Origin of the sequence: Lysobacter sp. M2-1, from assembly GCF_022662495.1 — a bacterium.
Taxonomy (GTDB): domain Bacteria; phylum Pseudomonadota; class Gammaproteobacteria; order Xanthomonadales; family Xanthomonadaceae; genus JAKPBU01.
Genome location: NZ_JAKPBU010000006.1, coordinates 1 through 57,369, shown reverse-complemented (window position 1 = coordinate 57,369; position 57,369 = coordinate 1). Strand labels below are relative to the sequence as shown.

Sequence of the window (57,369 nt, the reverse complement as noted above, 5' to 3'; positions counted from 1 at the left end):
CACGACCGCATACTTCCAGGTGAACGTGCCGGTGCAGCCCACGATCGTCGACGCCAGGACGGTGCGCGCCGGTGGGCTGCGCATCCGCGTACTGCAGCCGGCCAACCCGCAGATCCGGCTGGTGAACTGGACCACGGTCGATGGCGATTTCAACCGCGGCTGGCGCGTCGATGTCGGCGGCAGCGCGTCTGTGTACCAGGTCGAGTTGACCGAGATCTGAACTGCCTGGCGCCTACTGGCGTTTGAGAATGGCGTTGCCCGCGTAGTGCGCGAAGTACCAGCCTGAGGCGACAGCGCCCAGACGCTCGACGTCGCGGTAGATCCGCCACTGCCAGCGCGCGGCCCTGAGCTTGTTGCCGGACAGCGATCCGTCGCGAACCAGGTAATCCGCGACCGGCGAGGGGTCGGGCAGCCGCAGGGCTTCGCCTGCCTTGCGCACCATCCGCAGCCAGAAGACATAGTCTTCGTGTCCGATCCGCTCGAAACGCGCGTCACCCAGGGTGCGGTCGTACATCCCGGTCAGGTTGCCGATGCGGTTGCTCTTGAGCATGTCCGCGTAGCCGATCCTGGCCGGCGGCCGCACGATCGACAGGGTGCGGCCGCAATCGTCCACGCGCCGGTAGGCGGCGTAGCTGATCTTCGCTCCGGTGGACTGCAGATGTCTCAGCTGGCGGGCGAGCTTGTAGGGGTGCCAGGTGTCGTCGCTGTCGAGGAACGAGATGAAGGCGCCGCTGGCCGCTTCGATGCCCGCATTGCGCGCCGCGGCAACGCCCTGGTTGCTGCGCTGACGCACCGGCAACACGCGCGGATCGCACTGGGCCGCCTGCTCGATCAACGACCAGGTCGCGTCGCGCGAACAGTCGTCGACCACGACCAGTTCGAGGTCGCCGTGCGATTGGGACAGCACAGAAGCCATGGACCGGACGATCGTGGCGGCGGCGTTATAGGCCGGCATGATGACGCTGACCCGCCCCGCCGTACCGGGTTGGCTGGTCTGCCCAGGCAGTGCGGGGCTCGAGGGCGAAGGCCTCATGAGGCTTCCCGCAGCACGACATCCTGTGGCTGCCACGAGGAGCGCGGACGCGGCAGGACGTAGTCGCGATAGGCGTCCGGGTTGCCCTGCTCCCCCGCTTCGGCCGCCTTGATGATGTTGTAGACCTCGCGCGCCGTCACGTAGTGCAGCACATGACGTTCGCCGTCGTTGTAGTTGCGTTCGAGGTGTGCGTGCATCGCATCGGTGGCGCTACCCAGCAGCGTATCCATGTCGCCTTCCTGGGTGCCGTGGGTGTGGATCTTGACGAAGATCCAGTCCGGACGCCCCTGCACATGCACCGCGGTACGGACCCAGGCGTCCACCCGCGCGGGCGTGGGCGGGCAGCCCGCGCGCACATCCGCGTTCTCGATGCGCGGGAGCACGCCCCGGCGCCGCTCGCGCCAGTTCAGACCGAGCGGCCCCTGCACGATCATGAGGTCGCCGCTGGCTTCTCCTCCGACCCGCACTGGAACGCCTCGATCGTGCGACTTGGGTGCATGAGGGTCGTCCGTGGCGTAGTAGATTGAATTGATGGTGCTGGTCTGGGTTTCGCTGGGAGCCGATGGGAGGGTGAAATCGGCATAGCAACCGAGTTCCCGCAGCAGCACGAGTTCATTGTCGATGCCGCACCAGCGGCCATCGGCACGCGAGTTGTCCAGGCACCAGTTGCCATGGATGAACCCGAAGCGCAGCCGGTCGTCGCCCGCGGCGCGGGACAGGGCGCCGTGGCGCTCGTGCAGGATCCGGCAAAAGCGCGTGATCGATTGCCTGAAGTTGGCCTCGGTGTCGTTGTCGTGGTGCAGGTGCACTTCGATTTCGCCATAGCCACCGGCGCAAAGCGCGGCGAGTTTGTCGAGATGCTCTTCCGCGTATTCCTCTTCCGGATAGAAGAAGGTGTGCTGGGGAGGCCGGCCGTCCGCATCGCTGTGCCGGGCGGCGAGTGCCCGGTAGTCGTGGCACCAGCGGTCGACCCGGGCGCGCTGCGTCGCAAGATCTGCGCCTTTCCACATCGGCTCGAAATGGTCGACGAAGCAGAACATCACATGCACCGGTCCAGCGACCTTCTCCGGGCTGCGCCGGCGCAGGTAGTCGAAGATCCAGATATGCATGTTGCGCGAGCGCAGCAGTGCCCAGACCGCAGTCACCCCTGCGACGACGAGCAGCAACAGGCCGCCCAACAGCCAGCCGGCGACGCTCACGCCCTGCCCCGTCTGGCCGATGCGTCCGGTGAGGCGCCGCCGGCCCGGTCGTCACGTCCGCGCCGGACCGGCAGTGGCTCGAAGCCGTATCCGGCGGCTTTCCACTCCGGGATCATCACCCGCAGCAGCTCAAGCGAATGCGCGCTGTCGTCGTGCATCAGAACCACCTCGCCCGCCTGTACCGGCCGGGAGCGCACGCCGGCGATGAGATCGGCCGGAGCACGCTGGGTATAGTCCAGGCTGTCGTAGGACCAGTAGGCGACCCGGCGCCCGCGCCGCAGGCAGTCGATCATCAGCCCTATAGGCGTCGCGCCGCGTGGCGGGCGGAAGTCGTGGCAGTCGCGGCCATCGAGGGACTGCAGCAGGCGGTCGGTGCGATCGATTTCTTCCAGCTGCCGCGCCTGCGTGATCCGGTCGAAATGCGGATGGCTCCAGGAATGGTTGCCGAGCCCGTGTCCTTCCCGCACAAGGCGGCTGGCGATATCCGGATGGCGTTCGGCATGCTCACCGATCAGGAAGAAGGTCGCGCGCGCATCGTGCTCCGCGAGGAGGTCGAGGAGCCTGGGCGTATGTTCGGGGTGCGGGCCGTCGTCGAAGGTCAGGTACAGCACCTGTCGGTTCGCCGGGCCTGTGGTCAGGACCCATCGTTCCGGCAGCCAGCGCAACACGCGCAGTTTGCGCGGACGCGGGTTGGCGCCTCCGAGCGCTTCGCCTGGCGGTCGGTGACCTGATTCTAGGTGTGCCGCAGGATGCGTCGCCATGCCGATGAGAACGCGAAACGCCGCCAGATCAGGCCGCCGCGCCGTACACACGGCCGTAGCGTGCCGCCATGACCTTCAGCGAGCCCTCCGCTTCGACCCAGGCCCGTGCGTGTCGTCCCATCGCTGCCGATGCGCGCGTGTCGCGCAGCAGTTCGACCAGCGCTGCGGAAAACGCACCAGCATCGCGCACGGGCACCAGGCGCCCGTTCTTGCCGTCGCGCACGATCTCGCCGTTGCCGCCGGCATCGGTGGCCACGATCGGCACTCCAGCCGCGCAGGCCTCGAGCAATGCGATCGAGTACCCCTCGCTCCACGAGGACAACGCGAACACATCGAGCCCGGACAGCAGATCCGCCACATCGCTCCGGTCGCCCAGAAACCGCACACGCTCCGGGATCCCCAATGAGCTGGCCAGAGCCACAAGATCGGCCCGCAACGGCCCATCGCCCACGATCGCCAGCACTACGTCGGGCACCTCGCGAACCGTGCGCGCAAAGGCCTGCAGCAACATCGCCTGGTCCTTGACCGGAGTGAGCCGGCCCACCGTGCCCACGATCCGGGTGCCGGGAGCGATGCGGAGCTCTTCCGCAAGCGCGTGACGCCGCGCGTCGGACGCCGCAGCGAAGCTGCCCACGCGGATGCCGTTGGGAACCACCAGCAGTTCCCCGCGCGGACGCACGCCCTGGGCCAGGAAACCGCGGCGCGCAGCTTCGCAGACGGCGACGACCGCATCGGTCCGGCCGAGCGAGCGACGGTAGAACCACTCGCGCCGGCTGCGCGGATCCGCCATCCCCATGCCGTGGCGGGTATTGACGATGCGTTTCAGCGGCAGGCCGATCGCGGCCGCCATGGCGTGGTAGTGCGCGGCCGCATTATGGGTGTGCAATACCTCGGGAGCGCCTGCGCGCAGTTGCCTGCGCAGGTCCGAGAGCGCGGCCATGGTGCGTCCGCTACGCTTGCCGCAGGCTTGCACCGGGATTCCCTTCGATTCGAGCTCAGCGGCGAGCAGGCCGCATTCGAACAGGCAGGCGACGCGGACGGCATGCCCCGCCTGGTGCTGCGTCATTGCGAGATCGACGACGACGCGCTCCAGCCCGCCGCGTCCGAGCGTCTCGACGACATGGTGAATCTTCATGCGAAGGACGAGTCCAGTTCGCTGACGGTGACCCGATGCTTGCCGGTTGCGGTCAGCGGTATCTCGTCGGTGTAGGCGAAGGCCAGCGTCGTGGCCGGGCCGAGCGCCTTTTGCAGCACGTCGCGCGCGTGTTCCACCGAATCCGCGTCGAAGTCGTCGTCGCGCACGATGCTCACCTCGACCCGATCGAGCGTGCGCTGCACCGCCTGGTAGCGGCGCACCCCCTTCGCTCCGAGGAATGCGTACACCACGTGCTCGCCCGGAACGAACCGGCCATCGGCACTGCGCAGCGCATCCAGCTTGCGCCCTTCTATGCCGCCCAACAGCGGCAGGCCGCGCCCGCAGGCGCAGCGGCCCTGCCCTGTTCGCGCGAGATCGCCGTTGAGGTATCGCAACAGCGGCATGCCGCAGTTGTGCAGGTCGGTCACGATCAGCTCGTGCGGCCCGTCGTCGCTGCCATCGACGCTGGCGCCCAGTTCGACCAGCAGGTGATCGGAGGTCGTGTGCAGGCCTTGGTGCTCGCACTCGGCGGCGATCAGCATGAATTCCCGGCAGCCGTAAGTGTCGAAGACCGGGCATCCGAACACGCGCTCGATCAGCTGGCGCTGGGGCGCATGCAGTGCTTCGGCCGCGGTCAGCACGCGCTCCGGCGCTGGCAACTGGCGTCCGTGTTCCAGCAGCCACTCGGCCATGCGCACCAGCGGGGCGACGTAGCCCACCACGGTCTGCGGCCGGAAGCGCGCGAACGTGTCGGCGTACGGCCCCATCGTCTGCTCGTTCATGTCGAACGCGTTGAGCATGCGGCGGTTGTAGGCCAGGTGATACAGCCGATCCTTGCGGGTCGGACGTTCCGGCAAACCCCACAGGTAGAGCGTCCGCTGACCCATCCTGGCGCCGGCCCAGCCGTAGCCGCGGTGCATCACCGCCACCCGACGTTCGTAGCTTTCGCGCGTGTAGCCGAAGCGCAGCGGCTCGCCGGTGGAGCCGCCGGTGGTTTTGTACAGCATGCGCTCGCGATGGGCAGGAGCGATCAGCTGGTCGAAATGCGCCCGGATCTCCGGTTTGGTCAGCGGCGGCAACCGCGCGTAGTCGGCCCGGGTGCGCACATCCTGCGGTCCCGCGACGCCGAGCGGTCGCCACTTGGCCTGGTAATACGGCACGTGGTGCCAGCAGTACTCGATCAGCTGCTGCAGCTTGCTCCATTGCAGCGCTTCGAGCTGTTCGGGCGCGAGCCACTGGTTGCGTTCGTACTCGCGCAGATAGGTCAGTGTCCGCCGTCGTCTCAGCCCGCTTTCGTACGCCGGAAACAGCAGGTGCCGGAACGCGAGTTCGTAGGCGCCGCTCACGGCAGCACCTCGCTGCTGGCGCGATGATGCGCCCAGGCCAGGAGCCTCGCCCCCACGCGCGGCCGGCCGGCGGACCAGCGCTGGTGGATCTGTTGCAGGTGCTCGATGTCGCCCCGGCTCCAGCATCCCAGCAGCAGGGTAAAGGCGATGTAGGCCAGGCCGAGCAGAACCCCGCCGACTGCCAGGCGCGCGATCGGGACCAGCTGCCACTGCAGGGGAAACACCACCGCCGCGGCAAGCGAAGCGGCCAGCACGATGCGCGACAGCCGGATCCATTCGGGGGATCTGCCGCTGCTGCGGATCGCAAGGACGCCGATTGCGATCGACTGTACCGCGCACACCAGCACGAACGCCGCCACTGCGCCGCGCAGTCCTGCGAGATGGATCAGGCTCCAGTCCAGACCCAGCTTCAGCACGCCGCAACCGATCACCACGAGCAGCACGGTGCGCTGGCGATCGGCGCTGATCAGCAGGCTGGACGCCCCATGGGTCATCGCGGTCATGACGGTTCCCACCAGACACAGCGCGAGCGCCGGGCCTGCTTCCAGATACTCGTGCCCGTACAGCACCTGCACCAGGGTGGTCGAGAACACGACGCCGAACGCCAGCAGCGGAATCGCCAGCAGCGCCAGGTAGGTGGTGGACGCCACGAACTTGCGCCCGGCCGCCTCCCTGCCCTGGGTCAGGGCATTGGCCATCATCGGCAGCAGCAGCGCCCCGAACACGCCGGGCACCAGGGTCGCTGCGCCGTACGCCAGCTGGTACGCCACCTTGAACTGTCCGGCGCCATGCTCGTCGTCGTACAGATTGAGGAACAGCACCTCCGCCTCGCTGCCGACGATGAAGCCCACCGCCACGGTCAGCGCGCTATAAAGCATATGGTGACGCACGCGCTTGGCGAGCTCCGGCGACATGGCGGCGCCCGGCACCGCCGTCGGGAGCAGTGGAGCCAGCTGCCGACGTGAAAACGCGTAGAAAACGATGCTCGAGACGAAGAACACGCCCAGCTGCCAGTACACGGACAGGTCCAGCCACGACACCAGCAGTACCAGCGCCAGGTTGGTCGGCGCCGCGACCAGCGCGACCATGGCGTTGGCGCGGAAGTTCTCGAAGCCCTTCGCTGTGCCGACATTGAACATGTAGCCGGCGCGCAGTGGAATGGTAGCCACCAGGAAGCCGAGCACCATCCATGTATCCAGGCTTGGCGCGACCTCGTGCCCTGCAAACACCAGCAGCAACGCGGAGGCGACGAGCACCACCAGCAGGAACTTGCGCTGGGCCCCTCGCAGGTAGGCCAGGAGCGGTGCGATCTGGTCGTCCCGCCCGGCCCCGCGCTGCTCGGCGATGAACTTGATCGCCGCGCTGGCGGTGCCGGCGTTGGAGATCGCGGTGCCCATCGCCATCAACCAGATGACGCCGCTGTAGGCACCGAACAGGTGCGGCCCCAGATGGCGCGCGATCACGATCGAGGTCAGCATGCCGAGCGCGAACTCGGTGTACAGGCCGATCGACGAAAACATCGCGTTGCGCAAAGTGTGGGCGCGAGTACTCACAGGGCCATCGCCAGCAGGACCTTGACCATGATGTACAGACCGACCGCGCCGCCCACCGCCCAGATCGGCCAGCGGATCAGGTCGTGCTGCAGGTTGAACGCGGGCAAACCCGGATTGCGCTGGCGCATGCCCGTGTAATGCGCAACCACCAGCGCGGCCAGCAGGTACAGGATCACCAGATAACTGCGGCTGAGAAAGAACGCCGCGGTAAAGAAGCCACACAGGGACAGCAGCAGCGTCAACGCGGTGTCTCGGTCCGCGTACCACGCTTCGACCACGGCCGGATCCGGGCCCGCCATCGCGCCGGGGTCCGCGTTCTCCTCCGCAGATTCCAGGTCGGCGCCAGCCAGCAGCTCCTCGGGCGGTTCACGGATCGCGACCAGCATCATCCGGAAGCAATATCCAATGAACGCGATCCAGAGCGCAAAACCGATGATGCCGGTTTCGGCGAGCACAAGCACGAAGGAATTGTGCGCAGTGAGCGGATTGATATCGGTATACATGTCCGCGCCCACGCCCAGCACCGGATTCTGGCGGAACATCTGCATGCCTTCGTACCAGGAATCGACCCGCCCGGCCGCGGAAGCTTCCGAAACGTCCAGCTCCTGCATGCGCGAGGACGGCAGTGCCATCAGACCCGCCAGCGCGATCGCGCCGAGCACGCCCGCCGTGATCAGTCCGCGCCGCCACCAGACGTAGATCCCCAGCACAACCAGCGTCGCCAGCAGCGTGCCGCGCGAATCGGTCAGATAGATCCCGTAAAGCAGGATTCCGCCCGCCGCCAGCCAGAACAGCCTGGCGAATCCGAACAGCCCCCCGCGCATGGCCAGGTAGACCGCCATCGGCAGGCACATCACGAACAGCAGGCCCAGATCGTTCGGATCGTTGAAGATGCCCACGTACTGGATGCGGGTCTCCTGGGACATGCCGATGCCCGTCCAGCCGACGCCCAGCTGGGACTGTTCGATGCCATGCAGCGCCAGTACCGTCGCGCACACGGTGAACATCCCCATGATGATCCGGACCCTGCGGGGCGAATCCGCTGCGTTGGCCAGGACCACGAACGCAAGCACCGTTGGCGCGAACTTGCTCATCTGGTCCAGAGCGCCGCCGAACCATCCATTGGCGACGTTCGACAGCATCAGCACGATGAAGAACAGCAGCAGCAGCAGGTACTGCGGCGCATCGAAGCGCTTGCGTCCGGACAGCAGCCAGAACAGCGCCGCCACGATCAGGGCGATCGGCAACAGCGGCACGCCGATGCTGTCGACCAGCGCCGGATAGTCCTGCGGGCGGATCAGCACGAGCGCCAGGTAGCCGATCATGGCAAGGAACATGGTTCGGCCTCAGCGGTTCCGGTGCCGGGAGCGATAGCTGAACGCTTCCGGCAGCGCCATCATCGCCTCGAACCAGGAGGCGTCCATCTGGCGTTCGATCGGCAGCCTGCGCATGTCGTAGCGCGTGGCAGAAGTGGCTGCATCGGTTCCCGCACGATAGCTGCACGCCAGGCGATACCCCGCCTGGCGGGTGGCGCGCATGACGTCCTCGTCGTAGGCATCCGGACCGCCCACGGGGTAGGAGATCACGTCGACCCGCTCCCCCAGCTCGCGTTCGAGCGCCTCCCGCGAGCCGGCCACCTCGCGCCGCATCTCGGCCGGCGGGAGCTTGGCGAGCATGCGGTGCCCGATCCCATGGGAGCCGATCTCCATGCCGCCACGTTGCATCTCCCGCAGATCGGCCCAGGACATCGGCCGGCAGAGGGGGTGGCCCTGCGTGCGCGGCAGCTGCCATTCGCGCTCGAGCCGGGCAATCAACGCTTCCTGCGCGACCGCGTCGAGCGTCTTGATCCGGTCCAGCGCCGTGCGTGCGATCGCCCGTCGCCCTGCCAGGTCCTGCGGCAGAGGCATGTGCAGGCCGAGTTCGGGAACTTCCAGTCGTTCGACCCCTGTCGAGCACAGCATGTGCACCAGCCAGTCGTAGGCATACGGCATGCCGGAGCCGATATGGTCGGTGCACACGAAGAACATCGCCGACAGGCCCAGTTCGCTCAGGATCGGAAACGCGATGCGATGATTGTCGTCGTAGCCGTCATCGAAGCTCACCAGCAGGGCGCGTGGTGGCGGCCTGCGGCCACGGTCGAGGCAATCGGCCAGTTCATCGAACCGCATCGGCTGGAAGCGCCGCTTGGCCAGCTTCATCTGCTCCCGAAAGGCATCGGCGGATGCGCTGATCAGGTCCACGTCGAAACTGAAGCCCTCCGGGTCCGCCGAATCGAGCACCCGGTGGTAGGCGAGGATGCGCACATCCTCGCGGAACAGCCCGCGCAGACGCCCGGCCAGAGGCAGCAGCCCGCTGCGCCGGCACAGGCGCGCAAGCCGTGGCCGGCGGCCGGAAGCGGCCACATCCGCGCTGGACCATCCCGAACGTGTCATTGCGATGCGGAGCTTCTGCGAACCGTCCCTGATATGCCCTAACGCGAATCGATACGCGATCCGGCCGCGCTTGCGCGCAGGCTCGCGACGCGTTCCACTGTTGCCGGGGATGGCCGAGGCGCGCATGGCAGACGACACCGATTTCTCCGCGCTCTATCACGCGCTTGGAATTTCAGCAGCGTGCACGCCCGAGCAGCTCCGCAAAGCCTACCGGCGGCGCGTGGCGCGGCTGCATCCGGATCAGCACGGCGAGAAGGGTGATGTGGCGCGCCTGCAGGAACTCAACCGTATGTACGACGCGGCGATGGAGTTCCTGCGTACCCACGGCCGGCTGCCGGGATCGTCGCCTCCCGCGCCGTTCGCCGCGGCAATTGCGCGGAGGCCGGAGGAACGCGCGACCGCGGCTGTTGCGTCTGTCGCGAGTGAACGCGACCCCCCCGGACCGCCGGAGGCCGGTCCCGAGCGGCATTCGCGTTATTTCATCGTGTTGGCGGTACTGGCGATTACCGTGCTTGCGCTGCATGCGCTGGAAGCGCCACGCAGCGTGGAAGGGCACCGCGTCGAAGCGGTGACCGATCACGCAACTGGCAACATCGTCTCCACTTCTTCCACGATCGTATTGGGCATGGGCAAGGCACAGGTGAAAGCGATTCAGGGGGCTCCACTAGGTGGTCACGACATCCGCTGGGATTACGGACCCTCGTGGGTGGATTTCAAGTGCGGCGACGTGGTCACGGACTGGTACAGCTCACCGCTGCGCCCCCTGCGGGTCGCCAGTCCGCATCCGACAACCCAGGACTGGGACCGGTTCGATGCAGCACGCCCGCCGGGCTGCTGAAGACGCAGGAGCGGAACATGTTGCAACGCGCGACGACCATGCTGCGAAAGGCGCGGCGCAGGTTGTGGATGAAATATGCCCTCCGGGGCGTCGGCGGCAGCGACAACCATGCGCGGCTGGATCTGGCCTATGCGGTCGAGGATCCGTGGAACATGGAGTCCACGCTGGAACGCGCCCGTTTCGAGCAGACCAATGCGGTGATCGAACGCGCGTTCGGCCGCGTCGGGTCCGTGCTGGAACTTGGATGCGGCGAAGGCCATCAGACCGAGTGGCTGGCGCGGATCAGCGAACGCCAATATGGCGTCGACGTGAGCCCGCAGGCGATCGCGCGCGCGAAGCTGCGCGTGCCTGGCGCGGAATTCGCGGCGACCGATGTGTTCGGCCAGCCGTGGGGCGACGAGCCTGGGCGATTCGATCTGGTCACGGCCTGCGAAGTGCTGTACTACCTCAGCGACCCCGCCGCCACCCTCGCCCGCATGCGGGCACTGGGACGCAATGGCCTGGTGACCTTCTTCGCGCCCGCCTGCGGCCGCGTCGGTCCGCATCTGGACGCCATACCGGGCCTGCACAAGGACTGGATCTACCAAGGCGGTACCGCCTGGCTGATCGGGTGGTGGCGCAATGACTGATCTCCCGCGTGGGCAGCGCCTACATGCGCTCGATGGAGTGGGCGTGGCCTATTTCGGCAACGACTGGTACGCGGAGAACCGCACCAGCAGTCACCATGTGGCCGAGCGCCTGGCCCGGCAACTGTCGGTGCTGTACGTCGATTCGCCCGGCATGCGTGCGCCCAACACCTCCGGCCGCGATCTGCGCCGTGGCCTGCGCAAGCTTGCAGCCGCGCTGCGACGGCCGCAGCGGCTCGGTCCGAACCTGTGGCACTGCACGGTGCCGCAGCTGCCGTTCCGGCGCGTGCCCGGCGTGGATCTGCTCAATCAGGTCTTCGGGCGCTGGGCGGTGCGGCGCGCGCTGCGCCTGTCCGGCATCCAGCGCAGGATCTCGTGGTTCGTCGTCCCGCATCCGGGATTCCTCGCCGGCCAGCTCGACGAGGAACTATGCGTGTACTACTGCATCGACGACTATGCCGCCCACCCCGGCGTGGACGTCGAAACCATCGCCGCGCGCGATGAGGCGCTCAGTCGCTGCGCCGATGTGCTGTTCGTGGCGCCTCCCGCGCTGCTCGCCCCCAAGCGTGCGTTGAACGCGAACGTGGTGCCGGCGCCGCATGGCGTGGACCTCGCGCTGTTCCGACAGGCAGCCGATCCGGCCACCGAACTGCCCCCGGCTGCCGCGGCGCTCACGCATCCGGTCATCGGCTACATCGGTTCGATCCATGAATGGATCGACATCCCGATGCTGGAATGGCTCGCGCAGCAGCGGCCGCATTGGTCCTTCCTGCTGGTGGGCCAGGCGCATGTCGCGATCGACGGCCTGCGCCGCCTGCCCAACGTGCATCTGCCAGGCGCACAGCCCTATGCCAGCCTGCCGCGATGGGCAAAGGCTTTCGACGTTACGATCATCCCGTACCGGCTCAATCGCCAGGTCGCCAACGCCAATCCGCTCAAGCTGCGCGAATACCTGGCCACCGGCAAGCCGGTGGTGAGCGTGCGCAACCCGGAAATCGAAAAGTTCTCGAACTGGGTGCGCCTGGCCGACGACCGCGACGCCTTCCTGCGCGAGCTCGAAGCCGCACTGCAGGACGATTCGCACGAAGCCGCTGCACGGCGCATCGCCGCCGTCGCCGACCAGGATTGGGACCGGCGCGTGGACAGCGTAATGGCGGCCGTGACCGACGCGCATGCGCGCCGCATACCCGCATTTCCCTCCATGTCCCCGACCCTTCCATGAATTCGACCCAACAACGCCGGCTGCGTGTCGCCGTGGTGGGTGCCGGCTACGTCGCCACGCACCATCTTTCCGCACTGCGCGGGCTCGACTTCGTCGATATCGTCGGCATCTGCGACAGCAACCGCCAGGCCGCCGAGGTGCTCGCGGCCCGCTTCGGCGTCGGAATGGTCGGCACCCGCCTGTCAGATCTGGCATCGGCAACGCCCGACGCGGTGCATGTCCTTACGCCGCCGGCCTCGCATGCGGCCCTGGCGATCGAAGCGCTGCAGATGGGCTGCCACGTGCTGGTCGAAAAGCCGATGGCCGACAGCGTGGCCGATTGCGAGGCGATGATCGCGGCGGCGCGCACGCACCATCGCCTCCTGGGTGTGAACCACTCCGACCTGCTCGACCCGGTCGTGCAGCAGGCGCTGCGGGCGGTGCGCGACGGTCGCATTGGCGAGCCGCTTTCGCTGGAGATCGTGCGCAATTCGGAGTATCCACCCTATGCTGGCGGCCCCCTGCCGGGAATGGTGGCGCAGGGTTCGTATCCGTTTCGCGACCTGGGCGTACACGGGCTTTACACCATCGAGGCGTTCCTCGGCCCGGTCACCGCGCTCGATGTGCGCTATCAGGCGCGCGGCGGCGATCCCAACCTGCACTTCGACGAATGGCAGGCGCATGCGGTGACCGAACGCGGTGTCGGCCGGCTGCTGTTGTCATGGAACGCGCGGCCGATGGAGAACCGGCTGATCGTGCGCGGCACCCGCGGCATGATTGAAGTCGACCGCTTCCTGCAGACCTGCCGGCTGCAGCGCGTGCTGCCCGGCCCCAAATTCGTCGGCATCGTCGCCAACGGCGTGGCGGGCGCCGCCGCCGACCTGGTGCAGATTCCCTGGAACGTGCTGCGCTTCGCGACACGGCGACTCAAGCCTTCACCCGGAATCCAGCTGGGAGCGGAGAAGTTCGCGCGCGCCGTGCACCAGCTCGAGCAACCGCCCTTCACCGGCGAGGACGCATTGCGCATCGCGCGCCTGCTCGAACCTGCCTGCGCCGAACCCGACCGGCTGCGCACCGCGCAGCTGCAGTCGCGGCTGGCGCCCCTTCCGCCTGCCCCGGTGCTGGTCACCGGTGCGGCGGGTTTTCTTGGTCGCGCCCTGGTGAAAGCGCTGCGCGCGCGTGGCGAGACCGTGCGCGTCCTGGTCCGGCGTCCGCTGCCGGCATTTGATGCGGACGACGGCGTGCAGACCGTGGTCGGTGATCTCGGCGATCCGGCGATCGTCGACCATGCCGTCGCCGGCGTGGAAACGGTCTATCACGTGGGGGCCGCCATGCGCGGCGGTCCGCGCGCGTTCGAGGCCGGCACCACCTGGGGCACGCGCAATATCATCGACGCGTGTCTGCGCCACGGGAACGCCCGGCTGGTCTACGTCAGTTCGCTCAGCGTGCTGGACCATGCCGGACGCGATCCGGCTGCCACCTTGAACGAAGCCTCTGCCTACGAACCGCACCCGGAACGTCGCGGCGCCTATACCCAAACCAAGCTGGCCGCCGAGCGGATGGTGCTCGATGCGATCCGCGACGCAGGATTGCCGGCCGTGGTGCTGCGTCCAGGGCAGATCTTCGGCCCGGGCGCGGAGGCGGTCACGCCCAACGGGACTATCGCGCTGGCCGGGCGCTGGGTCGCCGTCGGCAGCGGCGCGCAAACCCTGCCGCTGGTGTATCGCGACGACGTGGTCGATGCCCTGCTGCTGGCCGCCCGTGAGCCGGCCGCGCTGGGCCGTGTGTTCAACATCGTCGACCCGCATGTGGTCTCGCAGCAGGCTTATCTGGCCCGGGCCAAAACCCCGCGTCTGCGGATCCTGCGCACACCAGTCTGGCTTTTCATGCTGCTCGGATGGGGTGTCGAACAGCTCGGCAAGCTGCTGCGGCGCGACGTGCCGCTGACCCGCTACCGGGTACGTTCGCTGCGCCCGCTCGCCAACTTCGAAGGCAGCGCGGCACGCGACGTGCTGGGGTGGAACCCGCGGATCGGAGTGGCACGCGGCCTCGACCTCACCTTCGGATCCGACCAGGCAGGGACGGCATCCGACGTACCGGGCACGGTGGCCTGAGCCCTGGGCGCCGGTTCAATGTCCGGCGACTGCCAGGGGTTGCGCAGGATGCCGCTGCCGCCAGACACGACGTATCGCGCGCATGGCAGGCCGTTCGACCGCAAACGCCAGCAGCGTTGCCAGCGACATCACGGCGCCGACAGCCAGCAAGACCGCGACGATGCTGGGCACCCCTGCCCCCTCCAGCCGGTCGATGAGGGCGAAACCGATCGCCTGGTGCAGCAGATAAATCGAATACGACAGCGTCCCAAGGAAGGCGAACGTCGGCGTTGCCAGCCAGCGCAGGGCGCCAGCCAGGAACAGTCCGAAAATCGCGCAACACACCAGGCCCACAACGACGAACACCGGCGGCAACGCGATCGCCACCGCCAGCAGGCACAAGGCGATCAGCGCCACGTCGAACAACGGCCGTTCGCTGCCGCGGTACAACTGGTAGAACAGGATCCCCATGGCGAAGAACGGGATATGCCGCACGATGAGCAGCTCGCGCACGGTGTAGGAAAAATGCAGGTGGTGCTGCATGCTCTCGCCGTAGACCACCGCCAGCACCAACCAGGCCAGGATGATCCAGCGCATGCGCGTCAGTGCGCCCAGCACGAACCACAGCAGCATTTGCGCATAGAAGAACAATTCCACCTGCAAGGTCCAATAGGAGCCGTCCAGGTGCTCGACGCCCAGGAACTGCTGCACCATCGTGAAGTTGAGTGCCAGATCGCGCAGCGGGATGCGCTGCTCGGGCATGCCGATGGCATAGACCACGGCAGCGGTCAGCCCGACCGCCGCCCAGTACCCGGGGAACAGGCGCGAGAAGCGCGATACCACGAAGTCCATCGCCGTCCGGGTGCGCTCCAGGGTCATGAAGATCACGAAGCCGCTGATCAGGAAAAACAGGTGCACGCCGTAATTGCCCGCGGGAAAGCCGAACGGCAGCGGCGTCGCATGGCCGACCTGCTGCCCGTAGAACGTCGTGAAATGAAACGCAACCACGGCCAGCGCGGCAAGCCCGCGCAGCGCATCGAGTTCCACCACACGCCGCGATGGCGCTCCTCGCTCCACTCCCGGACCTCCGGCTGCAGGATGGCATTTTCAGAAAACGGTCTTTCCGCAACGTCGAGGCCAAAGGGCCATCCGAACGGCATGGTGCAAAGATCGTCTCCCGTCTACATGAGCCGGTTCGCATGCGCATCCTGATCGTGACCTCGCAGTTCCCGATCGCGGGCGAGCCCAACCGCGGGCGCCCGGTGTACCAGACGGTGACCGCGCTCTCGCGCATGGCGCAGGTACGGGTCCTCAGCCCGGTCGCCTCCTATCCAAGCTGGGCGCGGCCGCGCAGCTATCTGTACCGCGCCAGCGACACCGCGCATCCGGTCGAAGGCTGCGACGTGCGCTATCTGGACTATCCCGCCCTGCCCGCCTTGAGCCGCCCGCTGAACGGCTGGCTGTGCGGACGCACGCTGCACGCGCCGCTGCGCGACTTCGCGCCGGAGGTGGTGCTGGCTTACTGGCTCTATCCGGACGCCTACGGCGCCATGCTCGCCGCGAGGCGCGCGCGGCTGCCGCTGGTGGTCGGTGCGCGCGGCTCGGACCTGCGCGTGCGCGACCGGATCAGCCGGACGCTCACCCACCCGGTCCTGCACAGCGCACGACGGATCCTGGTGGTGAGCGAGGACCTGGGGCGCGTCGCGGTGGACGGCTACGGCGCCGACCCCCGGCGGATCCGGGTGATTCCGAACGGCTGCGATGCCGCCATCTTCCATCCGCAGGACCGGGGCGCCGCGCGCGCAGCGCTCGGCATCCCCGAGCAGGCAAGGCTGGTGGTCTACATCGGCCGGCTGGTCCCCGAAAAAGGCCTGCGTGAACTGCTCGACGCAATGGACATGCTCGCCGGCACCGATCCCGCCGTCTCGCTGGCGATGATCGGCGAAGGCCCGATGCGCGCCGAACTGGAAGCGCGCATCGCCGCAATGCCGGCAGGGCGCGCACGCCTCGTCGGCGCACAGCCACCAGCCGACGTCGCGCGCTGGATGGCCGCGGCCGATTTGGTCACCCTGCCCAGCTATTCCGAAGGCCATCCCAACGTGCTGGTCGAGGCAGCTGCCTGCGGCCGTCCCGTGGTGGCGACGCCGGTCGGCGGGATTCCGGAGGTAGTCGATGGCGCGACCGGCATCCTGGTGCCGCCGCGCGACGCGCCTGCGCTCGCCGGGGGACTGCGCGAGGTGCTCGCCCGCACCTGGGATGGCTCCGCACTCGCGGCGCGATTCTCGCGCGACTGGGAACAGGTGGCGCGCGACACGCTGCAGGCCTGTCAGGAAGCGATCAGCGACACGTCGGACCGCCGTCCCTAGCCCGCCCACGATCCGGGTGCGTCCTGGGTGGCGGGATCCGGTCCCGTTTTGCGTTTCTGAATAATCGAGACCGTCGTACGGGCGGGCAGGAGCGCATCGGCTGTGTGCGGAATCGCAGGTTTCAGTGGACCGGATGTCTATCCCGATGCGGCCAGGCCGTTACTGGCCCGCATGATCCACACCCTCGCGCACCGTGGGCCTGACGGTTATGGCTTCCATGCAGAGCCGGGCGTGGGGCTCGCGCATGCCCGATTGTCGATCATCGATCTGGCCACCGGAGATCAGCCGATCCACAACCCGCACCGCGATGTGTGGACGGTATTCAACGGCGAGATCTTCAACTACATCGAGCTGCGCGCGGAACTCGAGGCCGCCGGCCACGTGTTCTACACCCGGTCGGACACCGAGGTCATCGTCCACCTGTACGACCGCCATGGCGACCGCTTCGTGGAGTATCTCAACGGTCAGTTCGCCATCGCCCTGTGGGATGCGCGCCGGCAGCGGTTGGTGCTGGCCCGGGACCGGGCGGGAATCCGTCCCTTGTTCCACGTGCGTGCGCAGGGCCGGACCTGGTTCGCTTCCGAGGTGAAGGCCCTGCTTGCGGCGCTGCCGCAATGCGCCTCGATCGATCCCGCAGGCTTGGTCCAGACCTTCACCTACTGGTCCACACTCGAGCCGCAGACGATCTACCGGGACGTGCAGAGCCTGCCGCCGGGCTGCCTGCTGGCGATCGAAAGCGACGGCAGCGAAACCCTGCGCCGCTACTGGGACTGGACCTTCCCCGACGCCGCGGACAGCGCCCCGGTACGCGAACCGCGCAGTGTGGATCAGGCGGCGGCCGAACTGCGGGAGCTGCTGGTCGATGCGGTGCGCCTGCAGCTGCGCGCGGACGTGCCTGTCGGCGCCTATCTCAGCGGCGGCCTGGATTCGTCCGGGATCGTGGCGATGATCCGCGGGTTCACCCAGACGCCCGTACGTACCTTCTCGGTCGCGTTCGAGGACGGCGAGTTCGACGAAAGCGAACACCAGATGGCCATGGTGCGGTACCTGGGCACCGATCACACCACGCTGCGCTGTACCCGCCGCGATATCGGCGAGGCTTTCCCGCGCCTGATCCGGCATACCGAAACACCGGTCCTGCGCACTGCACCGGTGCCGCTGATGCTGCTGGCCGGTAGCGTGCGCGAACAGGGCTACAAGGTGGTGCTCACCGGCGAGGGGGCGGATGAGGTGTTCGGCGGCTACGACCTGTTCAAGGAAGCCAAGATCCGCCGCTTCTGGGCGCGCCAGCCGGATTCGCGCATGCGTCCGCTGCTGCTTCAGCGTCTGTACGGCTATCTGGAAAACTCTCCGGTGCGCAATCCGGCCTTCGCCCAGTCCTTTTTCGGCCAGGGCATGGAACACCTGCAACGCCCGATCTTCGCGCACACCCCGCGCTGGGCCACGTCGCAGCGCGCGCTTGCGTTCCTGTCACCGGAACTGCGCGCCAGCGTCGGCGACTGGAATCCGCTGGATGCCTACGAGCGGACGCTGCCCGCTGAAATCTCGTCGTGGAGCGGCCTGGCGCGCGACCAGTACGTGGAAGCGAAGTCGCTGCTGGCGGGTTACCTGCTGTCCTCCCAGGGAGACCGGGTCGCCATGGCCAGTTCCATCGAAGGGCGCGTGCCCTACCTGGACCACCGGGTCATCGAGTTCGCCAATCGCCTCCCGGCCAGCTTCAAGATCCGCGGCATGACCGAAAAATACATCCTGCGCCGCGCGCTGTCTGACCTGCTGCCGCAGGAAATCCTGCAGCGGACCAAGCAACCCTATCGTGCGCCCGACAGCCAGAGCTTCTTCTTCGACGGGCAGCCGCTGGATTACGTGGCCGAGCTGATGGGCGCCGACAGCATCCGCGCCGCAGGTTATTTCGATCCGGTGTCGGTCGGCAGGCTGGTGGAGAAGTGCCGCCAGGGACGCGCCACCGGTTTCGCCGATAACCAGGCCTTCGTCGGGATTCTCTCGACGATGCTGGTGCATCGCGGACTCGACGACGGCCCACGCCGCGATGCAGGGGTCACGTGGCAGCGTAGTTCGACGGCGGACCGGACGGAACCGGCCCTTATCCACTGAGGCAGGCAAGGTGAAACCACAAGCATTGATATTCGACATCGGAATGTTCGACGGGTCGGACTCCCGCTACTTCCTGGACGAGGGCTACCGGGTGGTCGCGGTGGAAGCCAACCCGGAACTTGCCGAGAAAGCACGGCAAGAGTTCCAGGACGATATCGCCGGCGGCCGGTTGAGCGTACTCAACTTCGCGCTTGCGGACGAACCCGGAGAGATCGAACTGGTCCTGTGTGGCGACGACCTTGGCGCCAGCAGCATCTTCGGGGACAAGATCGCCCATCGCAATCCATCGGGGACCTGCACGGTGCCGACAATCACCTTCTCGCAGCTGGTCGACAGGTTCGGCGTTCCCGACTACGTCAAGGTGGACATCGAAGGGGCGGATCGGCACTGCATCCTGGCGATGGGCCGGGACACCCGGCCGCGATACCTGTCGTTCGAGGCCGACCACGACCTGGAGGAGCTGATGGCGCACATGGCGTCCATCGGCTATCGCCAGTTCAAGCTGATCGGGCAATGCAGTTTCCTGGAGCTGGGCAACGAGCGCAGCCTGGGCAACCGCTCCCGGCGAAAACTCATGCGCTGGCTGGGTTTCGACCAGCCCATGCGCGTACGCCGGGCCGGACGCTGGTTCAGGCTGATGCACAGCAGCGGTCCTGCGCCGTGGGCGAGCGATGGCCGCTGGTACAGCGCCGCTACGCTGCTGTCGAAATGGAACCATGCGCGGCGAAACGATCAGCTGAGCGGCTGGTACGACGTCCATGCGTGCTGACTCAGGCAGACGGTGATCGCATGCACTGGAGACTGAAAGGCCTGGTGCAGAAGACCCTGGGTGTCGTGCCCGGTGGCGAAGCGCTGCACTACCGGCTGCAACGGCGCTATGGCGGCCTGCAGAATTTCCGCAAGGAACTGGCGACCAAGGTGGAGGACTGGCAGATCATGGTCCGGCACCTGCGCGATGCGCGCATGCCCATCTCCGGCAGCCACTTCTTCGAGATCGGCACGGGCTGGTACCCGACGTTTCCGTTCGCCCTGTATCTGGCCGGTGCACGCCGGATCACCACGTACGATCTCAACCATCACCTGCAGGACGACCTGGTTCGGGCCGCGGTCCAGGAACTGGGCGGTTTTCTGAAGGCCATCGCCGAGGACGGCGGCAGTCAGCTGGCCGACGTGGAAGCACGTTACCGGAAGCTGGCCGCGGCAGTGGACACAGGGGCGGACCTGGGCGAAGCCAGCGGTGGCACGATCCGCTATTCCGCGCCTGCCGACGCCACCGCCACCTCGCTTGCGGACGGCGAGGTGGACGTGGTGTTCTCCAACAGCGTGCTCGAGCACGTACCACCCGATGCGATCACCGCGATGTACCGCGAATCGATGCGGGTGCTGCGCCCGGGCGGGGTGATGTTCCATTCGGTCAACTGCGGCGACCATTACGCCTATGTCGACCGCAAGGTGAACCAGCTCAACTACCTGTGCTATTCAGACCGCGCCTGGCGCTTCTGGAACAACGCCTTCCTCTACCAGAATCGCCTGCGGGCGCATGTCTTCGTCGATGCGGCGCGCGAGGCCGGCTTCGCGATCGACCTGGACACCTCCAATACCCGGCCCGAGCGGCTGCAGCAGCTGAGGGACATGCGCGTACATCCGCAGTTCGCGCAGGTGCCGGCCGAGCAGCTGTGCATCACCACGGTGGATTTCATCGCCCGCAAGCCGGGTTAGGTATCCAAGCCGAAGCCGGACGCGGGTCCGCTGCGTGAGCGGCGTCGGTCGCGAGTGTTTTGTTTTTCGCGACTGCTTCGCAGGACACAGGCTCGCGACTGACGTCGCTCCTACGTTTTGCCGGCAGGCGCAGGCACCGGATCCAGTCGCAACAGCTTTCCGTCATCGGCGTCGACCAGCAGCCAGATCGCACCGTCGGGTCCTTCGCGCACGTCGCGGATGCGCTGGCCACGATCGCCAAGCAGGCGTTCCTCATGCACCACGCGGTCGCCGTCCAGACGCAGGCGGATCAGCTCGCTGGTCGCCAGCGCGCCCAGGAACAGGTCGCCACGCCACGCAGGAAACGCCTTGCCGCCGTAGAAGAGCATCCCGCTCAACCCCGGCGACTTGGGCCATGCATGATGTGGCGCTTCCATGCCGGGGGCGGTCCGCCCCACCGAACCTGGCACCGGCTGGCCGCTGTAATCCACTCCGTCGGTGATGACCGGCCAGCCGTAATTGCGCCCGGGCTCGGGAATGTTCAGTTCGTCGCCGCCCATCGGACCGTGCTCGCTGGTCCACAACCTGCGGGTCACCGGATGCAGCGCCGCGCCCTGCATGTTGCGATGGCCGTACGACCAGATTTCCGGCCGCGCGTCCTTGCGATCGACGAAGGGATTGTCCTTGGGAACCGCGCCGTCCGGCTGGATCCGCACCAGCTTGCCCTGCAGCTTGTCGAGCTGCTGCGCGGCTTCGGCCGCGACCCGGTTTTCGCCCTGGGTCACGAACAGGTGCCCGCTATCGTCGAACACCAGCCGCGCGCCGACGTGGGTGCCGGCGGAAAGCTTGGGCTCCTGGCGGTAGATCACCTCCACGTCCAGCAGCCGATCGTCCTGTAGGCGTCCGCGCGCGACCGCGGTGCCGCACAGGTTGCCGCGCAGGTTGGGCTCGGCGAAGGCCAGATAGACCAGGCCATCGGTCGCGAACCCGGGCGACAGGGCCACGTCGAGCAGTCCGGCCTGGCCTTCGACATACACCGCTGGCACGCCGGCGATCGGTGCCGACACCCGGCCGTCGCGGCCGATGCGGCGCAGGCGCCCGGGACGTTCGGTGACCAGCATGTCGCCGTCCGGCAGGAAAGCCAGCGACCACGGATGCTCCAGCCCGGCGACGACTTCGGTAACGGTGAACTCGGCCTCCTCCGATGCGTACCGGGTCGGGACCGCACCGGCAACGGCATGGGGTTCGCGCGCGGGCGGTGGCGCATCGTGGCGCTGGCACGCAGCCAGCGCGGGCAGCAGAAGCAGGAAGGTCCATAGGTTGGAGGTACGCACGGCAAAGGCTCCGGAGGTACGCGGAATGCGAGGTTGTTCCGTGGAATGCTAACGCGCCGCATGGCCGCTGGCGGCCGCATTGGCCGTTAACCCAAGCCAGGGAGAACAGGGAAAGCAACACATGCTCCAGCGGCAGAAGATCAAGCGCTATCTGCTCGAGAACTTCCTGTTCTCGACGGACGACTCCGCGCTCGGGGACCAGGATTCGCTGATCCGCGGCGGCATCCTCGACTCGACCGGGATCCATGAACTGGTGCTCTTCATCGAAGAGGAGTTCCAGATCGTGGTCGCACCGGAGGAAATGACGCCGGCGAACTTCGACAGCATCGCAGCAGTGGATGCCTTCGTCGCGGGCAAGCGCATGCCGGTCGAGCAGCGGAATGCACTGCCTGCCTGACCGGGTCGCCGCAGCCGCCCGCGCGGCTCCGGAGCGCATCGCCTTCGTCGATGGAGAAAGGCGGATCGGCTATGGCGAATTCTGGCGCCAGTGCCACGCCTTTGCCGCGGCGCTGCGCGCACGCGGCCTGGGTCAGGGCGATCGCGTCGCGGTGCTGCTGCCGAACCGGGTCGAGGCCGCGGTGGCGGTGTATGGATGCTGGCTCGCCGGTGGTATCGCGGTGCCGCTCAATGCGCAGGCCCGGGCACGCGACTTCGAGCCATGGCTACGGCATAGCGGCGCCAGCCATCTGGTGCACGAGGCAGGCAATGCCGATGTCGCCGCCGCGCTGGCGGCGCTCGATGCCCCGCCGGTGGCGTGGGCACTGCAACCCCACCAACCCATCCCGTGCGCGGTTGCCGGCGATCCGCATGAGCGCCCCGGAGTCGAGGAGATCGGAAAGCTCCAGCCCGCCATGCCGGCGCTGATCCTGTACACCTCGGGGACGACGGGAGCACCCAAGGGCGTGACCCTGAGCCACGGCAACCTGCTGGCCAACGCGCAAGCGGTGGTCGATTACCTGGCGCTCGAAGCCGGCGACAGCGTGCTCGGGCTGCTTCCGTTCTACTACGCCTACGGCGCGTCGGTCCTGCACACCCACCTGCTGGCCGGTGCGCGGATGGTGCTGGCGCCCAACCTGCTGTTCCCGCACCTGCTGATGGAACTGGTGGCCAGCGAGCGCATCACGGGGCTGTCCGGCGTGCCCTCGACCTTCGCGCTGCTGCTCGACCGCGTGGAATTGTCGGGCTACGACCTGTCCTCGCTGCGCTACCTCACCCAGGCTGGGGGCGCCATGTCGCAGGCGTTGACCCGGCGCCTGCGCACCGCGTTGCCCGGGCCCAAACTGTTCGTGATGTACGGCCAGACCGAGGCCACATCGCGGCTGACCTGGCTTCCCCCGGAACGGCTCGACGACAAGCCCGGCTCGGTGGGCATTCCGCTGGACGGAGTCTCGCTACGCATCGTGCGCGAAGGCGGCGAGGAAGCCCCGATCGGGACGGAAGGCGAAGTGCATGTGCGCGGTCCCAACGTGATGGAGGGCTACTGGAACGCGCCGGAAGCAACGGCCGCCGTCCTGCACGATGGCTGGCTGCGCACCGGCGATCTCGGCCGTCTGGACGCCGACGGCTTCCTGTACCTGGCCGGCCGCCGCAGCGACATGATCAAGACCGGCGCGCACCGGGTGCACCCGTCCGATATCGAAGAGGTCATCGCCGAAGTCGCCGGCGTCGTCGACAGCGCCGTGGTCGGCATCGACGACGACACCCTCGGCCAGGTGGTCAAGGCCTTCGTGGTCATGGACCCTCCTCCGCGCGACGACGCGCTCGGCCGCACCGACATGGCCATCCGTGCGCACTGCCGCGCGCGCCTGGCGCCTTACAAGATCCCGCGCCACATCGAATTCGTCGACGCCCTGCCGCGCACCGCGTCGGGCAAGGTGCGTCGCGTCGCCCTCTCGCAACCCCAGGCCACCGCCGCATGACCCCACTTGAATCGAACACTCTCGACTGGACCGTCCTCGACCTCGACTACGCTCGCGAAGCCGACCACATCGCCGCACGCCTGCGCGAAGCGCTCGCCCGCGACCTGCACCGGCGCGGCCTGGTGGTGGCCATTTCCGGCGGCATCGACAGCTCGACCTGTGTCGCACTGGCGGTACGCGCGCTCGGGCCCGCCCGGGTCCTGGGTCTGATCCTGCCGGAGCGCGATTCCTCCGACGACAGCGCCGTGCGTGCAGGCCTGCTCGCCAGCCACCTAGGCATCCGCACCGAAACCGTGGACATCGCGCCAGCGCTCGAAGCCATCGGCTGCTACCGCGCCCGCGACGCCGCAGTCCGCAACGCCTTGCCGGAATACGGCCCCGGCTGGAAGTTCAAGATCGTGATCGACGGCGGCATCGAAGGCCGCATCAACCGGTTCCGGCTGGTGGCCGAAGCGCCCGACGGCGCGCCGCACGAACGCGACCTGGCATTGGCCGACTACCTGACCATCGTCGCCGCGACCAACTTCAAGCAACGCATCCGCAAGACCCTGGAATACTTCCATGCCGACCGGCTGAACTACGCGGTGGTGGGCACGCCCAACCGGCTCGAGTACGACCAGGGCTTCTTCGTGAAGAACGGCGACGGATCGGCCGACGTCAAGCCGATCGCCCACCTGTACAAGTCGCAGGTCTATGCCATGGCGCGGCACCTGGGGTTGCCCGAACGGGTCTGCGCCGCCGTGCCGACGACCGACACCTACAGCCTGGCCCAGGGCCAGGACGAGTTCTACTTCGCCCTGCCCTACCGGCAGATGGATCTCGCGCTGTGGGCGCTCAACCACGATGTGCCCGCAGCGTCGCTGGCGTTGGCGCTGGGCGTGGACGAGTTGCGGGCACAGGCGATCTACGACGATATCCGCAACAAGCGCCGCACCACCCGCTACCTGCACCTGCCGCCGGTGCTGGTCGACGAAGTCGCCGAACTCGAGGCCGCCGCCTGATGAACGCACAGCTCGCCGCTCCAGCCTATGCGGCGCGCCAGGGCGACGTCGCGCGCGATCGCGACGCGGTGCTCTCGATCTGGCGCGGTAATCTCGGCGAAGACGCCCATATGCCGGCCAAGTACGCGTGGTTTTACCAGCAGGCCGATGCCGGTCCGCCGCTGCTCGAACTGCTGACCGCCGATGGCCTCGAAGTGGGTGCCTGCTCCGCTGGCCGCCGACGCATGCTGCGTGACGGCAAGCCGTTGCGCGCGGGCGTGCTGGTGGATCTGGCAGTCCTGCCCGAACACCGCTCGCTGGGGCCGGCCCTGATGTTGCAGCAGGGTCTGGCCGCCACCGCGCGCAATGAACTCGACCTGCTCTACGGCTTCCCAAATCCCAAGGCCGTGCCGGTGTTCAAACGCATCGGTTATCGCCCGCTCGGCGATCTGGTGCGCTACGTGCGGGTGCTGCGCCATGGCCGTTACTTCGCCCGCCGGCTTCCGCAATGGCTGGCATACCCAGCCGGAATGTTGGCCGACCTGTTCCTGCGGCTGCGCGATACGCTGAGCCATCCGGACACGGCCCTGTTGCATGCGGACTGGAGCGAAAGCACCGATTCCCGGGTGCAGGCGCTCTGGGTCCGATCGACCAAGCCGGACGGCATCGTCGCGGTGCGCGATCAGGCGCACCTGACCTGGCGGTTCGACCGGTCGCCGCAGCGGGGATTCCGCTTCCTGCTGCTGAGTGGCGCCGACGGTTCGCTGCTGGCATGGTTTGCGACCCGTCTGCAGGACGGCATCCTGCACGTGCACGATTACTGGTCGCTGCATGGCCCGGCCGTGGGCACCCGCCACATCGCAGCCCTGCTGCGCGCCGCCCGGGAAGCCGGCCACGCCGCCGTGTCGATCGAACTGGCGACCGCGCCGATCTACCTCGCTCCCTGGCAGGAGCTCGGCTTTGTCGCACGCGGCAAGCGTCCGATCTTCGGCTGCTGGAGTGCGCAGACCGGCGGCGAGGTCCCCACTGCACTGCATTTCACGGCCGCGGACGAAGACGAGTAGCCGCGCAGCAGCTCCCGACCGGCGCAGCTCTCGACCGGCCTGGCTCAGGCCAGGCTGCGGGTCGGGCGGCGGAACAGATACCAAGCGAGCCAGTCGCGACGGAAACGGCGATGCCGGTCGACCACCGTGTCGGTTTCGAATCCGGTACGCCCCAGCAACCAGCCCGGCCCCTGCCGGGTCGGGTTGAGCACAGGCACGCTGGTGAAGAGCAGTTCGTAACCGGCCTGGCGCGCGCGCGCAGCGATGTCCATGTCGAAGGCGCCATGCGGGAACGACATGGTGCGCGCGGGCTTTTCGCTGTCGCCGGGGGTTCCCGCCTGCAGCGAAGCAGCGAGCGAGGCACGGGCGCCGTCCAGTTCTACGTCCAGGTCTTCGGCCTGGGTCATCGGCACATGGGTCTTGCCGTGCAGTCCCAGCGCCACGCCGCCCGCGCGCAGGCGCTCGAGTTCATGCGCATCGACCATGTGCCGCAATCCGTCGTCCATCGCAGCTGCGAAGGGTGCGAGCAGACGGCTGCGGTCATCCCGGGGCAGGTCTTCGATCAGGGCGATCAGCTTGCGCAGACTTGCCAAGTCCTCGTTGCCTGCGGGCGTCCGCACGGAGCCACCAGCGCCATCGATGGACTCCAGCGCCGATGCAAGCTCCGCCACCCGCAGCGCCCCGCGACGCCACGCCGCGATCAGCTGCTCCTGCCAGAACGGCTGACGGCGGCCGACGGCATCGGCCACCACGAACATCAGCCCCGGCAGGCCTGCCCGCTGCAATTCCGGCAATGCGTGGTCCACGTTGTCGGCCCAGCCATCGTCGAAGGTCAGCAGCAGGGCGCGCGGCGGCAGCCGGGAGTGGCCGGCGCGGGCGTCGAGGACCTGCTCGACGCTGACCACGTTGTAATGCCGGTGCACGAAGCCGATCACCTGCGCGAACACCTCGCGCGGCAGGGTGTAGTCGGGATCGCAGGTGGCCCAGCGCGGATCGTCCGCGCTCAGCGTGCGGTGGAACATCACGACCGTTAGAGTGTCCGTATTGCGTATACGGTGGTACAGCGGGAGTGCTCCACTCGCGTACAGAAACCGACGGGTGAGATCCTTCAGCATGGCGCGGACATTCCTGGTTTCAACGATCATACCAACGTACAACCGCGTCGATCTGGTCCAGCGCGCGATCGATTCGGCGCTGGCGCAGACCCGTCCGGTCGACGAGATCGTCGTGGTCGATGATGGCTCCACCGACGGAACCGGAGACGTGCTGCGCAGCCGTTACGGCGACGCGATCCAGTATCACTGGCAGGCGAATGCAGGCGTATCCGCCGCGCGAAACCGCGGCATGGCGTTGGCCCGCGGCGACTATTTCGCCCTGCTCGACAGCGACGACATCTGGCTGCCCGACAAGACCCGGATGCAAGCCGCCTTCCTGGACGCGCACCCGCACATCGGCATGGTGTTGTGCGACGTGGCGCGGGTGGACGCCGACGGCGCGCCGATCGATGTCTTCCGCCGGCGCGACGCGATTCCGCGCGACGGCTGGGTGCTCGCCGATGTGCTGATGAACCCTGCGCTGGCGCCCGCCTCCGCCATGTTCCGGCGCGAGGTCTACGCGCAAACCGGTGGCTTCGACACTACCCTGCGCACGGCCGAGGATATCGATTTCCATCTGCGCGTCGCCCGGCAATGGCAGATCGGCGTGGTCGAAACCACCCTGGTCGAGGCGATGCGCGGGCACGATGGGTTGTCGGCGGAGCCGGGCACGTACGACGACTACGTGCGCGTGGTCGAACGCGCGGTAGCCGATTGCGCAGGCGTGGTCGACGATGCGGTCCGCAACCGGGCGCTGGCCGCGACCTACGCCCGCAACGCGCGCGGCATGCTCATCGGCAGGCGCTGGGCCGACGCGTGGCGCCTGGCCCGGCGCGCCTGGACGGTGGCGCCGGACGCGGGAGCTCGGCGCGAGCTGCTGGGGCTGGCCGCATTCGCAGCGCGTCGCGCCGCCGCCACGGCCATGGGCCGCTGAGCGGCGCCGCGCTTCAGCGCGCACCGCGACCGAAGAGTACGACTTCGACCGTCTGCAGCAGGATCATCAGGTCGAATACCAACCCGTGGTTCTTGACGTAGAACAGGTCGAACTTGAGCTTCTCGTCCGCATCGCGGACGGACGCACCATAGGGATAGCGCAACTGCGCCCAGCCGGTGAGCCCGGGCTTCACCGAATGCCTTACGCCGTAGTAGCGGATCTCCCCGCTGAGCATGTCGACGAAATGCGGGCGTTCCGGGCGCGGGCCGACGAAGCTCATGTCGCCGCGCAGCACCGAGAACAGCTGCGGCAGTTCGTCCAGGCGGGTCTTGCGGATCAGGCGACCCACGCGCGTGCTGCGGTTGTCGTCGCGACTGGCCCAGCGTGCGACTCCATCGACCTCGGCGTCCACGCGCATGCTGCGGAACTTGACGATTTCGAAATGGCGCCCGCGCTCGCCGACCCGGATCTGCCGGTACAGTATCGGGCCGCCCGACTCGAGCCAGACCGCCAGCGCGGTCAGCAGCATCAGCGGCGAAGTCAGGATGAGGATCGTCGATGCCGCCACCAGGTCGAATGCGCGCTTGCTCAGACGGCGCGGCAGCGAGTAATCGAACCCGCCGGACAACACCAGCCATGACGGGTCCACGATGCTCATCTGCACCATGCCGGCCTCGCGTTCGAAGAACGTGGACAGGTCGGTGACCGCCATGCCCCGCTGCACGCACTGCAGCATGTCTTCCATCGGCATGCCGCCGCGTCGCTCATCAGGCGCCATCAGCACCTCGTCGATGCCGAGCCGGTCGGCCAGCGCGAACAGCCCTTCTTCGGGCGGCACGATCAGGCATGCGCTGTCGACGGCCACCGCCTGACCCGGAGCCGGCACGAATCCGACCAGGACGAACGACCGGCGGTCCGACGCCCGCCGCAGCTGGGTATTGATCAGGTTCGCGTTCTTGCCCGCGCCGTAGACCAGGATCCGCTTCTTGAGCACGTCGATCTGCAGCACGTGCAAGGCCAGCATCCGCAGCAGCACGATCGCCAGCAACGAGATGCCGAGCGAGATCGCCAGCACGCCGCGACCGATGTAGGCCTGCGGCACCAGGTAATAGATGACCACCAGCATCACGCCGCCGGTGACGAAGGACAGCAGCAGGCGCAGCACGAAATCCATGCGCCGATGGCGCACATGGACCTGGTACAGGCCGAAGGCGGTCATCGCGCCAGTCAGGCACAGGGCGATCAGCACCGCGCGCGGCGGTGCCTGCTCCAGGTAGATCAGGCGATCGTGCTCATCGCCGTGGAAGCGCAGCCATGCGGCGGCCACCACGGACAGGATGACGAGCACCAGCTCGATCAGCCATAGCGCGCGGATGGCCAGGGCCTTGCGGCTCGAGCGTGAACGTTTCACGCCCCTACCCCTGCGGCGGTGGTTCCCACTGGCACGTCAACCCCCTGATTGGTCGTTCGATCGCTGTCGGCGCCGCAGATCGCACGGCGTTGTCAGCCCATTTGAACGCGGCGTGCAGGTCGCACCGGCCAGGGAACCGCGGCAATGGCCCGCCGGCTACGCTCCGGAAGGTGGGGGGCTCCGCACGCCGCGCTTGCCGGCGATGGCCCGGCTCCTGGCGTCGCGCAGGCGATCGAGCTTTTCCTTCAGCCTCTGCTCGAGGCCGGCGTCGACCGGCTCGTAATAGATGCGTTCGCCCATGGCTTCGGGAAAGCCGGTCTGGTCGAGGGCAACGCCGCCTGCCACGTCGTGGTCGTACTGGTAGCCCTGCCCGTAGCCGAGGCGCTTCATGAGCCCGGTCGGCGCATTGCGGATATGCATCGGCACCGACTGGGTGCCGAACTCGGCGACATCGCGCCGGGCTGCGCCATAGGCGGCATAGGCTGCATTGGATTTGGCGGTGCTGGCCAGGTAAATGACGACCTGGGCCAGCGCCAGGTCGCCTTCCGGCGAGCCGAGGCGGTCGTAGGCGTCCCAGGCTTCGATGGCCATCTGCAGCGCACGTGGATCGGCCAGACCGATATCCTCCACGGCCATGCGCGTAAGCCGGCGTGCCAGGTAGACCGGATCGCAGCCACCGTCCAGCATGCGCGCGAACCAGTACAGGGCGGCATCCGGGTTGGAACTGCGGATGCATTTGTGCAGGGCGGAGATCTGGTCGTAGAACTGTTCACCGCCCTTATCGAAACGGCGGGTGCGATCGGCCAGCACCTGCAGCAGGGTCTGCTCGGTGATCTCGCCGCCGGCATCGGTGGCGTTTCCTTCGGCAAGTTCCGCGGCGATCTCGAGCAGGGTCAGCGCGCGGCGCACGTCGCCATCGGCGGCCTGCGCGATCTGGCCCAGCAAGGCCGGATCGATCCGCAGGCCACGCCCGCCCAGCCCGCGTTCCCGGTCCTGCAGCGCGTGTTCCAGCGCCACGACGATGTCATCGACCGAGACGCCTTCCATGACGTGCACGCGGCATCGCGACAGCAGGGCCGAATTCAGTTCGAACGAGGGATTTTCGGTGGTGGCGCCAACGAAAATGATCGTGCCGCGCTCGATATGCGGCAGGAACGCATCCTGCTGCGCCTTGTTGAAGCGATGCACCTCGTCGACGAACAGCACGGTGCGCCGGCCGCCGGCAAACCGGTGCCCGGCCTCGGCCAGGACCTGGCGCACCTCAGGCAATCCCGACAGCACGGCCGAGATCGCATGGAATTCGGCATCCGCATACTTCGCCAGCAGCAGCGCGAGCGTGGTCTTGCCGCAGCCTGGCGGCCCCCATAGCACCATCGAATGCACATGGCCGGCTTCGATCGAACGCCGCAGCGCGGACCCGGGCGCCAGCAGACGGCGCTGCCCCACCATTTCGTCGAGCGTACGCGGGCGGATGCGTTCGGCCAGCGGGCGCAGGGAGTCGTCGCGCACGCTAAGCAGGTCCGGAGCAGGCTGGGAACGAGGTTTTGGCACGGCCGGAGATCTGGGTTCCAGGCCGCACGATAGCAAGCCGCCGCGCCGTTCCGGCGCGCAGCAGCCCTGCCATTAGCCTCCCGCGGATGCCAGGCTGGTGCTGGCCGGGGCGACGCCCAGTTCGTAATTCACCTGCAACCACGTGTCCTGGCCGCGGTCGTACAGCGCCTCGACCCGGGTCGGCGTGCTACCGTCCGGCCCGAAGTCGGCGAGACCGCTGGCCCGGATACGGACGTAGCGTGCATCGCTTTCGAAGCTCTGGATCGAGTCGAACTGCAGCCACACGCGCTTGCCGCCCAGTTCCTTGCTCAGGGTCGAGGCGATGCGCTCGTCGAGCTCGCCGATCAGCGTCGCGTCGTTGGGCACGCTGTGTTCGCGGGCACCGAACCTGCTGATGGTGATGGCCGGATAGCCCGCATTCGACGAAAGCACGTCGTAGACAGTGCGATAGTTGAAGGTGATCGAGGCCCCCGAGCCCTCCACGCCGACCGTGCCCTGACCACTCACCATGCGTTCGCGCGCACCCGACACCTGCACGTCGTAGCTGTCGATGTTCACCGAGATCGGCTTGCCGTCGAACTGATCGGTCAACGCGACCACCACGACCGAAGCCACCGCATCTTCGAGGCTTCCCTGCGCCGCTACCCCGGGGGGCGACGGGGTGGGCTGGACCTCGGGCGACGGCAGACCGGCCATTTGCCCCGATGCGCCTGCGTTCCGGTTAGCGAAGGCCGGCATCGCCACGCACGGAAGCAACAGCAGCATGGCGCAAGCCAACCGCAAGTGAACTCGGGAGTATCGGCAACGGTGCATCAGCGCTCTGCTTCAATCCATCTGTACATTCAGAACGCGGAGCCTGTGGGCTTCCGGCCGCGCAACCTGCACGCATCCATTCAGGGAGCGGGTGTCGCGACGTCCGCTGCGCGTTCGGCACCGGTGGACAGCTCGTAGGCCATCCGCAGCCAGGCATCCGACTTCCCGTCGTACAGCGCATCGACGCTGAACGGGGCGCTGCCTTCCTCGAAATTGACTGCGCCGACGCCTTCCACCCGCGTGTACCGCTTGCCCACCCGGGTCCGCGTCACCCGGTCCAGGCGCAGCCGCACGGGTTGCTGGACGAATTCGGCTTGCACCCGTCGTGTGGCCTGATCCTGGAGCGCACGCCCCAGCACCGAACCCACCTGGATCTCCTCGCCCGCTCCGTCGTCGCCGAGAACGAGCTCCTGTTGGGGGACGCTCGCGGTCCTGCTGTCGTACAGCGCCTTGAAACGCATGGGCAGCCAGTCGTCGTCATCGCCGATGCGCAGCCGCCCTTCGCCCGACAGGATCGAGTCGATCAGGTTGGCGGGATCGACCTGCATCCGGTCGAGCTTGACTTCGACCTTGCGTTCGCCGAACTGGGTCGAAATCGCGCCGATCAACGCGGCAGCCACCGCGGCATCGATCGTCTGCGCCGCCTCGACGCGCGATTCGGGCGCTGCATCCAGCGCTCTGCCTTCGATGGCGCGGGTTGGAGGAGCGGCGAACGCCGAATGGGTTGCCAGCAGCAGCGCAGCTATGAGGGCAACGAAGGACTTGCAGCAGGATGCGCGATCGGTCATCGCGCAATCCTTGGGGCTGCCGGGTGCACGAGGCGTGAGCCCACGCCGCGAGATTCAGGATCCAGGACGGCGTACACAGCCTCCCGGAACGCGATCAGCCTTCGCCGACCACATCCACGCCCTTGGCCGGAACGTAGGTGAAGGTCCCCTTGGCGAAGCCGGGATTGCGCTTCCATCCCTTGAAGACGATCTCGGTACGCTGGCCGAGCGCATCGACCACGGTCATCTTCTGCAGCCCGCCCTTGCCGAATCCGAGCCTGGCGGAGCGAAACCCGCCGTCCTCGCCCTGGCGCGGGGCGAGCTGCAGCCATTCCAGGCCGTCGGCGCTACCCGCTTCGGTGACGGTGAAGTCGCGCTCGAGCTTGGCCGGGTCGATCAGCGCGGTGAGCGGACTGTTCTGCTCCTCCGCACCCTGGGCACGCTTGGTCGCCTGCTGCAGATCCGGCTCGTAGACCCAGACGTGACGGCCATCGGCGACGATCAGCTGCGGATACGGCTGCACGTATTCCCAGCGGAACAGGCGCGGCGCGGACAGGGCGACGCGCCCACTCGAGTTTTCCTTCCTGCGGCCGTTCTGGTCGAAGACCTGCTGGCTGAACTCCCCGTCCAGGCCCTTCAGGCCCTTGGTGAAGGCGGCCAGATCGTCGCGGGCGCCTGCGTGCACCGGGCCTGCGAGCAGCAGTGCGGCAGCAAGGGTGGCGATGGCGGTTTTCATGCGGAACTCCGGAACATGATCGAACTGGCGGAAAGTGTGGCCATTCAAAGCTGAATGCGTACGCACGGCGCCGCCCCAGGCCTGAACCGCGCGAAACGCGGACCCGCCCGACTCAGTGCGCCGGCGGCGGTGGCGCCAGGACGCTGCGGTCGCCGTTGTGTTCGGGTGGCGACACCACGCCGGCCGCTTCCATGGCTTCGATCAGCCGCGCCGCCCGGTTGTAGCCGATCTTCAGGCGGCGCTGTACACCGGAGATCGAGGCGCGCCGGGTTTCGGTCACGATCCGCACCGCCTCGTCGTACAGCGGGTCGGATTCGTCGCCACCGCTCGAGCTGCTTTCGGGCAGGCCGGTCGCACCGACCACGATCCCCTCGCCCATCGACTGCACTTCCTCGAGCACCCCGTCGATGTAATCCGGACCGCTGCTGCTCTGTCTGAGGTGCTCGACCACGCGATGCACCTCTTCGTCGCTGACGAAGGCGCCGTGGATGCGTTCGGGCATCGCCGTGCCCGGCGGCAGGTAGAGCATGTCGCCATGCCCAAGCAGGGTTTCGGCGCCGGACTGGTCGAGGATCGTGCGCGAGTCGATCTTGCTGGAGACCTGGAACGCGATGCGGGTGGGGATGTTGGCCTTGATCAGGCCGGTGATGACGTCCACCGACGGACGCTGCGTGGCCAGGATCAGATGGATGCCGGCCGCACGCGCCTTCTGCGCCAGACGTGCGATGAGTTCTTCGACCTTCTTGCCGACGATCATCATCATGTCGGCGAATTCGTCGATGAACACCACGATGTACGGCAGCGTCTGCAGCTGCGGCGGCGCCTCGTTCAATTCCGGATTGGGCTTGAACAGCGGATCCAGCAACGGCTGGCCGGCGTCCTGCGCGTCCTTGACCTTCTTGTTGAAGCCGGCCAGGTTGCGCACCCCGACCGCGCTCATCAGCTTGTAGCGACGCTCCATTTCCGCCACGCACCAGCGCAGGCCGTTGGCGGCCTCCTTCATGTCGGTGACGACCGGCGCGAGCAGGTGCGGAATGCCCTGGTAGACCGAAAGTTCCAGCATCTTCGGATCGATCATCAGCATGCGCACGTCGGCCGGGCCGGCCTTGTACAGCAGGCTCAGCACCATCGCGTTGACCGCGACCGACTTGCCCGAACCGGTGGTACCTGCGACCAGCAGGTGCGGCATGCGTCCCAGGTCGGCGACGGTGGGACGCCCGGCGATGTCCTTGCCCAGGGCCAGGGTCAGCGGGCTGCCGGACTTGTCGTATTCCTTCGAACGCAGCAGCTCGCTGAGATAGATCATCTCGCGGTGCGTATTGGGCGTTTCCAGACCGATCACCGACTTGCCCGGGATCACATCGACCACGCGCACCGATTTCACCGACAGACCGCGCGCGATGTCCTTGTCCAGCGAGGAAATCTGGCTGACCTTGATGCCAGGCGCGGGCTGTACCTCGAAGCGGGTGATCACCGGGCCGGGATAGGCACCGACCACCTCGGCGTCGATGCGGAAGTCCTTGAGCTTGAACTCGATCTGGCGCGACAGCGTTTCGAGGGTGTCCTCGTCGTAACCCTTGGTCTGTGGCTTGGGATCGTCGAGCAGGGCCAATGGCGGAATGCCGGATCCATCGCCAACGTGGAACAGCGGGATCTGTTGCTCGCGCTTGGCGCGGTCGCTTTTTTCGACCGCAGCAGGCGCGGGTGGTTCGATCCGGACCGGGGCACGTCGCGCGCGCAGCTCGGTTTCGACCTTGCGCGACTCCTCGCGTTCCACCCGCATCTCGCGGGCTTCCATCCGTTCCACCGCCTGCTGGGTGCCGCGGCGGAACAGCGCCGGCAGCTTCCACACCCATTGCCCGATCCGGTCCATGACCGTGAACCAGGACAGCCCTGTCGCCAGCGTCACCGACACCAGCAGCAGCGCCAGCAGGAACAGATTGCCCCCGACCGGGCCGAAGGCGGCATACAGCGACTTGCCCACCAGCCTGCCGAGGATTCCGCCCGCGCCTGAGGACAGGTCCTCCGCAGCGCCGATCCGCAGGTAAAGCAGGCCGGTCGCGGACACCAGGAAGCCGACGATCCCCACCAGGCGCAGCGCCGGACCCAGGTCGGCATCCCCGTCGCCGTCGCTGTCCATGCCGAACAGCGCGATCCAGGCCACGACGCCCAGCATCACCGGCAGCAGATACGCCACATAGCCGGTCAGGCTGAGCAACACGTCCGCCAGCCAGGCCCCGACCCGCCCGCCCCAGTTCTGCAGGGGCGCGGTGATGCTGCCCGAGTGCGACCAGCCCGGATCGGAGGGCGCGTACGTGAGCAGACTGGCGAGCATGTACAGCAGCAGCGGTGCGATCAGGATCATCGCGATGTCGCGCAACAGCCGTTGCCGGCGCGGATTTGGCGCCCGCGGTGGCGACGCCGCATTTTTCGCGGCGGCGCGCCTGCGCGGGGGTGCGGCTTCTGAGAGCGGGCGTGCCACCGTGTGCGTTTACCTGAAGAAAATCCCCTAGAGCATTGATCTTACTTCAAAGTTTCATGTCCTGCAGCGCCGGGTGCACGAGCTTGCCGGCTTCGACGTTGATCCCCTTCACCAGCGCGGCGTTGTCGCGCCAGCTGCCGCTGGCCAGCTTGTTCACCCAGGGCAGGATCGCGGCGCAGATCGCCTGGGAACTGGTCTGCGGCACGGCGCCAGGCATGTTGGTGACGCAGAAGTGGATAACCCCCTCTTCCACGTAGGTTGGTTCCTTCCAGGTGGTCGGACGCGAAGTCTCAAAGCAGCCGCCCTGGTCGATGGAGATGTCCACCAGCACGCTGCCGTCCTCCATGTCTTCCATCATCTGCCGGGTGATCACGTGCGGGGCGACCGCGCCGGTCACCAGCACCGCGCCGATGACCAGGTCGGCCGCTGCGACTTCTTTCGCCACCAGGTCGTCGTACGGATACAGCGCGGTGACGTTGTTGCCCAGCCGCATCATCGCTTCCATGCGGTCCTGGCGCTTCTCGAACACCACCACGTTGGAACCGCCGGCGGCGGCCAGCGCGGCGGAGGCGCCGCCAGCCATGCCGGCGCCGAACACCACCACCTTGCCGCGCTCTGTCGAAGGCAGACCGCCGAGCAGCTTGCCCTTCCCACCCATGGGCTGGTGCAGGTAGTGGGTGCCGACCTGCACGGCAATCTTGCCGGCGATCACCGACATCGGCGCCAGCAGCGGCAGCTCGCCATTCTCGAGTTCGACGGTTTCGAAAGCCACGCCGGTCAGGCCGATATCGAGCAGGCGTTTGGTCAGCGCAGGCTCCGGCGCCAGATGCAGATAGCAGAACAACAGGTGGTCCTTGCGCAGCAGCGCAAGATCGCCTGCGATTGGCTCCTTCACCTTGACGATCAGTTCGCCCTTTTCGTACAGGGCCGCCGCGTCCGGCGCGATATGGACGCCAAGGCGGCTGTATTGCTCGTCCTTGAACCCGGATTTGATCCCCGCGTCCTTCTCGATCCAGACCTCATGACCGCGTTTGACCAGATCGCCAGCGGCCTCGGGAACGAGCGCAACGCGCCCCTCGAGGGTCTTGGTTTCCTTCGGCACACCGATCCGCATCTGGCGGTTCTCCGTTTGCGGCCGGTCGTACGCGATTCGCGCGCGCCGGCTTGTTTGGTCTATGGGTTGTTGAATTGCGCCTGCGCGCCTTGTGCTGACCGGGTAGCGCCGCCAAGCTATGCGCCTGACGGCGCGGCCCGATCGCGCATCCGATCCCTACACGATTATCCCACATGACCTCTTCCAAGCATTGCCGTCTGCTGATCCTCGGTTCCGGCCCCGCGGGCTGGACCGCCGCCGTTTACGCCGCGCGCGCCAACCTCAAGCCCGTGGTCGTGACCGGCCTGCAGATGGGTGGCCAGCTGATGACCACCACCGAAGTGGACAACTGGCCGGGCGACGCGCACGGGCTGCAGGGCCCGGACCTGATGACGCGTATGCAGGCGCATGCCGAGCGCTTCGAGACCGAGACGATCTTCGACCACATCCATACCGCCGACCTGTCGCAGCGCCCGTTCCGGCTCAAGGGCGACAACGGCGAATACACCGCCGATGCGGTCATCATCGCTACCGGCGCCACGGCCAAATACCTGGGACTGGAGTCGGAGGAGAAGTTCAAGGGCCGTGGCGTGTCGGCATGCGCCACCTGCGACGGCTTCTTCTTCAAGGACATGGATGTGGCGGTGGTCGGTGGCGGCAATACCGCGGTAGAGGAGGCGTTGTACCTGTCCAACATCGCGCGCAAGGTGTACTTGGTACATCGTCGCGACACCCTGCGTGCGGAGAAGATCATGCAGGACAAGCTGCAGGCCAAGATCCAGACCGGGAAGATCGAGCCGGTCTGGCACCACGTGGTCGACGAGGTGCTGGGCAACGATGCCGGCGTCACCGGGCTACGCCTTAAGTCGATGCAGGACGACAGCACTCGCGAGATCGACGTGCACGGCTTCTTCGTGGCCATCGGCCACACTCCGAACACCAGCCTGTTCGAAGGCCAGCTGGCCATGAACAACGGCTACATCGAGATCCGCTCGGGCCTGTCCGGGCACGCAACGGAGACTTCGGTGCGCGGCGTCTTCGCCGCAGGCGACGTGGCTGACCAGCATTACCGTCAGGCCATCACTTCGGCCGGGTTCGGCTGCATGGCGGCGCTGGATGCGGAGAAGTTCCTGGACAAGAGTGAGTAACCGGGCCGCCGGGCTGGCTTGAATGGCAGTCCGTGCGACTACGAACGCACGGCCATGAATGTCCCCATGCAGCAGTCCGTACGCTTGTTCGAATCGCTTTGCTCTGTCCCGGCTCAAGCCTGGGACGCCCTGCACGACGGCCGCAACCCCTTCGTGACACACGCCTTCCTCTCAGGTTTGGAGGAGCACGGTTGCCTGCGCGACGACTGGGGTTGGAGCCCGCAGCACCTGACCCTTTGGGAAGGCGGGGAGCTGGTCGCCGCAGCACCGGGATATGTCAAGACAAACTCGCATGGCGAATTCGTCTTCGACCACGCCTGGGCACGTGCGTACGAACGCTACGGGCGGGCCTACTTTCCGAAATTCCTCTGCGCCGTGCCGTATTCGCCGGTGACCGGGCCCCGGCTACTGGCACGTCGCATGGAGCACAGCCGCGCCCTGCTCAACGCGATGTCGGACCTGACCCGCACCGCCGGCCTGTCCTCCGCCCACGTCAACTTCCACACCGAAGGCGAGGAACCTGCGTTTCCGGCCGGATGGCTCCGCCGTCTCGACGTGCAGTACCACTGGCGCAATGACGCCGGCTGGACCACGTTCGAGGAATTCCTGGGCGCGATGGACCATAAGCATCGCAAGAACATCCGCCAGGAACGAACGAAGGTCGCCAGGGCCGGCGTGACGTTCCGGATCGTACACGGCGACGAAGCCAGCGAGGACGACCTGGCGACGATGTTCGGATTCTACCTGCAGACCTTCGCCGAATACGGCAACTCGCCTGCCCTGACCCTGGAATTCATCCGTCACCTCGCGCGCGAGATGCCGCGTTCGCTGGTCGTCTTCCTGGCCGAGCAAGATGGCGCGGCCATCGCCGGCGCGCTGTGTCTGCGCGGCGCGGAAACGCTGTACGGCCGCTATTGGGGCGCTGCGATGCAGCTACCGGGTCTGCATTTCGAAGCCTGCTACTACCAGGGCATCGATTACTGCCTGCGGGAAGGCCTGCGGGGGTTCGAGCCCGGAGCGCAGGGCCAGCACAAGATCGCGCGCGGGTTCCTGCCGACCTTCGTACGCAGCCGGCATTTCATCGCCGACCCGGCGTTTGCCGAAGCCCTGGGGCGATGGTGCACGGAGGAAGCCGAATCGGTGCGTGGTTACGCCGCGATGCTGGGAGCGCATTCGCCGTTTCGGTCACCACCGTAGGAGCGACGTCGGCCGCGACCTTCCCGCCTCCGGAAGATAAAAGCTCGCGGCTGACGCCGCTCCTACAATGTGGCGGTGCGCACTCCGGTTACCCTGCTCGACCCCGATCCGGACGCTCCGTTCCCACCGGTGGGGATGGCCCTGTCCGAACCCAACGGATTGCTGGCGATCGGCGGCGATCTTTCGCCAGCGCGTCTGCTCAACGCCTATCGCCACGGAATCTTTCCCTGGTTCTCGGCTGGACAGCCGATCCTGTGGTGGAGCCCCGACCCACGGATGCTGTTCCGGACCGATGCTGTGCACCTGACCTCCCGGGTAAGGCGCGAACTGCGCCGATCGGGCTGGGTCGCACGCGCGGATACCGCGTTCGATGCGGTCATCGCGGCCTGCGCGCTATCGCCCAGGCGGGGCCAGAACGGCACCTGGATCACCGACGCCATGCTCGCCGCCTACGCCAGGTTGCACCAACTGGGCCATGCGCATTCGGTCGAGGTGTTCGACGGTCGGGCGCTCGTCGGTGGGATCTATGGGGTCGCCGTCGGGCGCATGTTCTTCGGCGAGAGCATGTTCAGCGCCAGATCTGCCGGGTCCAAGGCGGCCTTGGCCGCCCTCGCCTACCGGCTGCGGGAATGGGGATGGCCATTGATCGATGCGCAGGTGGAAAGCGCGCACTTGCGGTCTCTTGGCGCCGACGTCTGGCCACGAGACGCCTTCATGGGCGCCATCTCGCCTCTATGCAACGCGCCCATCCCGCCAGACGCCTGGACCGAGGCATTCGGCCGGCTGCCGCTCCGGGATCTCGCCGGCTGAACCGCGGTTTTGCCCCTGGTCCCCCGCGCGTGTCAGAATGCGCGACTTTCCGGCGCCCTGCGCCAGCTTCACCACCAGGACCACATGGCGAAAGACGACGTCATCGAATTCGAAGGCACGATCTCAGAAACACTTCCGAACACCATGTTCCGGGTGAAGCTGGAGAACGGCCACGAGATCATCGCGCATATCTCCGGACGCATGCGCAAGAACTACATCCGGATCCTCACCGGCGACAAGGTCAAGGTGGAGATGACGCCTTACGACCTGACCAAGGGACGGATCACCTACCGGATGAAGTGATCCATCCGGGCAAGCGAAGGGCGGCCAGCGGCCGCCCTTTTTTGTCGCCTGCCGGCAGCTACACCGTCACCGGGAGCAGCTTTTCCGGCTCGGCCTGCACGTCGACCACCAGATCGCCGTCCTTGACGTCGACATTCACCCGGCCACCGCCGACCAGCTTGCCGAACAGCAGTTCGTCGGCCAGCGGGCGCTTGATCCGCTCCTGGATGATCCGGGCCATCGGGCGCGCGCCCATCAGCGGATCGAAGCCGTGCTGGGCCAGCCAGTCGCGCGCATCCGGCGTCGCCGAAAGGGTCACGTTCTTCTCGTGCAGCTGGGCTTCCAGCTCGATCAGGAATTTGTCGACCACGCGCAGGATGTGCTCCATGCCAAGCGCCTGGAACTGCACGATCGCATCCAGCCGGTTGCGGAATTCCGGGGTGAAGCCCTTGCGGATCACTTCCATCGCGTCGGTGCTGTGGTCCTGCTTGGTGAAGCCGATGGTACGCCGCGCCGCCTGCGCCGCGCCGGCGTTGGTGGTCATCACCAAGATCACGTTCTTGAAGTTCGCCTCGCGCCCGTTGGTATCGGTCAGCACGCCGCGATCCATGACCTGCAACAGGATATTGAAGATGTCCGGATGCGCCTTCTCGACCTCGTCGAGCAGCAATACGCAATGCGGAGTCTTGACGATCTTCTCGGTGAGCAGGCCGCCCTGGTCGAAACCGACATAACCTGGAGGCGCACCGATCAGACGGCTGACCGAATGCGGCTCCATGTATTCGCTCATGTCGAAGCGCACCAGCTCGATCCCGAGCTGCAGCGCGAGCTGCCGCGTGACCTCGGTCTTGCCCACGCCGGTGGGACCGGCGAACAGGAAGTTGCCGATCGGCTTGTCCGGATTGGCCAGGCCCGAACGGGCCAGCTTGATGGCCGACGTCAGGGTCTCGATGGCCGGATCCTGGCCGAAGATCACCATCTTCAGGTTGCGCTCCAGATGCTGCAGCACGTCCTTGTCCGAGGCGCTCACCTGCTTGGCGGGAATCCGCGCCATCTTGGCAACGATGGTTTCGATCTCCTCCACGTCGATGACCGCCTTGCGCGCCTCCAGCGCGAGCAGGCGCTGACGCGCGCCGGCCTCATCGATCACGTCGATCGCCTTGTCAGGCAGCAGTCGGTCGCCGATGTGCTTGACCGACAGGTCCACGGCCGCCTTGATCGCATCGTCCGCATAGCTGACGCCGTGGTGCTGCTCGTACTTCGGCTTCAGGCCCTGCAGGATCTCGATCGCCTCGCCGACCGTGGGTTCGACGATGTCGATTTTCTGGAAACGCCGCGCCAGCGCACGGTCCTTCTCGAATACGCCCCGGTATTCCTGGAAGGTGGTCGATCCGATGCAGCGCAGGTCGCCCGATGCCAGCGCAGGCTTGATCAGGTTGGAAGCGTCCATCGTGCCGCCGCTGGCCGAACCGGCGCCGATGATGGTGTGGATCTCGTCGATGAACAGCACGGCGCCCGGGATCTTCTTGAGCGCGGCCAGCACCGCCTTCAGGCGCTTCTCGAAGTCGCCACGGTACTTGGTGCCGGCGACCAGCGCGCCCAGGTCGAGGGCGTAGATGGTGGCGTCCTGCAGCACCTCGGGCACCTCGCCGTCGACGATACGCTTGGCCAGGCCCTCGGCCAGCGCGGTCTTGCCCACGCCCGCCTCGCCCACGTAGAGCGGATTGTTCTTGCGCCTGCGGCACAGCACCTGGATGGTGCGCTCGACCTCGTCGGCGCGGCCCACCAGGGGATCGATCTTGCCCTCGCGCGCCATCTGGTTGAGGTCGCTGGCGTATTCCGCCAGGGCGTCACCCTTGTGCTCGCCCTCGCCGGCTTCGGCCTTGCCCTCGCCGGTCAACGGCTGCGGGTCGTCCTCGCCGCCGTGCTTGGCGATGCCGTGCGAGATGTAATTGACCACGTCCAGGCGATGGATGTCCTGCTGCCCGAGGATGTACACCGCGTGCGAATCCTTCTCGCCGAAGATCGCCACCAGCACGTTGGCGCCGGTGACCTCCTTCTTGCCCGATGACTGCACGTGATACACGGCGCGCTGGAGCACGCGCTGGAAACCCAGCGTCGGCTGGGTATCGCGGTCGTCGTCGCCCAGACGCGCGACCGAGGCCTCGATCGCCGCCTCCAGGTCGGACCGCAGACGCGGGAAATCGGCATGGCAGGCCTTGAGCACCGACTCGGCCGAAGGGTTGTCGAGCAGCGACAGCAGCAGGTGTTCGACCGTCATGTACTCGTGGCGCGCCTCGCGGGCGCGCTTGTAGCACTGGCCGATGGTGTACTCGAGATCCTTGCTGAACATGGGGCGTAAGCCTCCGCGAAACTACTGACGCTTCAGATGGTGCCTGCCGATCGGGAATTCCAGTGGCCCGGACCGGCCGCCGGATCCCACGCTACGCCTTCTCCATGGTGCACAGCAGGGGGTGCTGGTTGAGCCTTGAATATTCATTCACCTGCGCCACCTTGGATTCGGCCACTTCCCGGGTGAAGACGCCGCAGACGCCGCGGCCGCGGGTGTGGACGTGGAGCATGACCTGGGTCGCGCGCTCCACGTCCAGGGCGAAGAATCGCACCAGTACGTCGACGACGAAATCCATCGGCGTGTAATCGTCGTTCAGCAGCAGGACCGAGTACAGCGGAGGCCGTGCCACTTCCGGTCGTGCGGTTTCCACGGCGAGGCCGTGGTCGCGCTCGTGGGTATGTTCGTCATTGGGCTTGCGGGGCATGGCGCGATTATACGAACGCGGACCGCATGGACGGCATCGGCGGCAGCGGTGAAAATGCGACCATGCGCAGGACCCTCCACATCCCAGCCAGGAATCGGCAGTGAGCTACCGCGAAGGCCGTTTCTGGCAGCCCGACGTCACCGTGGCCACGATCGTGGTGCGCGATGGCCGGCTGCTGATGGTGGAAGAGCATGCCAACGGCGGCCTGGTCCTGAACCAGCCGGCCGGACATCTGGAGCCCGACGAAAGCCTGGAACATGCCGCACTGCGCGAAACGCGGGAAGAAACCGGCTGGGACGTGAACCTCACCGGATTCGTCGGCGCCTATCAGTGGAAGGCGACGCCGCGTGCGGGCGAAAGCGATGGCCGGCACTACCTGCGCTTCGCGTTCGCGGCCGAACCCACGCGCCACGATCCGGCGCATCCGCTCGACGAGGGAATCGTCCGGGCGCTGTGGATGACGCCCGACGAACTGCAGGCGGCGCAGCCACGCCACCGCAGTCCGCTGGTCTGGCGCGCGGTCGCCGATTTCCTGGGTGGACGCCGGCATCCGCTCGACCTGGTCCAGCACATCGCATGAGCCCGGCTTCCACCATCGTCGGCATGTCGGGCGGCGTGGATTCGTCGGTCGCGGCCCTGCTTCTGCAAAGCTCCGGCGAGCGGATCGCAGGATTGTTCATGCACAACTGGGCCGACGACGGCAGCGGCGACTGTCGGGCCGAGGACGACCGTCGCGATGCGGTGGCGGTCTGCGGGCGCCTGGGCATCCCGATCCATTTCCGCGACTTTTCCAGTGAATACTGGGACGGAGTGTTCCAGCACTTCCTCGCCGAATACGCGGCCGGACGCACGCCCAACCCGGACGTGCTGTGCAACCGCGAAATCAAGTTCCGGCATTTCCTCGACGCGGCGCATGCGCTCGGGGCGGAGCGCATCGCCACCGGCCATTACGCACGGGTCGAACGCGGGGGCGGCGCAACCCGCCTGTTGCGCGCCGTCGATCGCGACAAGGACCAAAGCTATTTCCTGCATCAGCTCGGTCAGGAGCAGCTGGCCGTCACCCGCTTCCCGCTGGGTGATCTGCGCAAGCCCGAGGTGCGCCGGCTCGCGCAGGAGGCAGGGTTGCCGACGGCGACCAAGAAGGATTCGACCGGCATCTGCTTCATCGGCGAGCGCGATTTCCGCGAATTCCTGGGGCGCTATCTCCCAGCCCGTCCTGGCGAGATCCGCGATCCCCAGGGCCGCGTGCTCGGCGAGCACCCGGGCGTGTTCTATTTCACCCTCGGCCAGCGCGGCGGCCTGCAGCTGGGCGGGGTGCGCGGGCGCGATCCGGCCCCGTGGTACGTCGTCGGCAAGGACGTGGAGCACAACGTGCTGGTCGTCGATCAGGGTCCCGACAGCCCGCTGCTGCAGTCGCGCAGCCTATGGTCGGAGCCGGCGCACTGGATCGCGGGCGCGCCTCCTGCGACCCGGTTTGCCTGCACCGCGCAGACCCGCTACCGGCAGCAGGACGTGGCCTGCGAAGTCGTGGTCGAGCCGCACGACGGCAGCGTGCAGGTGCGCTTCTCCAGCGCGCAGCGGGCAGTGACTCCGGGCCAGTCGGTGGTGTTCTACGAAGGCGAGGTCTGTCTCGGGGGCGCGGTGATCGGCGCCACCGATGCACCGCTCGAAGCGCGCCTGCGCGGGCAGGCGGCATGAGCGCCATGCAGGAGCGGGCGCTCGCCCTGGCCGGGCTGGTCCAGGCGCTGGCGCAGGTGCGGCGGATCGCCGATACCGGCCAGGCCGAAAGCGCCGTGCTGTCGACCGCGCTGGAAAGCGTGTTCCGCATCGACGCGGAATCACCCGCGGCGGTCTACGGCGATGCTTCGGCGCTGCGACCGGGCATGCAGCTGCTGCACGACTATTTCCGCAACGACGCGCAGGATCCGCTGCTGCCGCGGCTCGCTCTGGCGGTGCTGCAGCTGGAGCGCCGGTTCGTGCGCGACCCAGCCATGACCGAACGCGTCCACCAGGGCATCACGGTGCTGTCGGCGCAGGCCCACAACCAGGGCGCCACCCACCCGCAGGTGCTGTCCGAACTCGGTCGCCTGTACGCCGACACGGTCAGCCATCTGCGTCCACGGGTCATGGTCCAGGGCAATCCGCATTACCTCGGTCAGGCCGACGTGGTCGCCGAGATCCGTGCGGTGTTGCTGGCCGCGTTGCGCTCGGCGGTGTTGTGGCGCCAACTCGGGGGCAGCTTCTGGGACTTCCTGCTCCGGCGCCGGGAACTGGTGGCCGCAATCGAACAGGCGTTGTGACCATCAACCGCAGGTTACGCGCATGCGATCGCCCTGCTCCGCCGCCCGGACATTTGTTTACGAACCACGAACCACGGCGTGGCCAGCCCTACGTAGCCGGCACGATCAGTTTCAGCCCCTTGAAATAGTCGCGATAGAAGGCCGCGTCGTGGGTAATGAGGCCATCGCACTGGAGTAGCGCATGCGCACCGATCAGGAAGTCGGGCACCGTGCGCCCGCTGCCCACCCGCTGCCGGTAGCGGCGCTGCATCTCGCCGGCGCGCACCGCCGACTTGGCCTCCAGCGGCACGTAGCGAATGCTCATGTCCTCGAGCACGGCCAGGACTTCGGAGCCGTCGCGCAGCGCGCTGCACACCTCGGCCAGGGTCACCTCGCAAACAACCACCGGCCCGGCGACCAGGCATTGGCGCAGGCAGACTTCGGCGGCATCGGCTTTCGGCCCGCCGGTAAGCAGATCCACCAACACCGGAGCATCGATGGCGATCACTTCGCGCCCTGCCCGCCTTCGTCGGGTACTGGCGATTCACCGGGTGATCGACCGCGCAGCGCACCCATGGCCTCGTCGGTGCTGGCGAACCCCTGATCCAGCCGGAAACGGCCGCGCGCACGCGAAATCGCGTCGTCGACGCTCTTGCGCAGCACGATCCGGCCGTTCTCCAGCTCCACCTTAAGCACGCTGCCCTTGCTCAGGCCCAGCGCCTCGCGCACCGCCTTGGGCAGGGTGATCTGGCCGCGTTCGGCCACGATGACTTCCATGGCGTGTTCCCTTGAGGTCGCGTGTATGGAACGAGCATACATACTTTATTTTGCATACTCAAACCGTCATACTATGCGCCTACCGTCGGCAGTGACGGTTTCGATTCCCCCGCCAGGGCCGCCCGGCCCCAGCCCTTGGAGCCCCCCATGTCCGACTCCTTCGCCAGCCGCGCCCGCCTCGACGTCAATGGTCGCTCCTACATCTATTCGAGCCTGCCCAGGCTGGCCGAGCGCCTCGGCGGCCCCGGGTCTGCCGGCCAGCTGCTGGCGAGGCTGCCCTACTCGATGAAGATCCTGCTGGAAAACCTGCTCCGGCACGAGGACGGCGTGAGCGTGCTGCCCGGCCACATCGAGGCGGTCGCGAAGTGGGACGCGCAGGCCGAACCCGATACCGAAATAGCGTTCATGCCGGCGCGCGTGGTGCTGCAGGACTTCACCGGCGTGCCCTGCGTGGTCGACCTGGCGGCGATGCGCGATGCCGTCACCAAGCTGGGCGGCAAGGCGAGCCAGATCAACCCGTTAATCCCGTCCGAACTGGTGATCGACCACTCCGTGCAGGTCGACGTCTTCGGCCGCGCGGACGCGCTGGACCTCAACGGCAAGATCGAATTCGAACGCAATCAGGAGCGCTACAGCTTCCTGCGCTGGGGCCAGAAGGCATTCGAGAACTTCAAGGTGGTGCCGCCGAACACCGGCATCGTCCACCAGGTGAACCTCGAGAACCTGGCGCGTGTGGTGATGGAGCGTGACATTGACGGGGAAACCTGGGCGTTCCCGGACACGGTGTTCGGCACCGATTCGCACACCACCATGATCAACGGCATCGGCGTGCTGGGCTGGGGCGTGGGCGGAATCGAGGCCGAGGCCGCGATGCTGGGTCAGCCGTCCTCGATGCTGATCCCGCAGGTCGTCGGCTTCAAGTTGACCGGCAGGCTGCCCGAAGGCACCACTGCCACCGACCTGGTGCTGACCGTGACCCAGATGCTGCGCAAGCTGGGCGTGGTCGGGAAGTTCGTCGAGTTCTACGGCGATGGCCTGCAGCACCTGCCGCTGGCCGACCGCGCCACCATCGCCAACATGGCGCCCGAATACGGCGCGACCTGCGGCATCTTCCCGATCGACGCCGAATCGCTGACCTACCTGCGGCTGTCCGGCCGCAGCGAGGAACAGATCGCCCTGGTCGAGACCTATGCCAAGGCGCAGGGGCTGTGGCACGACGCCGACACCCCGCACGCCAGTTACTCGGCCACGCTCGAGCTCGACCTTGCAGACGTCAAGCCATCGCTGGCCGGCCCCAAGCGCCCGCAGGACCGCGTGTTGCTGCAGGACGTCAAGACCAACTTCGCCGACAACCTCGGCCCACTGGTCGCCAACCGCAAGGCCCAGAACGGCGCGGTGGCGGACTTCAAGGAAGAAGGCGGCGCACAGCCGCAGGCCGAACACCTGGCTGCCAAGCCAAAATCGAAGATCCGGATCAAGGATGTGGATGCGGAACTCACCGACGGCTCGGTGGTGATCGCCGCGATCACCTCCTGCACCAACACGTCCAATCCCGCCGTGATGCTGGGTGCCGGACTGCTGGCGCGCAATGCGGTGGCCAAGGGCCTGAAAGCCGCCCCCTGGGTGAAGACCTCGCTCGGCCCGGGCTCGCTGGTGGTCACCGACTATCTGAAGAAGGCCGGCGTGCTTGACGACCTGGAAGGACTTGGCTTCTTCGTCGTCGGCTACGGCTGCACGACCTGCATCGGCAACTCCGGCCCGCTGCCGGACGAAGTGTCCAAGGGCATCGCGGAAAATGAACTCGTGGTCGCATCGGTTCTGTCGGGCAACCGCAACTTCGAAGGCCGCGTGCATCCGGAAGTGAAGGCCAACTACCTCGCCTCCCCACCGCTGGTGGTGGCCTACGCGATCGCCGGCACCGTCGACATCGACCTGACCACCCAGCCGCTGGGGAAGGACACGGCCGGCAACGACGTCTACCTGCGCGACATCTGGCCGACCAACAAGGAAATCGGCGACACCATCGCCGCCACGGTCGGCCCGGAACTGTTCGCGCAGAACTACGCCGACGTGTTCAAGGGCGACGCGCGCTGGAACCAGATCGCCTCGCCCGAGGGCGAGTCCTACGCCTGGGACGGAGCGTCCACCTACATCAAGAACCCGCCCTACTTCGACGGCATGACGATGGAAGTCGGCACCATCGACGACATCCACGGCGCACGCGTGCTCGGACTGTTCGGCGATTCGATCACCACCGACCACATCTCCCCGGCCGGCAACATCAAGAAGGACTCACCTGCGGGCCGCTTCCTGCAGGAACGCGGCGTGCAACCGGCCGACTTCAACAGCTACGGCTCGCGCCGCGGCAACGACGACGTGATGGTGCGCGGCACCTTCGCCAACATCCGGATCAAGAACCTGATGTTCGGCGGCGAAGAAGGCGGCAATACGCTGTACCACCCACCGGGTTCGGCCAAGCCGGAAAAGCTGCCGATCTACGACGCCGCGATGAAGTACAAGGCCGATGGCGTTCCGCTGGTTGTGCTGGCCGGCAAGGAATACGGCACCGGCTCCTCGCGCGACTGGGCGGCCAAGGGCACCAACCTGCTGGGCGTGAAGGCGGTGATCGCCGAGAGCTTCGAGCGCATCCACCGATCCAACCTGGTCGGCATGGGCGTGTTGCCGCTGCAGTTCAGGGACGGCGATAACGCACAGTCGTTGGGGCTCGACGGCTCGGAAACCTTCGACATCACAGGACTCGACGACGGTGCAGCCAAGACAGCCACAGTCACCGCCACCAAGGCAGGCGGCAGCAAGATGGTGTTCCAGGCGAGCGTGCTGCTGCTGACGCCGAAGGAAGTGGAGTATTTCCGCCACGGCGGCCTGCTGCAGTACGTCCTTCGCCAACTGGCCGCAAGAAAAGCCGCATAACCGGCTTCGCATGGGGCGGAAACCCGCCCCGCCCCGCCGCAGCGCGGCGGGCGTTCGCGAAGGCCGCGCGGCAATGCCGCGCGAGCTATCTGATCGCCTGTCCAGCGGTCGCCCTCAGCTTCGCTGCAGCAACTACTTCGGCAGATGTATCGCCGCCTGATGCCTTGCCGGCGGATCCGACCGGATCAGCCTGGCAGTGCATCCGCGCGGTGCTTGCCTCATAGCGCAGGCGTCCAATCGGCGCTGGTCAACATCCAGTCGCCGTCGACCAGACGCCAGCCCGTGACGACCTGGTAAACCTGCCCCTCCTGAGGCACGAGTCCGGCGCCGCCGCTGATCGCCGCGGTGAAGCGCACCGTCGCATGACGGTCGCCCCTCATTTCAACTTGAAGTGGACCCAGCTTCGCGCCCACCTCGCGGTAGCGCAGGAACGTGCCGGCCGCCAGCTGACGCGCGCCCCGACGATCCATGCCCTCGTTGCCGACGAAGTCCTCGGCCAGTACCGAGGTGACCGCGTCGGCATCCCGCGCCCCGATATCGCGCTGCAGCTGGGCGATGGTGTCGCGCAATGCCTGCTCGGGCGGCGTCCGGGCGCACGCGCAAGCACAGCCAACGATGGCCAGAGCCATGAGTAGACGCCACGCGCTTGTTTTCCCCATCGTTCCGTCCGTTTTGCGCCGACCACATGACACTACCCCTCCGGGAGCTGGCGGTCGAATGACGCCTTGCCAGCCCCTAGAGCCTATGCTCCAATCGGGCCAGGCTTACGCCACCGAAACACGTGGCCGCAGACAGGAACAGGGAGACCTTCGCATGAACGACGCACGCCCCTGGCTGGCGAGCTACCCCGCCGGCGTTCCTGCCGAAATCGACCCCGACCAGTTTTCGTCGGTCCCGCAGGTGCTGCAAAGCGCGATCGACCGCTACCGCGACAACCCCGCCTTCAGCAACCTCGGCAAGACCCTCACCTACGGGGAAATCGACCGCGCCAGTGCGCAGCTGGCGGCCTACCTGCTGGGCGAGCTCGGGCTCAAGAAGGGCGATCGTGTCGCGATCATGATGCCCAACTGCCTGCAGTATCCGATCTCCACGTTCGGCATCCTGCGCGCGGGGCTCACGGTGGTGAACGTGAACCCCATGTACACCCCGCGGGAGCTGAAGCATCAGCTCGTCGATTCGGGTGCGGTTGCGATCCTGGTGGTCGACAACTTCGGACGCACGGTGCAGGACGCCCTTGCCGGCACCCAAGTGAAGCAGGTGATCACCACTGGCCTGGGCGACCTGCTTGGATTTCCCAAAGGCGCGATCGTCAACTTCGTGCTGCGTTATGTGAAGAAAATGGTGCCCGACTACGACATCCCGGGCGCGATCCGTTTCGCCGACGCGCTCAGCCTGGGCCAGCGGCACACCCTCCCCGACGTCGAGATCGAATCCGGCGACGTCGCTTTCCTGCAGTACACCGGCGGCACGACGGGCGTGGCCAAGGGCGCCATGCTCACGCACCGCAACCTGGTCGCCAACATGCAGCAGGCTTCTGCATGGATCGACACCCTGGTCCGCGACGGGCAGGAAATCATCATCACCGCGCTGCCGCTGTATCACATCTTCTCGCTCACGGCGAACGGGCTGGTCTTCATGAAGATCGGCGCATTGAACTACCTGATCACCAACCCACGCGACATGCCCGGCTTCGTCAAGGAATTGTCGAAGGTCCCCTTCACCGCGATCACCGGGGTCAACACCCTGTTCAACGGCCTGCTCAACACGCCCGGCTTCGACAAACTCGACTTTTCGCACCTGCGCCTGACGCTGGGAGGCGGAATGGCCGTGCAACGTGCCGTCGCCGAGCGCTGGAAACAGGTCACCGGGGTACCGCTGATCGAAGCCTATGGCCTGACCGAGACCTCGCCCGCGGCCTGCATCAACCCGATGGACCTAGTCGACTACAACGGCTCGATCGGCCTGCCGGTGCCATCCACCGACGCCTGCGTCAAGGACGAGGACGGCCGCGTCCTGCCCACCGGCGAGGTCGGCGAGCTGTGCATCAAGGGTCCACAGGTCATGAAGGGCTACTGGCAGCGTCCGGAGGAAACCGCAGCCGTGATCGACGACGAGGGCTGGCTGCACACCGGGGACATGGCGAGGATGGACGAGGCCGGCTATTTCTACATCGTCGACCGCAAGAAGGACATGATCCTGGTGTCGGGCTTCAACGTGTATCCGAACGAAGTCGAGGACGTCATCGCGATGATGCCGGGGGTCCTCGAAGTGGCGGCCGTAGGCGTGCCGGACGACAAATCCGGGGAGGCGGTGAAGGTGGTGATCGTGCGCAAGGACCCGTCCCTTACCGCCGAACAGGTGAAGGCGCATGCACGGCTCAACCTGACCGGGTACAAGCAACCCCGATTCGTCGAGTTCCGCCAGGAACTGCCCAAAACCAACGTCGGCAAGATCCTGCGCCGCGAATTGCGCGAGCCGACAGCGTCCGCCTGAACACCCCTGTCCCGGCCGGCGAGGTGACACGCAGCGTCACTTTGCCCCGCGTACGCGGCATTAGTTGCCGATCAATTGCTGGAAACGCTTGCAGTTTCACCTTGGAAGGTGCATAGAGGCGCAAACGGGCGCATTTCTATGCCTTTGGATCGCAGCCGGCGCGCCCGGTCGGTGCCGCGATCCGCTTCCAGGGGAACCTCTCATGTACAACGTCGAACAACTGCACCGCGATCCCTCTCTGTCCACCATCCGCACCCAGGGCGATGCCAGCAATGCCTCTCACTGGTGCTTCATGCACGCCCAGCAGGCGTTCTCGGAAGCTGGCTACCGCCCGTGCTTCAGCCCGCGACTTCTGCGCGAGTTGCGTCTGTTCGCGCAGGAAACGATCAATACGATCAAGTCCGACGTCGAGGCGGATCCCGCACAGATCTCGCACATCGTGCTCGCATCCGACGCGCATGTCTTCAACCTCGGCGGCGATCTCCAGCTGTTCTCGCACCTGATCCGTGAACGCGATCGCGAAGGCCTGATGCGCTACGCCACCGAATGCGTCGACAGCATCCACCTGCTGCATACGCGCCTGCACCCGTCCGCTCACACCGTCGCTCTGGTGCAGGGCGATGCGCTGGGCGGCGGCTTCGAACTCGCGCTCGCATGCCAGACCATCGTGGCCGAATCCGGCGTGCAGATGGGATTCCCAGAGGTGTTGTTCGGCCTGTTCCCGGGCATGGGCGCGTATTCGCTGCTGTCCCGTCGCGTGAGCCCGAAGCTGGCCGAGCAGATGATGCTCAACGGCGTCATGTACAGCAGCGACCAACTGCATCGGATGGGCATCGTCGACGTGCTGGTCCCCAAGGGCGAAGGCGCGCGCGCGGTGCACGAAGTGATCCGGCAGAACCGCCGCATCGCGACCGCGCGCCTGGCGCTGCATCGCGTGCGCGACGCGGTCAATCCGGTCTCGCTGGACGAACTCGCCCGCATCACCGAGATCTGGGTCGATACCGCGCTGCAGCTGACCGACAAGCAACTGCGGGTGATGGAACGCCTGGTGCGCGCACAGCTGCGCCGCCCGGAAGCCGTGCTGGAGAACGTCTCGGCCGTCTGACCCCGCATCAGCGAGCCGAATCCTGGTCCACGTCGGCGGCAATCATGTTGCCGCCGGCGCGCAGCGCCGTTAGCGTCTGCTCGAGCTGCTGTCGCAGCCGGTCGACCACGAGCTGCCATTCGTCCAGCAGCCTTTCGGCGGTCATGCCCATCCCTTGCGAGGCGCTCTCGGCCAGGCGCGAGGCGCCCATGTTGCCGGCGGTCCCCTTGAGCGCATGACAGGCATCGCGGAAAGCCTGCCAGTCCCGGCCGCGCCCAGCCACATCCAGATCGGCCACGCATTTGCGCGCGTCGCGCGCGCATTCGGTGAGGAACTTCGCCACGAACTCCTCGCCCATGCCCATGCCGCGCAATTCGTCGAGCAGGTCCTGTGAAATGACCTCCTTGTTCGACACCGGTTCGGGCTGTGCGACCTTGGCGACCGCGCCCGCGGGCAGGCCCTCGGCGATTTCCGCCAGCCGCTCGAGCAGCTTGTCGATCACGATCGGCTTGGTCAGGAAGGCATAGGCACCGGCCTTTTCGCATTCGATCCGCGCTTCGGTGGTAGCGTCGGCCGACACGACGATGAAGGGCGTGCGCGGCCCGCCCGCCTGCATGAAGCGCGCCTGCTTGATCACGTCCAGTCCGCTGACCCCGGGCATGTGCAGGTCGATGATCACCGCATCGAACTGCTGGGCTTCGATCGCATTGAGCACGTCCTCACCATCGTTGACGATCTGCGGTCGGTGCCCGGCCTTCTCCAGCAGCTTGCGCATGACCATCAGGTTGGCCGACTGGTCGTCCGCCACCAGGATCCGCAGCGGCCGGACCCGTGCGCGATGGCGGATGAACGGGTCGGCGAACGCGATGACATTGCTTGCGCCGGCGGGCTCTTCCTGCGCCTGTGCAGGAGCGAACGGCATTTCGACCCAGAACTCCGAGCCAACGCCCGGCGTGCTTTCCACCCCGATCCGCCCGCCCATCAGCTCGGTCAGGGCCTTGGCGATGGTGGTGCCCAGCCCGGTTCCGCCAAAGCGGCGCCCATGCCCGATCTCGACCTGCTCGAACGCATCAAACAGCTTGTCCAGCCGGTCGGCGGGGATGCCGATGCCGGTATCGCGGACCGAGAAATGCACGGAGATGGCGTCCGGGCCGGACGGCATCAGCGACGCGTCCAGGGTGACCTTGCCCGTCTCGGTGAACTTGATCGCGTTCGACAGCAGGTTGACTAGCACCTGCTGCAGGTGGCCAGCATCGCCGTGAACCCGGGTGGGTACGTCGGGCGCGATCTTGAACTCGAACGCCAGTCCTTTGGCCTGTGCGCCCGGCTGCAACATCAGGTGGATGTTACGGAGCAGTTCCGTCAGCGAGAAATCCGACCTGTCGTGCTTGAACTTGCCAGCCTCAATCGCCGACAGGTCGAGTACGTCGTCCACCAGCAGCTGCAGCGTCCGGGCCGCGGTCTGGATGACCTTCGCGCTGTCGCGCTGGTCGCTGGACATGGTGGTGGTCATCAGCAGGTCGGACATGCCGACGATGCCGTTCAGCGGAGTGCGGAACTCGTGGCTCATGTTGGCCAGGAACCGGCTTTTCGCTTCGTTGGCGGTGCGCGCAGCTTCGGTCGCCCGTACCAGCGCCTTCAACAGCGACAGCAGGTACAGCGGGATCGCCACCAGTCCGGCCAACAGCGCCCAGCCCAGCCAGGGATTGGTGCCCCAGTACGGGGTGGACACGAGCACGGTCAGGAAGGTCGTGACCGCGAAGCCGATCGCCAGGTACAGGAACCCCGGCCCGTAGCGCAGGCCGTTGCCTACCGTCACCCACATGAGGATCACATACAGCGGCGCCCCGTAGGCGCCCAGCAGGTACAGGCCGACGCCCATCAGGCTGTAGTCGGCCACCATGCCCAGGACCCGGCGCGGGTTGGACGCGCGCGGGCGCCACAGCAGCCACGACACGATCGCCAGCGCCACGCCGAACTCGATGGCGAGGAAACTCAGTGACAGGACAAGGGCACGCTCATAGCCCGGCCTGCCTTCGACCACCCCGAGCAGGTAGGCGAGCACCACCAGCAGCATGGCCACGCGCACGAAGGCCTGGCCGTGCTCGCTGTCGGTGCGATTCGACAGCCTGGATTTGATGACCTGCAGGAGCGCGTCCATGGCGGCTATTGCAGGGACGGGTTGCCGGCTGGCACCGAGGTCTGGGCGCAGATTTCGCGCAGGCGCGCTTCCTCACCCAGCAGAACGTCGATGCATTTCGGATCGAACAGCAGGCCGCGTTGCTCGACCAGGTATGCGAGCGCTTCCTCGATGCTCCAGGCGCGCTTGTACGGCCGGGGCGAGATCAGCGCGTCGAACACATCGGCGACGGTGACGATGCGCGCGGCCAGAGGGATGTCTTCTCCCTTGAGCCCATCGGGATAGCCGCTTCCGTCGTAGCGCTCGTGATGGCGCAACGCGATCAGGGCACTGGTCTGGACGAAGCGGTTCTGGCTGTCGGCCAGCAGCTTGTAGCCAATGCGCGGATGCCGGCGCATCTGCGCGATCTGTTCCGGATCCAATGGACCGGCCTTGAGCAGGATGTCGTCGGGAATCGCGATCTTGCCGATGTCGTGCAGGGGCGCAGCCAGCTCGATGGTGCGAACTTCGTCCTCGGGCAGACCCAGGCCCTCGGCGATCAGGCCCGCGATCCGCGCCATGCGCTCGAGGTAGGCGCTGGTACCGGCATCGCGATACTCGATCGCGCGGGCCAGCCGGGACAGGGTCTCGCGCTCGCGCTCCTCGATCTCGTGCATGCTCGAGAGCAACCGCTGCTCCAGAGACAGCGCGCGCTGTTTCACCGATTCGCTCTGCTGCCTGAGCTGCAGCAGGTTCCGGCAACGCGCACGCAGTTCGCGCGGCCGCACGGGCTTGACCAGGAAGTCGATCACGCCCGCATCCAGTGCCGCCTGGCGGATCGGTTCGTCGCCGACGACCGTCACCAGCACGATCGGCACGTCGCGGTGCATCAGCGGACGGCGGAAGCGGCGGGCGAATTCGAGCCCGTCCAGGCCCGGCATGCGGTAATCCAGCAACAGCAGGTCCGGACGGTTGGCCCCGCACCAGTCCAAGGCTTCGAGCGGATCGCCGAAATCGCGCACGTCCAGCTCAGGGCCGATGTCCTCCAGGATATGGCGGAGCATCGTCCTGGCGGATGTCTGATCATCGACGATGACGATGTTCACGTGTCCCCCGGTGGACCACTGCGGGCTTCCTGCCGTTCGAGCGTACTCGGTTGTAGCGATAGCGGTACGGCCTTCTTGACCCGGCGGCTGCCGGTGCCAGTTACCGCTATTCCAGAAGCAAACGCCCTTCCGGAGCCTACGCGGTCACCCCGGTATTCAAGCAAGTTATATGCCACGGAACCCACTCCGTCACGCTCAGCCTTCCGGCCGCATGTATGGAAAGAGCAGTACGTCGCGGATTGAAGCCGAATCCGTGAACAGCATCACAAGGCGGTCGATCCCCACGCCGAGACCGCCGGTCGGCGGAAGGCCCACCTCGAGCGCACGGATGTAATCGGCATCGTAGTGCATGGCTTCGTCGTCGCCGCCTTCCATTGCTTCGACCTGGGCGTGGAACCGCGCCGCCTGGTCTTCAGGGTCGTTGAGCTCCGAAAAACCGTTGGCAAGCTCCCTGCCCCCGACAAACAGCTCGAAACGGTCGGTGATCCCCGGTTCGCTATCGGACTCCCGCGCCAGCGGGGACACCTCGACCGGATAATGGGTGACGAAAGTGGGCTGGATCAGCCCCGTTTCGACCGTTTTCTCGAATATCTCCAGCAGCAGCTTACCCCAGCCGTAGCCCGGCTTCACCGGAATCTTCAGGCGGGCGCAGTGCGCGGCCAGGGCCTCGCGGTCGCGGCAGTCCGCAGCGCTGATCTCCGGGTTGAGCTCGCGCACCGCCTCTTCCAGCTTCCAGCGCCGAAACCTGGGGCCCAGATCGATGGCCTGGCCCTCCCAATGCAGCGCGGTGGTGCCCAGGACCGTCTGCGCCGCATCCCGGATCATCGATTCGGTCAGGTCCATGATCTCCTCGTACGTGGCGTAAGCCTCGTACAGCTCGAGCATGGTGAACTCCGGATTGTGCCGGGTGCTGACGCCTTCGTTGCGGAAATTGCGGTTGATCTCGTAGACGCGCTCGAAGCCGCCCACCACCAGACGTTTGAGGTACAGCTCCGGCGCGACCCGCAGGTACAGGTCGAGACCCAGGGCGTTGTGATGGGTCTGGAACGGCCTGGCCGTCGCGCCGCCGACGATGTAATGCATCATCGGCGTTTCTACCTCCAGGAAGCGGCGCGCGTCGAGCCAGCGACGCAGCGCGGCGATCACCTGCGAGCGCTTGATGAAGACCTCGCGCGCTTCCGGATTCACGATCAGGTCGACATAGCGCTGGCGATAACGCTGCTCCACGTCCGCGAGGCCGTGCCATTTGTCGGGTAGCGGGCGCAGCGACTTGGTCAGCAGGCGCAGCCGGTCCGCCTTCACCGACAGCTCGCCGGTCTTCGTGCGGGTCAGGCCGCCCTCGGCTGCGATGATGTCGCCGACGTCCCAGCCCTTGAACGCATCGTAGGCTTCGCCCAGCACGTTGGCTTGCAGGAACAGCTGGATCCGGCCGGTCATGTCCTGGATCTGGGCGAACGCGGCCTTGCCCATGACCCGCTTGGCCAGCAAGCGCCCGGCGATCGCCACGCGGCGGCCGGTCGCCTCCAGCGCTTCGCCGGTCCAACGTTCCGCATCGGCATAGTCCGCGTGCAGGTCGCCGGCATGGTCCGCACGGTGGAAATCGTTCGGAAACGCGACGCCCTGCCCGCGCAACGCGGCGAGCTTGTGGCGTCGCTCTGCGATCAGCAGGTTTTCATTCGCATGCGACTGCTGGGTGATGTCTTCGGCCATCCGGCGCTGTCTTTGGTAGGAGCGGCGTCAGCCGCGAGCTCTTGCGAGATTACCTGTTCGGGCGGAAAATCGAGCGGGAGACGCCCCCCCAACAAGGCGCACCAAA

General features: G+C 66.9%; 50 protein-coding genes (1 of these 50 only partly in view). 24 read left to right on the top strand and 26 right to left on the bottom strand.

The window, feature by feature from the left end:
* A protein-coding gene (locus MC375_RS13005) for a heparinase II/III family protein (protein ID WP_242103828.1) crosses the window boundary here: on the top strand, positions 1–220 show its final stretch. 1,985 nt of this gene lie to the left of the window's left edge; only the last 220 of its 2,205 coding nucleotides appear in the window; the start codon falls outside the window, past its left edge; it ends in the stop codon at positions 218–220.
* Positions 221–232: 12 nt separating this feature from the next.
* Here the strand turns inward: MC375_RS13005 and MC375_RS13000 are convergent, their stop codons facing one another.
* The 8 genes from MC375_RS13000 to MC375_RS12965 all read right to left on the bottom strand — a co-directional run bounded on the left by MC375_RS13000 (position 233) and on the right by MC375_RS12965 (position 9,459).
* Entirely contained in the window at positions 233–1,033 is an 801-nt protein-coding gene (locus MC375_RS13000) for a glycosyltransferase family 2 protein (RefSeq protein ID WP_277929479.1), read from the bottom strand.
* Positions 1,030–2,232 (bottom strand): hypothetical protein, encoded by a 1,203-nt coding sequence (locus MC375_RS12995; RefSeq protein ID WP_242103826.1) that lies wholly within the window; start codon positions 2,230–2,232, stop codon positions 1,030–1,032. The genes MC375_RS13000 and MC375_RS12995 overlap by 4 nt, the downstream gene beginning before the upstream one ends.
* Positions 2,229–2,900 carry a polysaccharide deacetylase family protein gene (locus MC375_RS12990; RefSeq protein WP_242103825.1) on the bottom strand — a complete coding sequence of 224 codons (672 nt, stop codon included), beginning with the start codon at positions 2,898–2,900 and terminating at the stop codon, positions 2,229–2,231. Before MC375_RS12990 ends, MC375_RS12995 begins: the two co-directional genes overlap by 4 nt.
* A 121-nt stretch (positions 2,901–3,021) precedes the next feature.
* Positions 3,022–4,128, bottom strand: a complete 1,107-nt coding sequence (locus MC375_RS12985) for a glycosyltransferase (protein WP_242103824.1) — start codon at positions 4,126–4,128, stop codon at positions 3,022–3,024.
* Positions 4,125–5,474 (bottom strand): phenylacetate--CoA ligase family protein, encoded by a 1,350-nt coding sequence (locus MC375_RS12980; protein ID WP_242103823.1) that lies wholly within the window; start codon positions 5,472–5,474, stop codon positions 4,125–4,127. The genes MC375_RS12985 and MC375_RS12980 overlap by 4 nt, the downstream gene beginning before the upstream one ends.
* Positions 5,471–7,027, bottom strand: coding sequence for an oligosaccharide flippase family protein (locus MC375_RS12975; protein ID WP_242103822.1), 1,557 nt, complete (start codon positions 7,025–7,027; stop codon positions 5,471–5,473). The genes MC375_RS12980 and MC375_RS12975 overlap by 4 nt, the downstream gene beginning before the upstream one ends.
* The gene (locus MC375_RS12970; RefSeq protein WP_242103821.1) at positions 7,024–8,364 is read right to left on the bottom strand and encodes an O-antigen ligase family protein; all 1,341 of its coding nucleotides are present in this window, start codon (positions 8,362–8,364) and stop codon (positions 7,024–7,026) included. The genes MC375_RS12975 and MC375_RS12970 overlap by 4 nt, the downstream gene beginning before the upstream one ends.
* 9 nt (positions 8,365–8,373) lie before the next feature.
* Complete coding sequence (locus tag MC375_RS12965) at positions 8,374–9,459, bottom strand: polysaccharide deacetylase family protein (RefSeq protein ID WP_242103820.1); 1,086 nt, start codon at positions 9,457–9,459, stop codon at positions 8,374–8,376.
* 109 nt (positions 9,460–9,568) lie between these two features.
* Here MC375_RS12965 and MC375_RS12960 point away from each other — a divergent pair, with 109 nt between their 5' ends.
* The 4 genes from MC375_RS12960 (at position 9,569) to MC375_RS12945 (ending at position 14,238) form a co-directional block, all read left to right on the top strand.
* A complete protein-coding gene (locus MC375_RS12960) occupies positions 9,569–10,297 on the top strand; it encodes a J domain-containing protein (RefSeq protein ID WP_242103819.1) in 729 nt (242 codons plus the stop codon).
* 68 nt (positions 10,298–10,365) lie between these two features.
* Positions 10,366–10,926 (top strand): SAM-dependent methyltransferase, encoded by a 561-nt coding sequence (locus MC375_RS12955; protein WP_242103818.1) that lies wholly within the window; start codon positions 10,366–10,368, stop codon positions 10,924–10,926.
* A complete protein-coding gene (locus tag MC375_RS12950; RefSeq protein WP_242103817.1) occupies positions 10,919–12,145 on the top strand; it encodes a glycosyltransferase in 1,227 nt (408 codons plus the stop codon). Before MC375_RS12955 ends, MC375_RS12950 begins: the two co-directional genes overlap by 8 nt.
* Positions 12,142–14,238, top strand: a complete 2,097-nt coding sequence (locus MC375_RS12945; RefSeq protein ID WP_242103816.1) for an NAD-dependent epimerase/dehydratase family protein — start codon at positions 12,142–12,144, stop codon at positions 14,236–14,238. Before MC375_RS12950 ends, MC375_RS12945 begins: the two co-directional genes overlap by 4 nt.
* Positions 14,239–14,253: 15 nt before the next feature.
* Here MC375_RS12945 and MC375_RS12940 read toward each other — a convergent pair whose 3' ends face one another.
* On the bottom strand, positions 14,254–15,294 hold the full coding sequence (locus tag MC375_RS12940; protein ID WP_242103815.1) for an acyltransferase: 1,041 nt from the start codon (positions 15,292–15,294) through the stop codon (positions 14,254–14,256).
* Between the two features lie 122 nt (positions 15,295–15,416).
* Between MC375_RS12940 and MC375_RS12935 the strand changes: the two genes are divergently transcribed.
* The 4 genes from MC375_RS12935 (at position 15,417) to MC375_RS12920 (ending at position 20,414) form a co-directional block, all read left to right on the top strand.
* Positions 15,417–16,583 carry a glycosyltransferase gene (locus tag MC375_RS12935; RefSeq protein ID WP_242103814.1) on the top strand — a complete coding sequence of 389 codons (1,167 nt, stop codon included), beginning with the start codon at positions 15,417–15,419 and terminating at the stop codon, positions 16,581–16,583.
* A gap of 102 nt (positions 16,584–16,685) precedes the next feature.
* Positions 16,686–18,695 carry an asparagine synthase (glutamine-hydrolyzing) gene (asnB, locus tag MC375_RS12930; RefSeq protein ID WP_242103813.1) on the top strand — a complete coding sequence of 670 codons (2,010 nt, stop codon included), beginning with the start codon at positions 16,686–16,688 and terminating at the stop codon, positions 18,693–18,695.
* A gap of 10 nt (positions 18,696–18,705) precedes the next feature.
* The gene (locus MC375_RS12925; protein WP_242103812.1) at positions 18,706–19,464 is read left to right on the top strand and encodes an FkbM family methyltransferase; all 759 of its coding nucleotides are present in this window, start codon (positions 18,706–18,708) and stop codon (positions 19,462–19,464) included.
* Between the two features lie 20 nt (positions 19,465–19,484).
* Complete coding sequence (locus tag MC375_RS12920) at positions 19,485–20,414, top strand: class I SAM-dependent methyltransferase (RefSeq protein ID WP_242103811.1); 930 nt, start codon at positions 19,485–19,487, stop codon at positions 20,412–20,414.
* A 110-nt stretch (positions 20,415–20,524) separates the two neighbouring features.
* On the opposite strand, the gene MC375_RS12915 is transcribed toward MC375_RS12920, so the two are convergent.
* On the bottom strand, positions 20,525–21,727 hold the full coding sequence (locus MC375_RS12915; protein ID WP_242103810.1) for a PQQ-dependent sugar dehydrogenase: 1,203 nt from the start codon (positions 21,725–21,727) through the stop codon (positions 20,525–20,527).
* Positions 21,728–21,848: 121 nt separating this feature from the next.
* On the opposite strand from MC375_RS12915, the gene MC375_RS12910 reads away from it, so the two are divergent.
* The 4 genes from MC375_RS12910 to MC375_RS12895 are packed head-to-tail and all read left to right on the top strand — an operon-like array spanning position 21,849 to position 25,690.
* Entirely contained in the window at positions 21,849–22,124 is a 276-nt protein-coding gene (locus tag MC375_RS12910) for an acyl carrier protein (RefSeq protein ID WP_242103809.1), read from the top strand.
* The gene (locus tag MC375_RS12905) at positions 22,108–23,646 is read left to right on the top strand and encodes a class I adenylate-forming enzyme family protein (protein WP_242103808.1); all 1,539 of its coding nucleotides are present in this window, start codon (positions 22,108–22,110) and stop codon (positions 23,644–23,646) included. Before MC375_RS12910 ends, MC375_RS12905 begins: the two co-directional genes overlap by 17 nt.
* Positions 23,643–24,647, top strand: a complete 1,005-nt coding sequence (gene nadE / locus MC375_RS12900; RefSeq protein ID WP_242103807.1) for an NAD(+) synthase — start codon at positions 23,643–23,645, stop codon at positions 24,645–24,647. Before MC375_RS12905 ends, nadE begins: the two co-directional genes overlap by 4 nt.
* Complete coding sequence (locus MC375_RS12895) at positions 24,647–25,690, top strand: hypothetical protein (RefSeq protein ID WP_242103806.1); 1,044 nt, start codon at positions 24,647–24,649, stop codon at positions 25,688–25,690. Before nadE ends, MC375_RS12895 begins: the two co-directional genes overlap by 1 nt.
* Positions 25,691–25,734: 44 nt before the next feature.
* Here the strand turns inward: MC375_RS12895 and MC375_RS12890 are convergent, their stop codons facing one another.
* Complete coding sequence (locus MC375_RS12890; RefSeq protein WP_242103805.1) at positions 25,735–26,784, bottom strand: polysaccharide deacetylase family protein; 1,050 nt, start codon at positions 26,782–26,784, stop codon at positions 25,735–25,737.
* Between MC375_RS12890 and MC375_RS12885 the strand changes: the two genes are divergently transcribed.
* The gene (locus MC375_RS12885; protein ID WP_242103804.1) at positions 26,783–27,697 is read left to right on the top strand and encodes a glycosyltransferase; all 915 of its coding nucleotides are present in this window, start codon (positions 26,783–26,785) and stop codon (positions 27,695–27,697) included. The genes MC375_RS12890 and MC375_RS12885 overlap by 2 nt on opposite strands.
* 13 nt (positions 27,698–27,710) lie before the next feature.
* On the opposite strand, the gene MC375_RS12880 is transcribed toward MC375_RS12885, so the two are convergent.
* The 7 genes from MC375_RS12880 to MC375_RS12850 form a co-directional block, all read right to left on the bottom strand.
* Positions 27,711–29,108 carry a TIGR03013 family XrtA/PEP-CTERM system glycosyltransferase gene (locus tag MC375_RS12880; RefSeq protein ID WP_242103803.1) on the bottom strand — a complete coding sequence of 466 codons (1,398 nt, stop codon included), beginning with the start codon at positions 29,106–29,108 and terminating at the stop codon, positions 27,711–27,713.
* 156 nt (positions 29,109–29,264) lie between these two features.
* Positions 29,265–30,659: a replication-associated recombination protein A gene (locus tag MC375_RS12875; RefSeq protein WP_345779288.1), complete on the bottom strand. Its 1,395-nt coding sequence runs from the start codon at positions 30,657–30,659 to the stop codon at positions 29,265–29,267.
* A 72-nt stretch (positions 30,660–30,731) separates the two neighbouring features.
* Complete coding sequence (locus tag MC375_RS12870) at positions 30,732–31,355, bottom strand: hypothetical protein (RefSeq protein WP_242103802.1); 624 nt, start codon at positions 31,353–31,355, stop codon at positions 30,732–30,734.
* Between the two features lie 197 nt (positions 31,356–31,552).
* Positions 31,553–32,260 carry a hypothetical protein gene (locus tag MC375_RS12865; protein ID WP_242103801.1) on the bottom strand — a complete coding sequence of 236 codons (708 nt, stop codon included), beginning with the start codon at positions 32,258–32,260 and terminating at the stop codon, positions 31,553–31,555.
* A 94-nt stretch (positions 32,261–32,354) separates the two neighbouring features.
* Positions 32,355–32,975 (bottom strand): outer membrane lipoprotein chaperone LolA, encoded by a 621-nt coding sequence (gene lolA, locus MC375_RS12860; RefSeq protein ID WP_242103800.1) that lies wholly within the window; start codon positions 32,973–32,975, stop codon positions 32,355–32,357.
* Between the two features lie 112 nt (positions 32,976–33,087).
* Complete coding sequence (locus MC375_RS12855) at positions 33,088–35,457, bottom strand: DNA translocase FtsK (RefSeq protein ID WP_242103799.1); 2,370 nt, start codon at positions 35,455–35,457, stop codon at positions 33,088–33,090.
* A gap of 46 nt (positions 35,458–35,503) precedes the next feature.
* Entirely contained in the window at positions 35,504–36,571 is a 1,068-nt protein-coding gene (locus MC375_RS12850; RefSeq protein ID WP_242103798.1) for an alanine dehydrogenase, read from the bottom strand.
* Positions 36,572–36,744: 173 nt separating this feature from the next.
* Here MC375_RS12850 and trxB point away from each other — a divergent pair, with 173 nt between their 5' ends.
* The 4 genes from trxB to infA all read left to right on the top strand — a co-directional run bounded on the left by trxB (position 36,745) and on the right by infA (position 40,008).
* Positions 36,745–37,698, top strand: a complete 954-nt coding sequence (gene trxB / locus MC375_RS12845) for a thioredoxin-disulfide reductase (protein WP_242103797.1) — start codon at positions 36,745–36,747, stop codon at positions 37,696–37,698.
* A gap of 66 nt (positions 37,699–37,764) precedes the next feature.
* On the top strand, positions 37,765–38,895 hold the full coding sequence (locus MC375_RS12840; RefSeq protein ID WP_242103796.1) for a GNAT family N-acetyltransferase: 1,131 nt from the start codon (positions 37,765–37,767) through the stop codon (positions 38,893–38,895).
* A gap of 135 nt (positions 38,896–39,030) precedes the next feature.
* Positions 39,031–39,705: a leucyl/phenylalanyl-tRNA--protein transferase gene (aat, locus tag MC375_RS12835; protein WP_242103844.1), complete on the top strand. Its 675-nt coding sequence runs from the start codon at positions 39,031–39,033 to the stop codon at positions 39,703–39,705.
* An 84-nt stretch (positions 39,706–39,789) separates the two neighbouring features.
* On the top strand, positions 39,790–40,008 hold the full coding sequence (infA, locus tag MC375_RS12830) for a translation initiation factor IF-1 (protein WP_112926214.1): 219 nt from the start codon (positions 39,790–39,792) through the stop codon (positions 40,006–40,008).
* A 58-nt stretch (positions 40,009–40,066) separates the two neighbouring features.
* On the opposite strand, the gene clpA is transcribed toward infA, so the two are convergent.
* Together clpA and clpS are read right to left on the bottom strand one after the other, a co-directional pair.
* Entirely contained in the window at positions 40,067–42,340 is a 2,274-nt protein-coding gene (gene clpA, locus MC375_RS12825; RefSeq protein ID WP_242103795.1) for an ATP-dependent Clp protease ATP-binding subunit ClpA, read from the bottom strand.
* A 91-nt stretch (positions 42,341–42,431) separates the two neighbouring features.
* Positions 42,432–42,764: an ATP-dependent Clp protease adapter ClpS gene (gene clpS, locus MC375_RS12820; RefSeq protein WP_242103794.1), complete on the bottom strand. Its 333-nt coding sequence runs from the start codon at positions 42,762–42,764 to the stop codon at positions 42,432–42,434.
* Positions 42,765–42,864: 100 nt separating this feature from the next.
* Between clpS and MC375_RS12815 the strand changes: the two genes are divergently transcribed.
* Genes MC375_RS12815 through hflD form a run of 3 tightly spaced genes read left to right on the top strand, consistent with a single transcriptional unit; the run spans position 42,865 to position 45,064 of the window.
* Positions 42,865–43,344, top strand: a complete 480-nt coding sequence (locus MC375_RS12815) for an NUDIX hydrolase (RefSeq protein ID WP_242103793.1) — start codon at positions 42,865–42,867, stop codon at positions 43,342–43,344.
* Positions 43,341–44,462 (top strand): tRNA 2-thiouridine(34) synthase MnmA, encoded by a 1,122-nt coding sequence (gene mnmA, locus MC375_RS12810; RefSeq protein ID WP_242103792.1) that lies wholly within the window; start codon positions 43,341–43,343, stop codon positions 44,460–44,462. The genes MC375_RS12815 and mnmA overlap by 4 nt, the downstream gene beginning before the upstream one ends.
* Positions 44,459–45,064, top strand: coding sequence for a high frequency lysogenization protein HflD (gene hflD, locus MC375_RS12805; protein ID WP_242103791.1), 606 nt, complete (start codon positions 44,459–44,461; stop codon positions 45,062–45,064). Before mnmA ends, hflD begins: the two co-directional genes overlap by 4 nt.
* 88 nt (positions 45,065–45,152) lie before the next feature.
* Here the strand turns inward: hflD and MC375_RS12800 are convergent, their stop codons facing one another.
* Both MC375_RS12800 and MC375_RS12795 read right to left on the bottom strand, forming a co-directional pair.
* Positions 45,153–45,551: a type II toxin-antitoxin system VapC family toxin gene (locus MC375_RS12800; protein ID WP_242103790.1), complete on the bottom strand. Its 399-nt coding sequence runs from the start codon at positions 45,549–45,551 to the stop codon at positions 45,153–45,155.
* Positions 45,548–45,820 (bottom strand): AbrB/MazE/SpoVT family DNA-binding domain-containing protein, encoded by a 273-nt coding sequence (locus tag MC375_RS12795; RefSeq protein WP_242103789.1) that lies wholly within the window; start codon positions 45,818–45,820, stop codon positions 45,548–45,550. The genes MC375_RS12800 and MC375_RS12795 overlap by 4 nt, the downstream gene beginning before the upstream one ends.
* A gap of 147 nt (positions 45,821–45,967) precedes the next feature.
* Here MC375_RS12795 and acnA point away from each other — a divergent pair, with 147 nt between their 5' ends.
* On the top strand, positions 45,968–48,751 hold the full coding sequence (gene acnA / locus MC375_RS12790; protein WP_242103788.1) for an aconitate hydratase AcnA: 2,784 nt from the start codon (positions 45,968–45,970) through the stop codon (positions 48,749–48,751).
* Between the two features lie 218 nt (positions 48,752–48,969).
* Here acnA and MC375_RS12785 read toward each other — a convergent pair whose 3' ends face one another.
* Complete coding sequence (locus MC375_RS12785) at positions 48,970–49,380, bottom strand: nuclear transport factor 2 family protein (RefSeq protein WP_242103787.1); 411 nt, start codon at positions 49,378–49,380, stop codon at positions 48,970–48,972.
* 184 nt (positions 49,381–49,564) lie between these two features.
* Here MC375_RS12785 and MC375_RS12780 point away from each other — a divergent pair, with 184 nt between their 5' ends.
* Entirely contained in the window at positions 49,565–51,244 is a 1,680-nt protein-coding gene (locus MC375_RS12780) for a long-chain fatty acid--CoA ligase (RefSeq protein ID WP_242103786.1), read from the top strand.
* Between the two features lie 202 nt (positions 51,245–51,446).
* On the top strand, positions 51,447–52,349 hold the full coding sequence (locus MC375_RS12775; RefSeq protein ID WP_242103785.1) for a crotonase/enoyl-CoA hydratase family protein: 903 nt from the start codon (positions 51,447–51,449) through the stop codon (positions 52,347–52,349).
* Positions 52,350–52,356: 7 nt separating this feature from the next.
* Here the strand turns inward: MC375_RS12775 and MC375_RS12770 are convergent, their stop codons facing one another.
* The 3 genes from MC375_RS12770 to lysS form a co-directional block, all read right to left on the bottom strand.
* Positions 52,357–54,489 (bottom strand): ATP-binding protein, encoded by a 2,133-nt coding sequence (locus MC375_RS12770; protein ID WP_242103784.1) that lies wholly within the window; start codon positions 54,487–54,489, stop codon positions 52,357–52,359.
* Between the two features lie 5 nt (positions 54,490–54,494).
* Positions 54,495–55,553 (bottom strand): two-component system response regulator, encoded by a 1,059-nt coding sequence (locus MC375_RS12765; RefSeq protein ID WP_343223534.1) that lies wholly within the window; start codon positions 55,551–55,553, stop codon positions 54,495–54,497.
* Positions 55,554–55,748: 195 nt separating this feature from the next.
* The gene (lysS, locus tag MC375_RS12760; RefSeq protein WP_242103783.1) at positions 55,749–57,263 is read right to left on the bottom strand and encodes a lysine--tRNA ligase; all 1,515 of its coding nucleotides are present in this window, start codon (positions 57,261–57,263) and stop codon (positions 55,749–55,751) included.
* Between the last annotated feature and the right edge of the window lie 106 nt (positions 57,264–57,369).

What these genes read in the sequence shown, in the direction of transcription:
- MC375_RS12870 (WP_242103802.1), bottom strand. Translation starts at nt 31,355, where the DNA reads ATGGCCGGTCTGCCGTCGCCCGAGGTCCAGCCCACCCCGTCGCCCCCC.
- MC375_RS12955 (WP_242103818.1), top strand. Translation starts at nt 10,366, where the DNA reads ATGAAATATGCCCTCCGGGGCGTCGGCGGCAGCGACAACCATGCGCGG.
- MC375_RS12865 (WP_242103801.1), bottom strand. Translation starts at nt 32,260, where the DNA reads ATGACCGATCGCGCATCCTGCTGCAAGTCCTTCGTTGCCCTCATAGCT.
- trxB (WP_242103797.1), top strand. Translation starts at nt 36,745, where the DNA reads ATGACCTCTTCCAAGCATTGCCGTCTGCTGATCCTCGGTTCCGGCCCC.
- MC375_RS12965 (WP_242103820.1), bottom strand. Translation starts at nt 9,459, where the DNA reads ATGACACGTTCGGGATGGTCCAGCGCGGATGTGGCCGCTTCCGGCCGC.
- clpA (WP_242103795.1), bottom strand. Translation starts at nt 42,340, where the DNA reads ATGTTCAGCAAGGATCTCGAGTACACCATCGGCCAGTGCTACAAGCGC.
- lolA (WP_242103800.1), bottom strand. Translation starts at nt 32,975, where the DNA reads ATGAAAACCGCCATCGCCACCCTTGCTGCCGCACTGCTGCTCGCAGGC.
- MC375_RS12945 (WP_242103816.1), top strand. Translation starts at nt 12,142, where the DNA reads ATGAATTCGACCCAACAACGCCGGCTGCGTGTCGCCGTGGTGGGTGCC.
- MC375_RS12935 (WP_242103814.1), top strand. Translation starts at nt 15,417, where the DNA reads ATGCGCATCCTGATCGTGACCTCGCAGTTCCCGATCGCGGGCGAGCCC.
- infA (WP_112926214.1), top strand. Translation starts at nt 39,790, where the DNA reads ATGGCGAAAGACGACGTCATCGAATTCGAAGGCACGATCTCAGAAACA.
- MC375_RS12840 (WP_242103796.1), top strand. Translation starts at nt 37,765, where the DNA reads ATGCAGCAGTCCGTACGCTTGTTCGAATCGCTTTGCTCTGTCCCGGCT.
- MC375_RS12970 (WP_242103821.1), bottom strand. Translation starts at nt 8,364, where the DNA reads ATGTTCCTTGCCATGATCGGCTACCTGGCGCTCGTGCTGATCCGCCCG.
- MC375_RS12950 (WP_242103817.1), top strand. Translation starts at nt 10,919, where the DNA reads ATGACTGATCTCCCGCGTGGGCAGCGCCTACATGCGCTCGATGGAGTG.
- acnA (WP_242103788.1), top strand. Translation starts at nt 45,968, where the DNA reads ATGTCCGACTCCTTCGCCAGCCGCGCCCGCCTCGACGTCAATGGTCGC.
- MC375_RS12960 (WP_242103819.1), top strand. Translation starts at nt 9,569, where the DNA reads ATGGCCGAGGCGCGCATGGCAGACGACACCGATTTCTCCGCGCTCTAT.
- MC375_RS12895 (WP_242103806.1), top strand. Translation starts at nt 24,647, where the DNA reads ATGAACGCACAGCTCGCCGCTCCAGCCTATGCGGCGCGCCAGGGCGAC.
- MC375_RS12905 (WP_242103808.1), top strand. Translation starts at nt 22,108, where the DNA reads ATGCACTGCCTGCCTGACCGGGTCGCCGCAGCCGCCCGCGCGGCTCCG.
- MC375_RS12785 (WP_242103787.1), bottom strand. Translation starts at nt 49,380, where the DNA reads ATGGCTCTGGCCATCGTTGGCTGTGCTTGCGCGTGCGCCCGGACGCCG.
- mnmA (WP_242103792.1), top strand. Translation starts at nt 43,341, where the DNA reads ATGAGCCCGGCTTCCACCATCGTCGGCATGTCGGGCGGCGTGGATTCG.
- MC375_RS12795 (WP_242103789.1), bottom strand. Translation starts at nt 45,820, where the DNA reads ATGGAAGTCATCGTGGCCGAACGCGGCCAGATCACCCTGCCCAAGGCG.
- MC375_RS12985 (WP_242103824.1), bottom strand. Translation starts at nt 4,128, where the DNA reads ATGAAGATTCACCATGTCGTCGAGACGCTCGGACGCGGCGGGCTGGAG.
- MC375_RS12780 (WP_242103786.1), top strand. Translation starts at nt 49,565, where the DNA reads ATGAACGACGCACGCCCCTGGCTGGCGAGCTACCCCGCCGGCGTTCCT.
- hflD (WP_242103791.1), top strand. Translation starts at nt 44,459, where the DNA reads ATGAGCGCCATGCAGGAGCGGGCGCTCGCCCTGGCCGGGCTGGTCCAG.
- MC375_RS12890 (WP_242103805.1), bottom strand. Translation starts at nt 26,784, where the DNA reads ATGCTGAAGGATCTCACCCGTCGGTTTCTGTACGCGAGTGGAGCACTC.
- MC375_RS12885 (WP_242103804.1), top strand. Translation starts at nt 26,783, where the DNA reads ATGGCGCGGACATTCCTGGTTTCAACGATCATACCAACGTACAACCGC.
- MC375_RS12910 (WP_242103809.1), top strand. Translation starts at nt 21,849, where the DNA reads ATGCTCCAGCGGCAGAAGATCAAGCGCTATCTGCTCGAGAACTTCCTG.
- MC375_RS12775 (WP_242103785.1), top strand. Translation starts at nt 51,447, where the DNA reads ATGTACAACGTCGAACAACTGCACCGCGATCCCTCTCTGTCCACCATC.
- aat (WP_242103844.1), top strand. Translation starts at nt 39,031, where the DNA reads ATGGCCCTGTCCGAACCCAACGGATTGCTGGCGATCGGCGGCGATCTT.
- MC375_RS13000 (WP_277929479.1), bottom strand. Translation starts at nt 1,033, where the DNA reads ATGAGGCCTTCGCCCTCGAGCCCCGCACTGCCTGGGCAGACCAGCCAA.
- lysS (WP_242103783.1), bottom strand. Translation starts at nt 57,263, where the DNA reads ATGGCCGAAGACATCACCCAGCAGTCGCATGCGAATGAAAACCTGCTG.
- MC375_RS12770 (WP_242103784.1), bottom strand. Translation starts at nt 54,489, where the DNA reads ATGGACGCGCTCCTGCAGGTCATCAAATCCAGGCTGTCGAATCGCACC.
- nadE (WP_242103807.1), top strand. Translation starts at nt 23,643, where the DNA reads ATGACCCCACTTGAATCGAACACTCTCGACTGGACCGTCCTCGACCTC.
- MC375_RS12850 (WP_242103798.1), bottom strand. Translation starts at nt 36,571, where the DNA reads ATGCGGATCGGTGTGCCGAAGGAAACCAAGACCCTCGAGGGGCGCGTT.
- MC375_RS12920 (WP_242103811.1), top strand. Translation starts at nt 19,485, where the DNA reads ATGCACTGGAGACTGAAAGGCCTGGTGCAGAAGACCCTGGGTGTCGTG.
- clpS (WP_242103794.1), bottom strand. Translation starts at nt 42,764, where the DNA reads ATGCCCCGCAAGCCCAATGACGAACATACCCACGAGCGCGACCACGGC.